Annotated in this window: 54 protein-coding genes and 1 tRNA gene (1 of these 55 running past the window's edge); 18 read left to right on the plus strand and 37 right to left on the minus strand. The window is 54.2% G+C overall.

What is annotated here, in order from left to right; genetic code table 11:
• Positions 1–1,649: insulinase family protein (locus tag ACI9KD_RS03545; RefSeq protein ID WP_414979776.1), on the plus strand; the 1,649-nt coding region annotated here is incomplete at its 5' end.
• Here ACI9KD_RS03545 and ACI9KD_RS03550 read toward each other — a convergent pair.
• The 4 genes from ACI9KD_RS03550 to ACI9KD_RS03565 all read right to left on the minus strand — a co-directional run bounded on the left by ACI9KD_RS03550 (position 1,636) and on the right by ACI9KD_RS03565 (position 3,828).
• On the minus strand, positions 1,636–2,238 hold the full coding sequence (locus ACI9KD_RS03550; RefSeq protein ID WP_414979777.1) for a C39 family peptidase: 603 nt from the start codon (positions 2,236–2,238) through the stop codon (positions 1,636–1,638). The two genes, ACI9KD_RS03545 and ACI9KD_RS03550, sit on opposite strands and share 14 nt — an antisense overlap.
• A 50-nt stretch (positions 2,239–2,288) precedes the next feature.
• Entirely contained in the window at positions 2,289–2,570 is a 282-nt protein-coding gene (locus ACI9KD_RS03555) for a hypothetical protein (protein WP_414979778.1), read from the minus strand.
• A gap of 77 nt (positions 2,571–2,647) precedes the next feature.
• The gene (locus tag ACI9KD_RS03560) at positions 2,648–2,986 is read right to left on the minus strand and encodes a hypothetical protein (RefSeq protein WP_414979779.1); all 339 of its coding nucleotides are present in this window, start codon (positions 2,984–2,986) and stop codon (positions 2,648–2,650) included.
• A gap of 44 nt (positions 2,987–3,030) precedes the next feature.
• Positions 3,031–3,828, minus strand: a complete 798-nt coding sequence (locus ACI9KD_RS03565; RefSeq protein WP_414979780.1) for a hypothetical protein — start codon at positions 3,826–3,828, stop codon at positions 3,031–3,033.
• A gap of 164 nt (positions 3,829–3,992) precedes the next feature.
• Here ACI9KD_RS03565 and ACI9KD_RS03570 point away from each other — a divergent pair, with 164 nt between their 5' ends.
• Positions 3,993–4,643, plus strand: coding sequence for a type II secretion system protein GspG (locus ACI9KD_RS03570; protein WP_414979781.1), 651 nt, complete (start codon positions 3,993–3,995; stop codon positions 4,641–4,643).
• A gap of 4 nt (positions 4,644–4,647) precedes the next feature.
• On the opposite strand, the gene ACI9KD_RS03575 is transcribed toward ACI9KD_RS03570, so the two are convergent.
• On the minus strand, positions 4,648–6,378 hold the full coding sequence (locus ACI9KD_RS03575; protein ID WP_414979782.1) for an SLC13 family permease: 1,731 nt from the start codon (positions 6,376–6,378) through the stop codon (positions 4,648–4,650).
• Positions 6,379–6,543: 165 nt separating this feature from the next.
• Between ACI9KD_RS03575 and ACI9KD_RS03580 the strand changes: the two genes are divergently transcribed.
• Both ACI9KD_RS03580 and ACI9KD_RS03585 read left to right on the plus strand, forming a co-directional pair.
• Positions 6,544–6,915 carry a VOC family protein gene (locus ACI9KD_RS03580; protein WP_414979783.1) on the plus strand — a complete coding sequence of 124 codons (372 nt, stop codon included), beginning with the start codon at positions 6,544–6,546 and terminating at the stop codon, positions 6,913–6,915.
• Between the two features lie 64 nt (positions 6,916–6,979).
• Positions 6,980–7,747, plus strand: a complete 768-nt coding sequence (locus ACI9KD_RS03585) for a class I SAM-dependent methyltransferase (protein WP_414979784.1) — start codon at positions 6,980–6,982, stop codon at positions 7,745–7,747.
• A 65-nt stretch (positions 7,748–7,812) separates the two neighbouring features.
• Here the strand turns inward: ACI9KD_RS03585 and ACI9KD_RS03590 are convergent, their stop codons facing one another.
• The gene (locus ACI9KD_RS03590; RefSeq protein WP_414979785.1) at positions 7,813–8,508 is read right to left on the minus strand and encodes a hypothetical protein; all 696 of its coding nucleotides are present in this window, start codon (positions 8,506–8,508) and stop codon (positions 7,813–7,815) included.
• Complete coding sequence (locus tag ACI9KD_RS03595) at positions 8,505–9,782, minus strand: O-antigen ligase family protein (protein WP_414979786.1); 1,278 nt, start codon at positions 9,780–9,782, stop codon at positions 8,505–8,507. The genes ACI9KD_RS03590 and ACI9KD_RS03595 overlap by 4 nt, the downstream gene beginning before the upstream one ends.
• A gap of 118 nt (positions 9,783–9,900) precedes the next feature.
• Here ACI9KD_RS03595 and ACI9KD_RS03600 point away from each other — a divergent pair, with 118 nt between their 5' ends.
• Positions 9,901–10,518, plus strand: a complete 618-nt coding sequence (locus ACI9KD_RS03600) for a YrbL family protein (protein ID WP_414979787.1) — start codon at positions 9,901–9,903, stop codon at positions 10,516–10,518.
• A gap of 30 nt (positions 10,519–10,548) precedes the next feature.
• On the opposite strand, the gene ACI9KD_RS03605 is transcribed toward ACI9KD_RS03600, so the two are convergent.
• Entirely contained in the window at positions 10,549–11,484 is a 936-nt protein-coding gene (locus tag ACI9KD_RS03605) for an alpha/beta hydrolase family protein (RefSeq protein ID WP_414979788.1), read from the minus strand.
• Positions 11,485–11,624: 140 nt separating this feature from the next.
• Between ACI9KD_RS03605 and ACI9KD_RS03610 the strand changes: the two genes are divergently transcribed.
• Positions 11,625–12,809 (plus strand): hydroxymethylglutaryl-CoA reductase, encoded by a 1,185-nt coding sequence (locus ACI9KD_RS03610; RefSeq protein WP_414979789.1) that lies wholly within the window; start codon positions 11,625–11,627, stop codon positions 12,807–12,809.
• Positions 12,810–12,926: 117 nt separating this feature from the next.
• Entirely contained in the window at positions 12,927–13,373 is a 447-nt protein-coding gene (locus ACI9KD_RS03615; RefSeq protein WP_414979790.1) for a hypothetical protein, read from the plus strand.
• Between the two features lie 7 nt (positions 13,374–13,380).
• On the opposite strand, the gene ACI9KD_RS03620 is transcribed toward ACI9KD_RS03615, so the two are convergent.
• The 4 genes from ACI9KD_RS03620 to ACI9KD_RS03635 all read right to left on the minus strand — a co-directional run bounded on the left by ACI9KD_RS03620 (position 13,381) and on the right by ACI9KD_RS03635 (position 19,509).
• Positions 13,381–14,316, minus strand: coding sequence for an NAD(P)-dependent oxidoreductase (locus ACI9KD_RS03620; RefSeq protein ID WP_414979791.1), 936 nt, complete (start codon positions 14,314–14,316; stop codon positions 13,381–13,383).
• A 65-nt stretch (positions 14,317–14,381) separates the two neighbouring features.
• A complete protein-coding gene (locus ACI9KD_RS03625; protein WP_414979792.1) occupies positions 14,382–15,335 on the minus strand; it encodes a universal stress protein in 954 nt (317 codons plus the stop codon).
• Between the two features lie 2 nt (positions 15,336–15,337).
• A complete protein-coding gene (locus ACI9KD_RS03630; RefSeq protein ID WP_414979793.1) occupies positions 15,338–17,881 on the minus strand; it encodes a YbcC family protein in 2,544 nt (847 codons plus the stop codon).
• 20 nt (positions 17,882–17,901) lie between these two features.
• The gene (locus tag ACI9KD_RS03635; RefSeq protein WP_414979794.1) at positions 17,902–19,509 is read right to left on the minus strand and encodes an NADH-quinone oxidoreductase subunit L; all 1,608 of its coding nucleotides are present in this window, start codon (positions 19,507–19,509) and stop codon (positions 17,902–17,904) included.
• Between the two features lie 134 nt (positions 19,510–19,643).
• On the opposite strand from ACI9KD_RS03635, the gene ACI9KD_RS03640 reads away from it, so the two are divergent.
• On the plus strand, positions 19,644–20,537 hold the full coding sequence (locus ACI9KD_RS03640) for a LysR family transcriptional regulator (RefSeq protein ID WP_414979795.1): 894 nt from the start codon (positions 19,644–19,646) through the stop codon (positions 20,535–20,537).
• Positions 20,538–20,550: 13 nt separating this feature from the next.
• On the opposite strand, the gene hppD is transcribed toward ACI9KD_RS03640, so the two are convergent.
• Positions 20,551–21,636, minus strand: coding sequence for a 4-hydroxyphenylpyruvate dioxygenase (gene hppD / locus ACI9KD_RS03645; RefSeq protein WP_414979796.1), 1,086 nt, complete (start codon positions 21,634–21,636; stop codon positions 20,551–20,553).
• Between the two features lie 141 nt (positions 21,637–21,777).
• On the opposite strand from hppD, the gene ACI9KD_RS03650 reads away from it, so the two are divergent.
• Entirely contained in the window at positions 21,778–22,248 is a 471-nt protein-coding gene (locus ACI9KD_RS03650) for an Lrp/AsnC family transcriptional regulator (RefSeq protein WP_414979797.1), read from the plus strand.
• 50 nt (positions 22,249–22,298) lie between these two features.
• On the opposite strand, the gene dbpA is transcribed toward ACI9KD_RS03650, so the two are convergent.
• The 4 genes from dbpA to ACI9KD_RS03670 all read right to left on the minus strand — a co-directional run bounded on the left by dbpA (position 22,299) and on the right by ACI9KD_RS03670 (position 30,148).
• Positions 22,299–23,687, minus strand: coding sequence for an ATP-dependent RNA helicase DbpA (gene dbpA / locus ACI9KD_RS03655; RefSeq protein ID WP_414979798.1), 1,389 nt, complete (start codon positions 23,685–23,687; stop codon positions 22,299–22,301).
• A gap of 133 nt (positions 23,688–23,820) precedes the next feature.
• The gene (locus ACI9KD_RS03660; protein WP_414979799.1) at positions 23,821–26,838 is read right to left on the minus strand and encodes a TonB-dependent receptor; all 3,018 of its coding nucleotides are present in this window, start codon (positions 26,836–26,838) and stop codon (positions 23,821–23,823) included.
• Between the two features lie 156 nt (positions 26,839–26,994).
• Positions 26,995–28,854, minus strand: coding sequence for a biosynthetic-type acetolactate synthase large subunit (gene ilvB / locus ACI9KD_RS03665; RefSeq protein ID WP_414979800.1), 1,860 nt, complete (start codon positions 28,852–28,854; stop codon positions 26,995–26,997).
• A gap of 13 nt (positions 28,855–28,867) precedes the next feature.
• Complete coding sequence (locus ACI9KD_RS03670) at positions 28,868–30,148, minus strand: serine hydrolase domain-containing protein (protein ID WP_414979801.1); 1,281 nt, start codon at positions 30,146–30,148, stop codon at positions 28,868–28,870.
• A gap of 105 nt (positions 30,149–30,253) precedes the next feature.
• On the opposite strand from ACI9KD_RS03670, the gene ACI9KD_RS03675 reads away from it, so the two are divergent.
• Positions 30,254–31,696 carry a serine hydrolase domain-containing protein gene (locus ACI9KD_RS03675; RefSeq protein WP_414979802.1) on the plus strand — a complete coding sequence of 481 codons (1,443 nt, stop codon included), beginning with the start codon at positions 30,254–30,256 and terminating at the stop codon, positions 31,694–31,696.
• 45 nt (positions 31,697–31,741) lie between these two features.
• Here ACI9KD_RS03675 and folD read toward each other — a convergent pair whose 3' ends face one another.
• The 4 genes from folD to aguB all read right to left on the minus strand — a co-directional run bounded on the left by folD (position 31,742) and on the right by aguB (position 35,717).
• Positions 31,742–32,635, minus strand: a complete 894-nt coding sequence (folD, locus tag ACI9KD_RS03680; RefSeq protein WP_414979803.1) for a bifunctional methylenetetrahydrofolate dehydrogenase/methenyltetrahydrofolate cyclohydrolase FolD — start codon at positions 32,633–32,635, stop codon at positions 31,742–31,744.
• Between the two features lie 15 nt (positions 32,636–32,650).
• Positions 32,651–33,511: a formyltetrahydrofolate deformylase gene (gene purU / locus ACI9KD_RS03685; protein WP_414979804.1), complete on the minus strand. Its 861-nt coding sequence runs from the start codon at positions 33,509–33,511 to the stop codon at positions 32,651–32,653.
• Positions 33,512–33,680: 169 nt separating this feature from the next.
• Positions 33,681–34,835, minus strand: a complete 1,155-nt coding sequence (locus ACI9KD_RS03690; protein ID WP_414979805.1) for an MFS transporter — start codon at positions 34,833–34,835, stop codon at positions 33,681–33,683.
• The gene (gene aguB / locus ACI9KD_RS03695) at positions 34,836–35,717 is read right to left on the minus strand and encodes an N-carbamoylputrescine amidase (protein WP_414979806.1); all 882 of its coding nucleotides are present in this window, start codon (positions 35,715–35,717) and stop codon (positions 34,836–34,838) included.
• Between the two features lie 154 nt (positions 35,718–35,871).
• Here aguB and ACI9KD_RS03700 point away from each other — a divergent pair, with 154 nt between their 5' ends.
• Together ACI9KD_RS03700 and ACI9KD_RS03705 are read left to right on the plus strand one after the other, a co-directional pair.
• The gene (locus ACI9KD_RS03700; protein WP_414979807.1) at positions 35,872–36,879 is read left to right on the plus strand and encodes an agmatine deiminase family protein; all 1,008 of its coding nucleotides are present in this window, start codon (positions 35,872–35,874) and stop codon (positions 36,877–36,879) included.
• Position 36,880: 1 nt separating this feature from the next.
• The gene (locus ACI9KD_RS03705) at positions 36,881–37,429 is read left to right on the plus strand and encodes a YaeQ family protein (protein ID WP_414979808.1); all 549 of its coding nucleotides are present in this window, start codon (positions 36,881–36,883) and stop codon (positions 37,427–37,429) included.
• A gap of 23 nt (positions 37,430–37,452) precedes the next feature.
• Here the strand turns inward: ACI9KD_RS03705 and ACI9KD_RS03710 are convergent, their stop codons facing one another.
• From ACI9KD_RS03710 to ACI9KD_RS03735, 6 genes are all read right to left on the minus strand, one after another.
• Positions 37,453–37,740, minus strand: a complete 288-nt coding sequence (locus tag ACI9KD_RS03710) for an STAS/SEC14 domain-containing protein (protein ID WP_414979809.1) — start codon at positions 37,738–37,740, stop codon at positions 37,453–37,455.
• A gap of 210 nt (positions 37,741–37,950) precedes the next feature.
• Positions 37,951–38,027, minus strand: a tRNA-Thr gene (locus ACI9KD_RS03715).
• Between the two features lie 217 nt (positions 38,028–38,244).
• The gene (locus ACI9KD_RS03720; protein ID WP_414979810.1) at positions 38,245–39,729 is read right to left on the minus strand and encodes an acyl-CoA synthetase; all 1,485 of its coding nucleotides are present in this window, start codon (positions 39,727–39,729) and stop codon (positions 38,245–38,247) included.
• A 58-nt stretch (positions 39,730–39,787) separates the two neighbouring features.
• Positions 39,788–40,546 (minus strand): malonate transporter subunit MadM, encoded by a 759-nt coding sequence (gene madM / locus ACI9KD_RS03725; protein WP_414979811.1) that lies wholly within the window; start codon positions 40,544–40,546, stop codon positions 39,788–39,790.
• Complete coding sequence (gene madL, locus ACI9KD_RS03730; protein ID WP_414979812.1) at positions 40,546–40,935, minus strand: malonate transporter subunit MadL; 390 nt, start codon at positions 40,933–40,935, stop codon at positions 40,546–40,548. The genes madM and madL overlap by 1 nt, the downstream gene beginning before the upstream one ends.
• A 90-nt stretch (positions 40,936–41,025) precedes the next feature.
• Positions 41,026–41,307 (minus strand): cation transporting ATPase C-terminal domain-containing protein, encoded by a 282-nt coding sequence (locus ACI9KD_RS03735; protein WP_414979813.1) that lies wholly within the window; start codon positions 41,305–41,307, stop codon positions 41,026–41,028.
• On the opposite strand from ACI9KD_RS03735, the gene ACI9KD_RS03740 reads away from it, so the two are divergent.
• Together ACI9KD_RS03740 and ACI9KD_RS03745 are read left to right on the plus strand one after the other, a co-directional pair.
• The gene (locus tag ACI9KD_RS03740) at positions 41,296–42,219 is read left to right on the plus strand and encodes a hypothetical protein (RefSeq protein WP_414979814.1); all 924 of its coding nucleotides are present in this window, start codon (positions 41,296–41,298) and stop codon (positions 42,217–42,219) included. The genes ACI9KD_RS03735 and ACI9KD_RS03740 overlap by 12 nt on opposite strands.
• A 151-nt stretch (positions 42,220–42,370) precedes the next feature.
• On the plus strand, positions 42,371–42,658 hold the full coding sequence (locus tag ACI9KD_RS03745; protein ID WP_414979815.1) for a hypothetical protein: 288 nt from the start codon (positions 42,371–42,373) through the stop codon (positions 42,656–42,658).
• Between the two features lie 69 nt (positions 42,659–42,727).
• Here the strand turns inward: ACI9KD_RS03745 and ACI9KD_RS03750 are convergent, their stop codons facing one another.
• Complete coding sequence (locus ACI9KD_RS03750) at positions 42,728–43,741, minus strand: haloalkane dehalogenase (protein WP_414979816.1); 1,014 nt, start codon at positions 43,739–43,741, stop codon at positions 42,728–42,730.
• A gap of 173 nt (positions 43,742–43,914) precedes the next feature.
• On the opposite strand from ACI9KD_RS03750, the gene ACI9KD_RS03755 reads away from it, so the two are divergent.
• A complete protein-coding gene (locus ACI9KD_RS03755; protein ID WP_414979817.1) occupies positions 43,915–44,985 on the plus strand; it encodes an MBL fold metallo-hydrolase in 1,071 nt (356 codons plus the stop codon).
• Positions 44,986–45,019: 34 nt separating this feature from the next.
• On the opposite strand, the gene ACI9KD_RS03760 is transcribed toward ACI9KD_RS03755, so the two are convergent.
• The 5 genes from ACI9KD_RS03760 to ACI9KD_RS03780 form a co-directional block, all read right to left on the minus strand.
• Complete coding sequence (locus tag ACI9KD_RS03760; protein ID WP_414979818.1) at positions 45,020–46,855, minus strand: arylsulfatase; 1,836 nt, start codon at positions 46,853–46,855, stop codon at positions 45,020–45,022.
• Between the two features lie 5 nt (positions 46,856–46,860).
• The gene (locus tag ACI9KD_RS03765) at positions 46,861–47,238 is read right to left on the minus strand and encodes a hypothetical protein (protein WP_414979819.1); all 378 of its coding nucleotides are present in this window, start codon (positions 47,236–47,238) and stop codon (positions 46,861–46,863) included.
• Between the two features lie 274 nt (positions 47,239–47,512).
• A complete protein-coding gene (locus tag ACI9KD_RS03770; protein ID WP_414979820.1) occupies positions 47,513–48,370 on the minus strand; it encodes a type 1 glutamine amidotransferase domain-containing protein in 858 nt (285 codons plus the stop codon).
• A gap of 80 nt (positions 48,371–48,450) precedes the next feature.
• Positions 48,451–50,124, minus strand: coding sequence for a sulfatase (locus tag ACI9KD_RS03775; RefSeq protein ID WP_414979821.1), 1,674 nt, complete (start codon positions 50,122–50,124; stop codon positions 48,451–48,453).
• A gap of 493 nt (positions 50,125–50,617) precedes the next feature.
• Positions 50,618–51,226 (minus strand): TetR/AcrR family transcriptional regulator, encoded by a 609-nt coding sequence (locus ACI9KD_RS03780; RefSeq protein ID WP_414979822.1) that lies wholly within the window; start codon positions 51,224–51,226, stop codon positions 50,618–50,620.
• Positions 51,227–51,660: 434 nt separating this feature from the next.
• On the opposite strand from ACI9KD_RS03780, the gene ACI9KD_RS03785 reads away from it, so the two are divergent.
• The gene (locus ACI9KD_RS03785; RefSeq protein WP_414979823.1) at positions 51,661–52,143 is read left to right on the plus strand and encodes an FKBP-type peptidyl-prolyl cis-trans isomerase; all 483 of its coding nucleotides are present in this window, start codon (positions 51,661–51,663) and stop codon (positions 52,141–52,143) included.
• Entirely contained in the window at positions 52,112–52,315 is a 204-nt protein-coding gene (locus ACI9KD_RS03790; RefSeq protein ID WP_414979824.1) for a hypothetical protein, read from the plus strand. The genes ACI9KD_RS03785 and ACI9KD_RS03790 overlap by 32 nt, the downstream gene beginning before the upstream one ends.
• Here the strand turns inward: ACI9KD_RS03790 and ACI9KD_RS03795 are convergent, their stop codons facing one another.
• Complete coding sequence (locus ACI9KD_RS03795) at positions 52,316–53,095, minus strand: transglutaminase-like domain-containing protein (RefSeq protein WP_414979825.1); 780 nt, start codon at positions 53,093–53,095, stop codon at positions 52,316–52,318.
• A gap of 202 nt (positions 53,096–53,297) precedes the next feature.
• Here ACI9KD_RS03795 and ACI9KD_RS03800 point away from each other — a divergent pair, with 202 nt between their 5' ends.
• A complete protein-coding gene (locus tag ACI9KD_RS03800; RefSeq protein WP_414979826.1) occupies positions 53,298–53,534 on the plus strand; it encodes a hypothetical protein in 237 nt (78 codons plus the stop codon).
• Positions 53,535–53,586: 52 nt separating this feature from the next.
• Here ACI9KD_RS03800 and ACI9KD_RS03805 read toward each other — a convergent pair whose 3' ends face one another.
• From ACI9KD_RS03805 to ACI9KD_RS03815, 3 genes are all read right to left on the minus strand, one after another.
• Positions 53,587–55,365, minus strand: coding sequence for a carboxylesterase/lipase family protein (locus ACI9KD_RS03805; protein WP_414979827.1), 1,779 nt, complete (start codon positions 55,363–55,365; stop codon positions 53,587–53,589).
• Positions 55,362–57,104, minus strand: coding sequence for an isocitrate/isopropylmalate family dehydrogenase (locus ACI9KD_RS03810; protein WP_414979828.1), 1,743 nt, complete (start codon positions 57,102–57,104; stop codon positions 55,362–55,364). Before ACI9KD_RS03810 ends, ACI9KD_RS03805 begins: the two co-directional genes overlap by 4 nt.
• A gap of 165 nt (positions 57,105–57,269) precedes the next feature.
• A protein-coding gene (locus ACI9KD_RS03815; RefSeq protein ID WP_414979829.1) for an iron-containing alcohol dehydrogenase crosses the window boundary here: on the minus strand, positions 57,270–57,671 show its end. It continues 756 nt past the right edge of the window; 402 of the gene's 1,158 nt are visible here — the last part of the coding sequence; the start codon falls outside the window, past its right edge; its stop codon occupies positions 57,270–57,272.

Here is a 57,671-nt window from a genome sequence, read left to right on the forward strand (position 1 = left end):
ATCTAGAGCCCGTGATCGTGCTCTTGCGAGAGCAGTTACAGGACCCCGATTACATTCGCAACCTGGCCCGACAATTACTGCTGGAGAATCAGCACCGTATTACGCTGGTGATGACCCCGGATGGCAACTTGTCAGAAAAAAAGATAGCGGAAGAGCGACAGCGTCTTAGCGACATGAAGTCGGGCATGGATGACTCTGCAAAAGCGGCCGTGGTTGCTCAGGCAGAAGCCTTGTTAAAACGTCAGGCGCAGGAAGATGATCCGGAAATACTCCCAAAAGTCACACTCAGTGATGTTCCCGCCACTTTGCCAAAACTGTCTTATAAAGAAACTCGGCTAGGCGACCTTCCATTTACACTTTATGAACAAGGCACTAATGGCCTGGTGTACCAGCAGCTGAGTTGTTCTGTACCCGCCCTGGATACAGCGGAGCTGGCCCTGCTTCCTCATCTCACCGGGATGTCAGCGGAACTCGGTCTTGGGGACGCTAGCTATCTGGATACCCAACACCGTCAGTCATCTTCTGTGGGATCCATCAGTCTGTTTACGTCGATGCGTGGCGGCATCGAAGACGAGCAAGTCGCGCAAGCCAGTCTTATCTTGTCCTCAAAAGCACTGGCACGTAAAAGCGATGAGCAAGCCCAGTTAATGCGTGACACGCTTCTCCACGTTCGCTTTGACGAACTACCTCGTATACGTGAGCTGGTGTCTCAGCAGCGCGCGCGACGTGAGCAATCCATCACCGGACAGGGTCACAGTCTTGCGATGCTAGCAGCCTGTGCCGGCATGAGCCCACTGGCGATGCTCCATCATGAACTGTCGGGCATGCAGGGTATCGCTGGCCTGCGTCATCTCGATGATTCGCTTAACGAAACCGCGAACCTGGACGCCTTTGCCAGTGCGCTACAGCAGTTGCACGCAAAGCTTCGAACCGCCGATTGGGAAGCACTGATAGTCGCAGAGCCCGGACGCACAGACGGCTTGGCGCAAGAAGCCGCCGAAATCTGGAAAGCCTTACCCCGGCACAACGTCGAGCCGCTGCGCTTGCCAATGCTGCGCGAAATGCGGCGGGAATGTTGGGTAGCCAACTCCCAGGTGAGCTTTTGCGCCAAGGCCTACGCCACTGTCCCAAGTGGACATGCCGACGCAGCAGCGCTCACAGTCCTCTCCGGCTATCTCCGCAACGGCTTCCTACATCGTGCTATCCGCGAGCAAGGCGGGGCCTACGGTGGCGGCGCAAGCCACGATGCGAGCATTGCAGCGTTTCGTTTTTACTCGTATAGGGACCCACGCATCGAAGGGACTCTCACCGACTTTGACGACAGTATCGCGTGGATGGCCAATGGTGATCACGGCGCGACGGGGCTTGAAGAGGCTATTCTTGGCGTGATCGGTAATATCGACAAGCCGGGATCTCCTGCCGGAGAAGCCAAGCAGGATTTCCATAACCGCCGCTTTGGGCGCAATCATGAACAACGCATGGCTTTCCGACAGGGGATCCTTGAGGTAACGCTGGACGACCTCAAGCGAGTCTCAGCCCAGTACTTGATTCCCGAAAATGCGTCCATCGCCGTCGTCACGGGTAATACCGCACGCAAAGACAACACGGCTTTTCTTGAGTCCCTGGACCTGGCGTTTAAGGAACTCTAAGCCCCGACCATTGCCCTGGCGCAATGAGGATCCGTCGTGGGGAGCGATGTCGAAAGGCATCCCTCCCCCCGTTTTCGTCCTTTGAGCCAACGATCAAAATTCGTCCTCTTGAAACACCTCCCTCCCTCACAAAGCTCCGGAGGAACTCCTCTCGGCCCAGCTGCCGGTTTCCCCAACTGGGGTCAGCCAAAAACACCCTATCCTGACTATCAATCTTGCGCAGTACACTAAAATGCGCGCGACCCTCAACTTGCAGAGCGACGATCACCGGCAAGCTAAGCTTTTTCAGGTCGTCATAAACGATATCAACGCCCACGACGGGGTAGTCCCGGGACTCCGCGAGCATGGCCATATCGGAGAAAGACAAACCCTTCTTTGGCGAACCCGAATCGAGCTCACTAGCACGATCGTTTAAGGTTTTCTCAAGCAGGGCTCCTTCGCTAACCGGATCCAGGTAAAAGTATGTGAGCACAGTGGCTAACGCTGCAGCACCGCAGCTGTAATCCATCTTTTGTCGAACAACACCTTTGTCGCGCAGGGCCAACCAATCTTCAAAGCCATAACTGGGAACCGCAGCAGTCAACAACATTCCTAAAGATCCCGTAGCGATACAGCGAGCTGTTATTTTCCCCGCGAAGGTCAAAGCACGGGCGGCCCGTAGGACTTATCGACCATACCTTCCCGCCGCATACCTAAAAGAACATCCCGGCGCCAAAGAGCCCGCAGACACATCAAGGTAATTAGGTAACTCACGCCACTGAGGTAGGCCGCAGACCCCCTTAGATGGCCAGTCTCCATCCATAGAACCAGCACAAACACGACTAGCGGCAGCAGGCTTAAGGCGTGCATGAAAAACAGGCCGTTATAACGGCGGCTATATTCTGCATCGTTAGCCTTCTTGATCAATTCGGGGGGACTCATAAGCAGTAACTCCTGATTGCGACCTAGCTCGGAGTGAGAAACAACGCTGAGGCAGCTGCGCTGCCCCAGCCAGGTACTTATCGAGATTTGGACCCTATGTCGCAATTGACACAAAACCCGCTCGACGCCGTCATGATCGGAACATAATTGCCCCAAAAGAAGCTGGCGAGGCTCAGGTCCAGGGCGACAACGCCAATGATCCAAGGCCAAAGCTCACCCTGTGTACTGCTCATGGCCTGTTCATCGAGCATCTGAAGCTCTGTCGAGGGTGGACTGTGAAATGCGCTCGATATCAGCGCCGACTGCGCTGCAGCCAAGCGACTCTCATCCGTAGTATCACCATTCGCCCAGCTTCCCTGCGAGACGAGTAGGCTCATTGCGACGACCGCCGCAAACCGCTTCGTTACTTTTTGCATAATGTGATTCCTTTCAGCACTACTTTCCAAAGAATTCCCCACCACTAAAACTCGTAAAACCACTGCAGGCTCATACCGCCACTGCGGTCACTAGCAACATCACCGCTCACGAACACCGAATGCTGCCTCGCAACTGCCAGCGCCATGCCTCCACTCAGGGCCAATCTTTCGCTTGGACCTGCAATCACAGCTGCCCCAAATTGAGTGGAATTGCGACGCTCTATCGCCACTCCCCCAAACAGCGTGACCCGAGGATTGATGGCAAAGTTGACACCAGGCTCAAGCCGCCAGCTGGACCCAGGACTGACCTCCACAGATCCAAGACGATACTCGCGCTGAACGTTCACCGACGCTGAAAGTGATAACACCACGGGATCGATGCTTTTGTAGCTTGTTATGGCTACCTGAACACTTGGCAGGTGGCGTGGCCCAGCAGGCCCGCTACTGCGCAGCACGGCCCGGGCTTCGAGCAACAAGGCGGGCGTTGCACTCTCTGGCTTTAGCAACCAGTTACTACCCACACTCAGTGCCTGGCTTTGCTCCCGAATACGCTGCCCAGGTATGTCCTGGCTGAATTGCTGCCCCTGAAGTCGTCCATTGATCTCGAAACGTGGAGTCAACCCGTAACGGACACCCGCAGACCAACTCGTCTGCCGCTCAAGATGCCATGACTCGGACATTCCTGAACGGTAGTCAAAGCTACTGCTGATCTGCCAGCTCGAGGGCTTTGCCAGCAGTTGCTCGATGGTAATGGGCGACTGTGCAAACACCGCTGAGGACAGATGTATGAATAGACATACAAACAGGACAAACCCGACTCCTCGGACCGATATCCCCAGCATCTCAACCCTCCTCCAAGACTGTTTCGGTGGATTCAGATTGCCCTAGCACGCACCGGCTCAGCCACGTCTATACCGCTCAGCAATACATCTCAGGCGGCCCCTCTTGCCGGAAACCAATCCGAGATTCATACTTCGCGCCCGTTTTGAGTTAACCGAGAGCACCAATGCTGTTGCGACTTACTACCTTACTGCTGACGGGCATACTGGCCGCTTGCGCGTCATATACCGCGGAGTATCAAGAACGCTTAGTTCGCAGTCTCCCCAATCAACGGGAGGTTAGCTTTGACAACACCCGCAGCTACCCAGGGAAAATCTTGTGCGGCAGCTACACCACACTGACTGCGGACGGCTGGGACATGCGTACCAGCGAATTCGTGGTGGGAGAATCCTTTATGCTCACAAGACCCACAGCGGATGAGGTGTTGGTATTTTGCAGTAAAGATCCTGCGCAGGCATTGCATACCCTACTGGGAATTGGCGCAGCAGATTCCAATTGGGAAGCCCTGAGTAAGATCCGCGATGACATACTGGCAATTGATGCAGCGATCACACGCTATTACGACTCAATGCACACATTGCCGCGAACGCTAAACAAGCTGCTAGAAGGTGATTTTGGCGTGAATGACAAAAATTTATCCGATCCCTGGGATCGTCCCTATTACTACCTTGGTGGATTATCGGGACGCACAGCACCACAGTATCAGCTAGGCAGCCTGGGGGCCGATGGAGACGAAGGCGGCAGTGATGCTGACGCGGATATTCGTCGTGAGCAAATGCGAATGCTAGACCATGTCTTGAGCACTGAAGGTTACTAAGGACTTAGGGTGAAAACGGAAACACTCGTGGCAACATCGTGAGCACGACGACAGAGTATGCTACCGACAGCGGAAAGCCGTAACGCACGTAGTCTACGAAACGATAGTTTCCAATATTCTGCACCATAAGATTGGTTGTGTAGCCATAGGGCGTCATAAAGCTTGCACTCGCCCCATAGGCCACCGCCATCACAAACGGCAAAACACTCAAACCAAAACTCTCGGCTAAGCCAAATGCAATGGGAAACACCAGCGCAGCGGCTGCATTGTTGGTCATCAACTCCGTCAGCAGCAATGTTGTGAGATACACCGCCACTAGCGCGACGTAGGGCCCCTCCGCCGCCAATCGCAAATGCAATGCTTCGGCTATTACCGACACGAGACCGGTATTGACCAGCGCTTGAGAAAGCACCAGCGCCGCGCCAATCACCATAGCAATATCGAACGGAAAGCGACGTCGAAGTTCACCCGCTCGCACAACCCCAAGCCCCAGCATCAGCACAAGCATGCCTAGCAAACCTTTGATCAAAGGTAGCAACCCCATGGCGGCGAGCGCCACGACCGCAAGCATCGCAAAGCCGACTATGTTGCTGGCGAGTGTGCTCAGCGGCGCTTGCAAGGCTCGCGAGCCCACCACCAAAAAGTTCTTGTCTACGTTACGGCGGCTGTAAAAATCACCGCCGATGGCCAACATCAAACTATCCCCGGCTTCCAGCGTGATCGTGCCTAACTTACCCGAGAGGCGCTCACCACCGCGCCGAATACCCACCACTGCTGCGTCAAAGAGCGATCGAAAACCCGAGTCTTTAACCGTCTTGCCTTCCACGGTTGCACCTGGCAGCAAAATCACCTGAACCAGATTGCCACTGAGCAGGCCCTCTCCTGCAGCGAAGGTCTTCAGTCCGTCAAGTCTGTCCAGCAAACTCACTTTACTTATGTCACCAGAGAAAATCAGCCGGTCGCCCTCAGCGATGTATTCCTGCGGCGCCACTGGCGAGATTAAATGCTCACCGCGGACAATCTCCACCAAAAACAAGGCATCCAGTTCACGCAGACCGTTGTCCGCAATACTGCGTCCGATAAGACTAGAGCCAGCAACGACATCCGCTTCCACAAGGTACTCAGCGACCGTCACTTGATCCCGGGGATTGTCCGGAAGCAACCGAGACGTCAGCAACAGCACCACCACGCCTACCGCGGTCACGGTCAAACCAATGGGCAGGAAGTCAAAAAACGCAAGGCCCTCACCCGTAGCATCTTCGAGAAAGGAACTCACGATGAGATTAGTCGAGGTACCAATCAGCGTTGTAGTGCCGCCCAGCACAGCTGCATAAGACAAGGGCAAAAGTAATCGGCTGGGGAGATGAAAGTTGTTTTCACGAAGTGAATTAGCCAGTGTCGCGACCACCGCCGTATTGTTAACCAGAGCCGAAAACAAGCTGGTGACAACAGATACCCGCAACAGTGAGCGCCGGTATCCAGATACCACAAGCCCCCGGGATAGACGAGAAAGCCAGCTCAGCTTCTCGAGCCCAATAGACACCAGCAGTAACAGCACCAGCGTAACCAGTCCGATATTTGTCGCCTTATCAAGCACTTCCGGAGTATCCACAAGGCCTGCGAAGTACACCGCCCCCATGGCTCCGGCAAACAGCCAAGCAGGTGTGTAGGAGCTGAATATGAGTCCATAAAAAAGACCCAGGAAGATCGTGGCTATGAATAGCTGTTCAGGCATAGACATCTAGTCAGGCAATGAATACGCGAGCATACGCGTTGCTGGTATGTCGCCTCAAGCGTCGTATTCGTCAGAGTCACAGATTGCCACAGCGACGATATGCTTTACACTCTGCTCGCGCTTAAAAGCGTCCTAACAACAATTATCAAATTCAAGGAGTCACCTATGATCGGCTATGTCACAGTCGGCGTCAGCGACATGGAACGCGCCAAGACCTTCTACTCAGAATTACTTAAGGATATGGGCGCATCGGTTACGGTCGATATGGACCGAATCGCGTTCATCGGTAAGAGCATGGCTGAGCCCATGATTGCTGTATGTCTGCCGTTCAACGAAGAAGCCAACCATCCGGGCAACGGCAACATGGTTGCGATCACCGCTAACAGCAAAGAGCATGCAGACGCCTTGTACGCCAAAGCCATTGAGCTTGGTGCGACTTGTGACGGCGAGCCTGGGCAACGCATTCCCGATGTTTTCTACGGCGCTTACGTCCGCGACCCTGATGGCAATAAGCTAGCGTTTTTTGTTTTTGCTTAAGTATTTTTCAACAATGACTACCACACTGCGCCCTCAACAGGGCGCAGTGTCAGGTCACTAAACTATGCAGTTTTTTAAATCTCTTGAAGTACAGCTACGTAGCTGGCGAAATCAGCTGATCTCTCCGATCAAGTATCGGGGCGACGCAGTGCATTGCCCGGTCTGTCAACACGGCTTTTCACACTTCCTCCCTGCGGGCAGTGGTCAGCGTGCACGCCCAAGGGCGGTTTGTCCTCTGTGTCGCAGTCGCGAGCGCGACCGACTCAGCTGGCTTTTCCTTCAGCAGCGCGAGAATGAATTACTACAGGAACACATGCAGTTCCTTCACGTAGCACCGGAACCGCGACTCAGTGAGTTCTTTTTTAAATCCATTGGCGAGGGCTACATTACTGCCGATCTCATGCGTAAAGACGTGATGGTCCGCCTTGATGTGCAGGATATGCTTTACCCCAACGAAACCATGGATGCGATTTACTGCAACCACGTTTTTCAGGATGTGCCGGATGATCACAAGGCGATTGCCGAATGTTTTAGAGTGCTTCGCCCCGGCGGCTGGGCCGTAGTGAACGTGCCTTTGTTCGCTGAATCCACCGAAGAGGCTAATACTCCTGGCAATGTTCGTGCTACCTGGGACAAACGTCCAGACGAACATGTCAGAAATTACGGTCTAGACTATCGAGAACGTCTTGAAGAGGCCGGGTTCATTGTTGACGTTTTTGCACCGGCGGATCTAGAGCCAGACCTTCAAAACCGAGTGCGCTTTGGCGTAGATGGCCCACGCACTGGCTTTGTGCACTTTGTGCGTAAGCCACAGCAAACGAAAACCGGTTAACGGCGGTTGATCAAGCGGGGCTCGCTAATCACACGCGCCCCTGAATTGCTTATGACGGCGGGCACTTAGTCGTCAAACTGATATCCCATCAATGCTATCTCTCGAGAAAACAAATCCGCAATACGTGCTTTGCTGTGCTCATCATAGTACTCACGGTAATGTTTCCTCTCTCGGGCAACACCGGTTTTCTCTCCAGGGAGTGGCTCTGGTAGCTCAAGATTCAAATGCCCCCGGAGCTCCTCGAGCGCTGCCCCGAGTTCCCGAAATTCAAACACGCGATCAACCAACACATCATCACCATCAAAATACAGTTGCGCGTCCCGAGGCAGTCGGTGTGGCTTTTTCTCCACATAGTCTCCAAACGACGGCATGGCACGACCTTGTCCATACTGTTTCCAGAGGTAGTAGGACACCGCCTTGTCCCAAGGATTGCGTTCAAAGCAAAAGGTGAAGTAGCTGTCCCAGACGTCATCGCCGACAAGCTCTCGTATGCGAGCGGCGGGCATGTGCTCATAGTAAAAAGCGCCCAACAACGGCGAGTGTCGGCCTACGACTTTACGGACGTACTTCGAACTGTTGTAGGCGGGACCAAGCCAGGAATCCGGTCCGTAGTTACGCGGAGTTCCATTGCCAATATTGTCCTCCATATGCGACACAATATCGTTTCCTTGACACTCTTGCGCAAGCGCTACTTCCAGAGAACTGCCCGCGGTCTTGTGTGTTTTTACAAAGATGAACCGATGGTGATGACTAATGATCACGATGAGACCTCCTTTGATTCTCTGTGACTCAAAGCCAGAAGATACATCCCAATAAACAGCCATAAGAGCTGCGCATGCCAAGAGGAATACCAAGCCAAGTGAGTGTTCAAAGGGAATAGCATACCCACGAGCGTCACTGCGTAAGGAAGCGCCCTGGAGCGAGCGTCAGGATCAGCGCGCTGCCAGCTAGCCCACAGTAGCGTCAGGAGCGCTCCATAACCCAGTAAGCCAAACACCCCCGTCTCAGACCACAACTCCAGTAACAACTGGTGTGCATGGGACGCCCGCGCACCTCCGGCTTCCCGTGCGGGACGCGCCCAGGTGTCATCCTGTGCAGCAAAATCTGCATACGCGTAGCGAAACCCCCTGGGGCCCACGCCATTGATCCAGTGCGCTTCGCCCATAGAGACTGCTGTACGCCATATGGGTAATCGAAGCCCCGTGGCGCGATTGACGGACGCGTAATCAGGCTCATCAAGAGCCTTCACAATTACGACACTGCGCTCCTGCACCCACTCACTGGATCCGAAGGCCAGAACGAGGGCCAATACAGCTATACCCAGTAAACTGACAACCCGAAACACACCAAGGCGACCGCGAAAAAAGTAATAGATCCCCATGGCAGACAATTCGACTGCAGCGCTTATCCAGGCGGCGCGCTTTCCGGAAAGGACTATCAGCGTTAAGACCAGCAATAGGAAAAAGCCCACCGCCACCGGAGGCCACTGTCGCAAGGCATACACAAGACCGATTGGGAGCAGGAACGCGACCGCAATGCCGAATTTGATGTTGTCATCATCACCAAAGACCCCATTGATGTAGCCCTCACCCACGCCATAGCCCAAAACATTACTTCCCGTGCCAAACTGCAAAAGCCCGTCCAGACACCAGAGCGTTAACAACACGGCCACGGCCATTCCCAGCACGTTCAAGAGACGATCCCGGTCTTCTGGCTGATCACCGCAGCACTGATACCAGTACAGTAAAGCGACGCAGGACATACCGTAACGCAAGGTTCCCAGCGTCGTGATCAGAGATTTCTGCTGCGCTATAGCATCCGGCAATGCCAGCAGCATGGGCAGCGCAAAGGCCGCGAGCAGCGCCGCCAGCACGGCAGCGTGACTGGCTCCGCCCAAGCCTTTAGACCGTACAAGACCTGCCAGACCCGCAATTGCCAGCAAAGCCATGGGTATTTCCAGCATGCGCCCAAATGGCAGAAGCGCCATAGCCAGCACGAGCAGTAGCGCAGGAAGGGGAACTCGAAACGAACTCATGGGGGATTCCAAAAAGAGGCGCCGCTACTATGCGATGTCAGCGCCCGGCAGTCAAAAAATCGCGGGGGTCGCTAAGCTGCGGTAAACTGTAGATCATTACTATGACCACCACTGACCCATGCTCAAACTCAAGAATTCACGGCCACTTTTTGTCGGCGGAACACGCTACGTTTTCCAGCACCCGGAACACGCGAATCGCTGCGTGAAAGTTCTACGGCCTGACCGCACCGGCGCGGCCCGAAAGGTGCTTCGCAAAGACTTTAAACGTCATTTGCCGGCGCGCTTTTTGGATGACCAGCTCAAAGAAATCAAAGCCTATCGCGAGCTTTTGACCCGTGCGAGCGAAACCTTGTGGCGCTATGTTCCTCGTTATCACGGCACCGAAGATACGGATATGGGCGTGGGAATCGTGACGCAGCTTATGCGCAACGCTGACGGCAGCTGGCCAAGAAATTTGGAGCAAATGCTGGTGAACGGCACAGATTCGGCACTGGAAGCAGGTATCGAAGAGTTCGTAGAGTCTGTAGGAAAGCTTCGCATCCTCAGCCGGGATCTACTCCCTCACAACATCATCGCAGTAACAGAAGAAAACGGTTATCGCGTCATGCTTGTGGATGGTATTGGCAATGCCGAACTTATTCCCCTGTCAACCTGGTCGGGATTCTTTGCAAAGCGAAAAACTCAGCGCAAAATTCGTCGATTCAGGCAGCGCTGCGCGATGCTCCTCCCATCCTAGGTTTGCAAGAAACGAGCATCGACGGCGAACTCAGTCCTCACTACGACAGTGCGCGTCCGACCAACTAAGAATCTCCCGGGTTAATTTAATTCTGCTCCAGGAAAAGGAGTGATCGCCAGAAATAGTTTTTGCGGTGAGATCAATATCGCCTAGCTTTTTGTAAGCAGCGACAACAGGTTCAAACATTGTTGCCGCAGGCGTAACCTGATCCTGTTGCCCTACCATCATCAAGACTGACTTGCCTCGTAAGCCGGGACCAAAGCCACGGGTATCCCATAGAGATACATCAGCAAAAGCCAGCTCCTCTTCAAGGCGGTCCCCCGTAAACCCTTCGAGCATGAAAAGTTCATCCGCGTAGGCCTTTAAACGGAGGCTGGTAGTCCCGCCTCCGTTGTCGACATCGGCTTGCCACAACCCGAGGTTCGCCGGCGACAGGGCCACGACGCAGCGCAGTTGCGCATCGCGGGCCCCAGTGGCCAAAGCCGCGTATCCGCCTAAAGAGTGGCCCAGCACGGACAGCGCTTTACGATCGACACGCAGACGCTCGGCTTGCTTATCGTCCCGGAGAAAATCCAGCACCGCCAGCGTATCCACCGGAAGCTGACTAAAGCGATATTCACCCTCTGCACCCCAGGCTCCACGATAATGGAAGTACAGGGTGTTAAAGCCAAAACGTCGCAAAGCCTGCGCAACGTCGAGATTTCGCTCATTGCCCGGAAGACCATGGAGTAACACCACCGTTGGATGCGGCCCAGCACCCGCCGCTAGATACATGTGCGCGGGCATTCTTGAACCTGCGCTGGGGATACTTAGCTCCACCACCGAGGCCGGATACTGAGAATCATGTGCCGGGTCCTCAGACAAGGCCTCCTCGAGTGTCGCAGCCAGGCTTAGGCCAGACAAAAGCATCGAAGCGAAGACAACGACCAGAATTTGGCTTAAACGATGCGCGTACTGCTTGATCACCACTAATACCCCATATCATCACAAAAACGTTGATCTACTTCGCCATGCCACCCAGGCACTCGCAACTCGGTTTACCGCGCCCAATTGACCTTGTCGCCCTGGTTACGTAGTTTAGCCGCCTTTCTCGCAGAGACACGACTATGAGTAAATCCATCCCCAGAGACGATAGCGACGATTTCAGCGCCGACATCATCAGCAAGCGCCAGCGCTTTATCGAAGAGACCACGGGCGCCGAACTTGATCACACCAAGCAGTACTCTTTCGACCCTCAGGAAATGGCCGGCAACATCGAAAACATGTTCGGCGTTGTGCAGGTTCCCATTGGATTAGCGGGTCCACTATTGGTGAACGGCGAACATGCAAAAGGCGAGTTCTACGTACCCATGGCAACCGTCGAGGGCACCATGCTAGCCAGTTACAACCGTGGAATGAAGGTGATCCGAGAGTCCGGCGGCGTGTTGACCACGGTCGTAGGACAAGCCATGCAACGTGCGCCCTGCTTCGTGTTCCGCAACTCCCGGGATGCAAGAGATTTTGAGCAGTGGCTGGTTGAGAATTTCCCGAAGATCAAAACTGTCGCTGAGAGCACCACATCGGTGGGTAAACTCGACGAGATTGAGCACTACTGCGCGCACAACTTTGTATATACCCGTTTCGACTACAGCACCGGGGATGCCGCAGGACAAAACATGACCAGTCGCGCTACCTTTGTGGCCTGCGAGTGGATCCGTGAGAACTACCCAGCGCTCAAGCACTATCTGCTGTCCGGTAACTTCGACACAGAGAAACGTACATCCTCAGTCAACATGCTGAAGAGTCGCGGCAAGCGGGTTACCGCAGAAATCACCGTGCCTAGAGAAGTATTGGAACGTAACCTGCGCATCACACCGGAAGCCATGCACTACGGTCAGGGGATCACAACCATTGCCTCATTTTTGACCAACTCTTCAAACAATGCAGCGCATCCAGCCAATGGATTGGCGGCGCTCTATCTCGCTACCGGCCAGGACATCGCGAACATTGGTGAATCCAATCAGTGCACGACGTATAACCGCGTGACAAGAGAAGGTGATTATCATTTTTCGGTCACCCTGCCTGCGGTAATCGTCGCAAGCTATGGCGGCGGCACCAATCTACCGACGCAACGCGAATGCCTCAAAATCATGGACTGCCATGGTCAAGGCAAAGCCCTAAAACTGGCTGAAATTGCTGCTGCGCTGGTTGTGGCCGGCGAGCTCTCGTTGGGAGCTGCCACACGGGTAGACAAGAAAACACGTAAGAACGAGTGGGTAGATGCTCACGAGCGTCTGGGACGTAATCGCTGAAAAGTGTGCGCCACATCACACTATCTAACAGAGGCAGTTTGAATCGCAAGTATAGAAGCCTAACGTAAGGCAAATCCAATGCGGTGAGAGATTGACGATGTTCAGAGCTGAAAGCCTATGATTGTGTTAATCACTGGCATCGTCTTCGCCATCGCCGCCGTGGCGATGTTTTTACTGCGACAGCAGAGTAAGAGCGTGCGCTATAAGCGACCGCAACAAGGCAAACCATCAACAGGCAAGCGACGCAAAGCACAGACGCCCTCGGGACCTTATGCCGCCGTCTCGGTGAAGCCCTCGAACAGCTCATGCTCGGCAGCCTTTGAAACCACTAACCTTCGCTATTTAAAGTCAGCTGCTCCATCGCTCCCCGTCGAGGGCTGCAATAGCGCCGATTGCCGCTGCAGCTTTATTAATCATCTGGATCGTCGAGACACTAGCGATGATGATCGCCGCATGGGAATAGGACTACAGACGCAACTTTACGGCTCCAATGGCGAAAGAAATCGTCGAGAAAGTCGGCGTGGACGTCGCGCGAAAGATCGTCACTCACTTGCAGGTTATTGACGGTCTCTTAGTATCCACGTTCGAAGTCAATCACCCCGTCTAATGGAACGCCTGTTCGGTAGCGCTGCAGGTTATCGAGAAACACGCCGGCAATGCTTGCCATACGCGTAGGCGCTGCGGTGTGCGAAGTGATGTAAACCCCCTCTGTACTCCACAGCGGGTCATCATCAATGAGCGGTTCTTTCTTCAGCACATCCAATACCAAAGCGCGTATCTGCCCCGATGCTCGAGCACTCAATGCCGCAGAAAGATCCAGAGCGTTAGCTCGTCCCGCATTGATCACAATGGCGCCAGGTGCCAGCTTTGCGAGCAGTTCAGCGTCTACCAGGTCATCTGTCGCCGGTGTGTCAGGCAAGATCATAATGAGTACATCAAGGTGCTCAGCAAACCTCAGGCGGTCTGACGTCGCAAAGCAAGAACCGCAACCCTCAGCCATGCGGCCGTCACTATTGAGACCACGGACCTCTTTGACAAATCCTCCAAAGGATTGCGCCACGGCGCTGCCGATACTTCCGACCCCCGCAACGCCCACTCGAAACTCAGATAGGCCGCGATCAATACGAAACTTCCAGTGCTTAGCGTTGGCGTGAATGAGCACGGAGCGCTCGATCGCAAGCACCCAGCCAAGGGCGTACTCGCTCATACTCGATCCAAAAACATCTTTTACGCCAGTCAGCAGGTAATCGCGCCGAGGCACGTCAAAGAACGGAGTCACACCCGCCCAAGTCGACTGTACCCAGCGTAGCTTGGGCATACTCGCAAGGAGGGGAGCAAGAACATCGGGCGCCCCGAGGGCAACTTCCGCCGCGAGAGCGCGAACATCCAGGATCTTGGGGTCCGAGTAAAAGCGCAGTGACACGTCGTCGGGAACTCTTGCGGCCAATTCGCCCCGAAAAGCATCTTTCAGCGCATCAGCACGCGTACTCACGACAGTGATATCCAACTCGCCCTCCCCTGACAAACCAAAACCAGTGCGTCACAGGCTACCAGGAGAGACCCATAGCCTCATCAGGCTTGACGAGTAAACGTCAAGGGCGACACAAAGCCCGGGGGTTTGAGGGCAAGAACGGGCGTGCCAACACTGGCAAGAATTGACTCCGTCGTCGCGCCGATAAGAACACCCGGATTCGCCGAGGTGCCCACAGTGCCCAATACCAGCATGCTGGCATTGGTTTTTTCGACCATGCCCTTTACCGCCGGTACCGCAGGACTCTCAATGAGATGGGCTTTGACTCGCAGGGGATCGTCGGCCACGCTTTCAATACGCTGAATAATGCGTTTGAACCATTGTTCGCTATCGATTTGCTGCTGCTTGCGATACACCTGACGCTCGCTATCAGTCAGGTCAAGGGTCACATCGTCCAACAACTCAGCGCCATAGGGCTGCCAGGCATGCACCACGTGAACATCCCCGTCGCGAGTCAGAGCGAGACCCAGAGCTGACGCGGCAAGCGTCATCGCAAACGCTTCCGCCGCACGCGTACCGCTTGCCAGTTCTCTATCCAAGGCCAGAACAACATCATTGCTACGGCTTACTCGCTCAGGATGCAAGGCCCACACGGTACACGGACACTTGCGCATTAAGTGCATGCCGGTCGCGTTAAGGCCAATACCGCTTGCAACCTGGATTGGCTCGCTGATATGTACCACGAGATCGAAGTCTTGCTCTACAACCTGCTCTGTAATCGTGACAAAGGGGACACCGGTAAACACCGAGTAATCGATGACCGTGTGATTGGCAAACAGCTCACAGATACGACGCAAACGTTGGAAGGCGCGGGTCCAACGAAGCTTACTGACGCGCTCAATAACACCCCGATTGTCTTGCACCTCTGGGGCTGGTTCTACGACCTCACACACGGTAATCGCAGCGCCGTGCGCCCGCGCCACTGCTACAACTTGCTCGAGGCAGGCTTGATTGTCAGATTCTGCATAAATCAGTATGTCTCTAAACTGTTTCAATTTCAGGCCTCCGTCGGCGCTGAGTCTGTGGTTTCAGTATTCGCTGACTCCCACTGTGAATTGCCACTGTAGCGGGCAACAACTTTACCACCATCGTAAACCGCGAATAAACGAAGCCAGCCGTTATCTACGAGTTGCCGTAGTTGTTCGTGTTTATCCAGAATTCGGTTGATCGCCGAAATAGGCGCTGCGAGAAAAACTGATAAACGCCGGGGCTCATGAATAAATTTCTGTCCATCGTGCACTGACTGCATTGGAAGGCCGACCCGGAGGTCACCGCCGTTACCCTCAAATACACCGAGACTACCGCCCACTACATTGTGCAGCGTCTTGTTACCGCTTCCAAAGGCCGCATTGTCGACGGTAGACCCGTAGTACTGCAAACTAATCCAACTCGCCACCACCATCGGTGCGGTCATTATCAGCTCCAGCACGCTAAAGTCAGGATCTTGACGATAGTCATAGGAATGCAGGAACGAACGCCCCTGCAAATCGATGTTTCGAGTAATAGACCGTGGCGCGGCGATAAAGCCTGCACAGCCAGCCAGACCCCACTCTGGCCTCACTTCGCTCCAATCGCGACTTTTGGTGAGCATGCCTGCCAATGGATCTGTGCCCGGTGCAAAGGCCAGGAGTCTGCTGCGTTCTTGACGCGCCTGCTCGCCTGCCTCTAACAGTTTCGCCGCTAAGCCTGCAATGTCCTGTGCATGAGTTTCAGGCAACGACGGTAGATCAAAAAGCTCAACCACGTCAGTAGTCGTATTGTGCAGTGCCGCGACAAACATGGTGTCTTGTGGGATATCGATCCCTCGTTGTCTGAGGCCTTCGCGCACCGGCGGATTATTCAGAATCATTGCCGCCAAGCGCGCACTCGCCTCACCGGTTTGGCCACCACATGTTCCGCAATCCAGGCTCGTAGCATGTGCGTTATTGGTTGTAGAAGAGCCGTGACCTGCGAGCATAACCAGGCGCGCAAACCCTTCGGTGAGCGACATACCTCGAAGTATGGACTGCGCCAAATCTATCTGCTTCGCGATGCCAATGCCGCCACCGATGCCATCCACAGGCGTGAGCTGCGGGCCAAGGTCCTTAGCCAAATTTGGCGGCAATCCGCGGTGCACAGGAAGCGGCTCTGGGCGCGAGATACACAATGTATGGGCCGCAAGTTTAAACGCGTAAGCAAGCCCGTAGCTCTCGACGAAAACAAAGCATGACACAGCCGAGTTTTTGAACGCGCGCCAACCACTGCTCAAGTGACGACGCATCCGAATACGACGCGACAAGCGATTCGTCATTTCTATTGACTGTCCGCGTAGCGATTCCTGAATCGCGATCGCCGGCGATAACAACACAGGGCAGTGCGCCTTGGCACCCTCTCCCGCCAACGGTTGATACTCGATAGGCAGACCAAAGAAACCGGCAAAGCCAAGAGTCTCAACATCCGTACCCACATTCTCGAGAGCTCTGCGCAACACCTCAGAACGTACGTCAATACAAAACACCGCCTGTGTAGAAGGGCGCAGCAGTTCCCCAACGGGTGTGCTTTCATTTTCCGCCAAGGCATTAATAGCCTCCCGTTGCCAGGTTAGCTCAAACGCATCCTGGGCAATTTGATCGATTATTTCATCGCTGTTAAGAGGACGCTCGATATCGGCGTTGGCGACCTGTGACAGCACAGCTCGGCGCCAGGCTAGTTCTGCGCCGTCCCTGGCAAACTCCTGCATCAACACCCACTCCCAGGAGAGGCGTATGGCGAGCAGATCCACAACCCACTTGGGCGACTCGCCGGCCAGCTCCTGCCCCCAGCTTTGATAACGGGCATATGCCACCCAGCCACCAATACTGCTCAGGAGCCGATGGAGATACAAATCCAGTAAGGCTTCTGGTACGGCAAGCTTGCGCAGCACGAATGCGCACAGCGCTTCCGGGGACTTGGGCAAGCCGGCGAGTAACTCTTGAGCATTCCCAAGGCCCATAACAGTGTCACTGCAGTCTATGGCCATCTCTCGGCGCCATGCGTCGTAGGGCCGAAGATCGCTAAACGGCGAGGGCCAGATGGCCTGCCCTGCATCAAAATACCCCGAGGCCCAATGGGATACACGCTCGACTATCAATGAGGACCAATCGCGACCGCTAATTTGTGTAGCGATGTCAGCGCAGGTTGATATGGCGACATGCGAACGGCTATCACACTCCACCTGAAGCCCTTCGAGAACTGCCTCAAGGGTAATCTCTCCAAGGTGCGGACTTTGCGCAAGCGCGATGCACAGATCGCTCTCCTGCATACGCCCCGCCTGAAGCTCCTCGCGATAGAAACTCCGAGGCATCAGCAACTGAGCGTCACAGGCCAGAGAGACTCGTCGCGCGGCGTGTTCAAAACGCTCCTCCGTGAAACCCAAGAAAGGGTTTACCGCAACAAAGTGCTCCAGGGACCAAAGGGGGGCTACGCGCTTCACCGACCGTGCGAGTGCCTCGGATATTGCACTGGGGGCCGGAGCGCGATTACCCGGTAGGGTGGTGACTTTGGCCTTTTTGGGTGCCGCCATGGGAGTGTCCTCTTGAGAGCTCAACGCTGAGGCTCGCCGCTTACTCGCGGCATCTCTATCAACTGGTTAAAGAGTTGGTTTACGTACAATCCGTTGGAGAGATGCACCCAAAATGCCTGCCAGCGCTTACTGCTTCTGGCTGAGGGCGGGTACCACTGAATAACCGTCACCGCGCCGAAGGTGACGAGCATCAGGACCATCAAGGCGAGCTGGATAGAATCTAAACGGCCCGCGGCGGGCACACTGCTCTCAAAGACCATTGCCGTAAGTACCTGAAGCGTAAAGTACAGGCCTGCGACTACCGCTGCTGCACAAGTGGCGCGCGCAAGCACCAGGGCAGAAGTCTGTCCGCGGCTGGATTGAATCACTAAATGCATCACACCAAAGACCAATATGGCGCCCAGACCTACAATCGCCGGCTTGGTGGCTATGGTGATACCGATCAGGGTGCTCCAGAGTGCAAAAATGGCTCCGGCGATGAGCAAACTCAGCAGAATCAAAGAGGGTCGCACCGGGGCAGCATTCGCTTGAAAGCCATTACCGCGAGCCACATCCACCAAACTACCCGAGGAGAGGAAGGCGTGAGCCTTGTACAGTGAGTGCGCAACGATGTGCAACATGGCCGAGGAAAAGGCACCAAGACCACACTGGAGCAACATGAAGCCCATCTGCGCTACTGTGGAATACGCGAGGGCGCCCTTCACACTTCGCTGGGTCATCATCACGAGCGACCCAAACAACGCTGTCACACCACCGACTACCAGCAACGCATAAAGCGCAGGACCGCTCGCAGAGATCACATCCGCGAAACGAATGATCAGAAATCCCCCGGCGTTAACAATCCCGGCATGTAGCAGTGCCGATACCGGTGTGGGTGCCTCCATCGCCTCCGCAATCCAGCCGTGTGTAGGAAACTGCGCTGATTTCAGTAATGCCGCGAGCACCAATAAAAGAGCCGGTGCTGTTAAGGATAAATCTACCTGCCCCTGCGCTGCACTGGCGATACTAGCGATGTCTGTGGATCCTGTTGCCCTGACGGTCAACACGACAGCCAAGGTCAGCACCACATCACCGCTGCGAGCAATGATGAACTTCTTGCGTGCCGCAAGTTGCGCCCGGGGGCGATCGGGATAAAAAACCAGCAGTCGGTGCAGTGACAAGCTCATGCTGACCCAACCGACCAACAGGAGTACAACGTTACCCGCCATGGACACGACTGTTACCGCAGCCAGAGTTTGCATTAGGTAGCGAAGAAAGTCGGCTTGGCCAGAGTCGCCCGTCAAGTAGCTATGACTAAAGCGCAGCACCACCAGACCCACGAAGCTCACCAAGGCGGTCATCGTCACGCTCACCGCATCGATTCGCAGGGAGAGAACGTCAGCAAGTAGTCCTGGGGCGTGAAGCGTTGTAGGCCCATGGAGAACCAAAAACACCAATGCCGCTACGGCAGCCAACATTGCCCCGATACCGCCTGCCAGACTGACTCGTCGCGCACGTACCTGCCGATAGTCGCTGCCTGACCGGCAGAATGTGGCCGTCGTTAACCAGATAACTGGCAGGGACATCACCAACACGCTTAGGAATGTATTGATAGGCGTCGCTAGACTTGTCGCTATGGAGGTAATCATGGCTGCGCTACTCAATGCGTTAACTGAGCGCACTGTACGCAAAGCCGAATCAATATAAAAATAGAATGTTTTAACTAAAAGATTAATATATTATTAATCGATAAATTCTATTATCAACATGAATAAAACAATATATGCAATTGAATTATAAGCATTTAAAGTATTTTTGGACCGTAGCCAACGAAGGCAGCCTTACCCGTGCCTCCGAAGTACTTCACATCAGTAGCCCTGCACTGTCAGTACAAATCCAGAAGCTCGAAGAGCAACTAGGACACTCGCTATTTGATCGTAAGGGGCGGCAACTGATCCTGAATGAAGCCGGCCGAGTTGCTCTGGACTACGCCGATACGATCTTCGCTGCGGGCGCTGACCTCGTGGGAAGCATGCGAGGCATCGACGCCCGGGCTAGCAAAGTCATTCGTATAGGCGCCATGGCGACGCTTTCACGAAACTTTCAAGTCAGCTTTTTATCTCCGCTACTCACGCGCGACGATTTAGACATTGTGGTCCGATCTGATGGACTACCAGTACTACTCAAAGAGTTGGAAGACTTACGACTGGATGTGCTGCTCGTTAACACCCCCCCTACAATGAGCCATGACATCCCCTGGCTGACCCATCTCATTGATGAGCAACCCGTGAGTATTGTCGGCAGCCCCGCCCGAGTGAAAGCCGATGCCAATATCAAGGAACTGCTCACGACCCAACCATTGATTCTGCCCTCTGAAGCAAGCAGCATCCGCAACAATTTTGATGCCTGGTTGGACCGCAACGGCATACGCCCTAAAATTGTCGCCGAAGTAGACGACATGGCCATGATCAGGCTACTGGCCAGGGCCAATCATGGCATCGCCGTAGTCCCGCCCATCGTTGTGCGCGATGAGCTGGACAGCGGATTATTGGTCGAAGCGAAACACTTTGATGCACTGACCGAGAGCTTTTACGCGATCACCTTGAAGCGCCGATTTGACAACCCCTGGGTGCGCGCGCTGCTTGACGAACATTACCAGGCCAGCAGTACGAGTTAGGAGCTAAGGCTAACTATGCAGCATCGTCTGTTTGCAGCGCACCACGACGCATTTGATCGCGTTCCATGGACTCAAACAATGCTTGAAAATTTCCCTCGCCAAAGCCTTCATCCTCTTTGCGCTGAATAAACTCAAAGAAGATCGGACCAACCAAAGTTTCAGAGAATATTTGTAAGAGCAGACGAGGTTCGCCCTCGGTGTTGCCATCAAGCAAAATGCCGCGGGTTTTGAGTTCTTCCACAGGCTCACCGTGCCCTGGAAGACGCTCTTCTAACATGTCGTAATAAGTCTCTGGAGGCGCCGTCATAAAGGACAGGCCCCGCGCCTTCAAGCGATCCCAGCAGGCAGGGAGATCATCGCAGGCGAATGCTATGTGCTGAATCCCTTCGCCGTTGTACTTCATGAGGAACTCCTCAATCTGCCCCTCACCACCAGCTCTTCCTTCCTCGTTGAGCGGAATGCGGATCTTGCCATCTGGAGCACTCATAGCTCGCGACTTAAGACCGCTATACTCACCTTTGATATCGAAGAAACGCACTTCGCGGAAGTTAAACAGCTTCTCGTAAAAGTTGGCCCAATAGTCCATCCGGCCACGATAGACGTTGTGTGTCAGGTGATCGATAAGCTCAAAGCCGCAGCCTTCGGGATGACGATCAACGCCGTCCAGGTATTCAAAGTCGATGTCGTAGATCGCGGTGCCATCCTCATAGCGATCGATGAGATAAAGAATGGCGCCACCGATTCCACGAATGGCCGGCATTTTTAACTCCATAGGACCGCAGGGAATATCTATGGGCTGAGCGCCAAGCTCTAGTGCCCGCTCGTAGGCATGCGCGGAGTCGCGAACCCGAAAGGCCATCCCACACGCACTAGGCCCATGCTCTTCAGCGTAATAGTAGGCAGGTGAGGACTTTTCATAATTGATGATGAAGTTAATCCCGCCTTGCCGCCAAAGATCGACATTCTTGGTGCGGTGCTTTGCGACCAGGGAAAAGCCCATCATTTCAAAGGTCGGCTCCAGCACTCCATGCTCCAGCGCAGCGAACTCTACGAACTCAAAACCATCAAGCCCCATGGGGTTTTCGAATAAATCAGCCATGTACCGTCTCCGATAAGTGATTAGCAATAATTTAGAAACACAAGCCTACAGACTATCCATCGAAAGATTCCTTCTTTTTGTTGCCTTAAGTGGTCATAATTACTCATGATCTGCCGAATATTGTAGCTAATGAGCAATTTTATGTCTCACACACTAGATCGCACAGAACGCCGAATACTCGAAGCACTCCAGCAGGAGGGCCGTATGTCTAACGTAGAGCTGGCTCAAGCGGTGGGCTTATCAGAGTCCCCCTGTCTCCGGCGCGTTCGCGGGCTTGAGGAAGAAGGGGTCATTGCGGGTTATAGCGCCAACATCGACCAGCGGCGCGTGGGGCTGCAGGTGACGGCTTTTGTTCAAGTACAACTGGCGAAGCACGATGACCAAAAAACTCAGGCATTCCTTGAGGAGGTGGGTCGAGAGCGGCACATCATTGAATGTCACGCCATGAGCGGCGCCTATGACTACCTCTTAAAGGTAGTCGCTCAGAGCATGGACCACTTCTCGGAGATTGCGATGCAGGGGATACTGCGTTTCCCCGGCGTAAAGGGTATTGAATCAAGCTTTAGTCTATTGACGGTAAAGCAGGCCGCCCCCCTCCCTATCGGCAACTGACACAGCGAGCCTGCTGCGAGTGATAGACAGGAACCGATTCGAGTGAAATCTCAGCGTACTGTGCGAACACGAACACTCCGACCCTTGATCTTGCCATCAGCAAGATAACTCATGGCCTGACGTAGGGCGTCGCGCTCAAGGGCGACAAAACTCCATTGATCGAAAATCGAAATTTTACCAATCTGCGTTCCCACAAGGCCTGCGTCCCCGGTTAACGCGCCGAGGATATCTCCCGGACGCAGCTTTTGCTTACGTCCCGCGTCCAATTGAACCGTCACCATCGGCGCTTTAAGAAAGTAGTTTGGGTTTCGATCCAGAGACGGAAGCGTATCGCAGGCACAGGGTTGCTTTTGAAACTCCTCAATCCTGCGAATCCGCGGAGTCTCCGATGGAATCACGATACTCATAGCAAGACCCGTCTCCCCCGCTCGTCCGGTACGGCCGATGCGATGCACATACACATCCGGGTCCCGGGGCAATTCATAGTTAATCACCATGGCAAGAGCCTTGATATCCAGACCTCGAGCAGCCACGTCCGTAGCAACCAGTACCGGGCAGCTGTTGTTGCTGAACTGCACAAGCACCTGGTCCCGCTCGCGCTGCTCCAGGTCACCGTGAATAGCCCGAGCCTCGATGTCGTACTCACGCAGGACCTTAGCCACCTCGTCACACTGCTTTTTGGTATTACAAAACACCACGGCGTTCGCCGGCTGATAATGCTCAAACAGCGCAAGAAGCGTGGTGTTACGCTCATGCTTTTGCACTTCAAAAAACAGCTGCTCAATGACTTCTTCTGCATGAGCAACGTCTTCATCCGCCGTCACCATGGTGGGACTACGTTGAATCGAGGCGCTCATTTTGCGAATATTTTCGGGGTAAGTCGCAGAGAAGAGAAGCGTTTGTCGAGACTTGGGTGTCTCGCTAATGATGCTCTCCATGCTGTCAGCAAAACCCATGTCCAACATGCGATCCGCTTCATCAAGCACCAGCACCTTGAGGCCATCAAGGCTCAGGGTTTTTCGTTGCAGGTGATCCTGAATACGCCCGGGCGTACCTACCACGATATGCGCGCCGTGCTCCAAAGAACCTACCTGTGGTCCAAAGGGTTTACCACCGCACAGCGTCACAAGCTTGATGTTGGCCATACGGCTGGCGAGACGTCGTAACTCGCCGGATACCTGCTCGGCTAATTCCCGTGTGGGACAAAGCACTAATGCCTGCACCCCGAAAAAGCGCGGGTTAATCGTTTGCAGCAGACCGATACCAAATGCTGCCGTCTTACCACTACCTGTGCGGGCCCGGGCAATCACATCCTTGCCCTTAAGCACCAGTGGCAGACTCTGAGCCTGTACCGGCGTCATACGCTCATAGCCCAAAGCGGCCAAGGCCTCAAGTTGTGCCGGAGCAAGTGGCAGGGTGGTGAAGGCGGAACTACTCATACAAATTGCCTGATAATAAAGCGCCGAGCATAACAGAGCGCGTCAACCGCACGGGGTCCGCGCAGTTTCAAAAGAGAGTGACAAAAAAGCCCCGAGGTCCTGCGACGACGGGGCTTCGAGACTAGCTGCGGTATTAGAAGCTGTAGTTAACCCCTACACGCATACTCCACAATGAGGTGCCGCCTACACGCTGCTGCGAAGCACCGTTGTCCAGATCAGCCTGAGTCACACCAGGACGATTGGGCTGACGAAAGACGCCCCACTCGTCGTTGACGAGGTTGGTCAGGTTGTCCACGACAACAAAGAGGCTGCCGCGATGCTCTGGGCTAAATCCTGGCAAGTCCTGCGTAATACGCATATCGACCTTGCCGAAGGAAGAGCCCGTCTCTCCGTTACGCTCTCCACCGACAGGCAGTACGTTGGGCTCGAAGTCCAGGAAGGGCTGGAAGCCAAAGGCACCGATGGTGCCATCAGCACCGTCAAGCGTCAGACTGTAGGGCAGGCCAGAGTTCCACTGACCAAAGAGCGATACGCGCGTCTCATAGCCGTTAAAGAAGTCTGCGGTATAGTTCAGTACAGCAGTAACGCGGTGCTCAATCTGCCAGTCCGAAGTTCCCAGCTCATCTCCCTGTGGATCTTCAAAGGCCCGGAAGATGTAGTTGGAGAACGCCACCGATGATCCCATGGGATTCACATCTTCTGCCTGTGTCCAGGCATAACCGACGCGCAGGTCCAGACCATTATCCCAGCTCTTGAAGCCGCTAAATGACAGTGACTCGGACTCATTCCCGTTCTTGGCGTTAGTCAGAACAAACGAGGCATCGCGCACGCTGTCGAATACGGGATATCCCTGATCGTTGGTACCGACTTGCTCAAGATCGCCGCGCTTGTAGACCGCAGTGTCTTCGCCGCGACTAATTTGCAGATCGGCGGTTACCGTCCAGTCCATAGGCGCGTACCAAGTCACGCCTGCTGTGTACTTCCATTCGCTGGGAACTTCGAAATCGGGATCAAGATAAACGATTTCAAAGTTGCTACCGTCGCCAGCAGACACGATATCCGCAATGTCCTGTGGCACACAGTAACCTGGACCTGAGGGAACGCCCTCTTCACAGTTCACGTAGTTCTGCGAAAACAGGTCAACGCCATCGATGCGCGCTTGCACGGCAGTCGTAGAGGTATTGCTGTAGGTGTTGGACAACCACACGTTCGGGTTACCACCAGAGAACAGGCCTGCGCCAGCGCGCAGCTGCACTTCTTCTGAGAAGTCATAAGCGACGCCGAATCGCGGCTGAATCAGATCACGGCCATCCAGCGTTTGATCGTTGCCAAAGCCGTAGCTGTCCTGAAAGCTCTGATTCAGATTGGGCGCATCACTGGTTTCGTAACGATCGTAGCGAAGCCCAAAGGTCATGGTCAGCTTATCGTTTACCTGCCACTCATCCTGCAGGTAAAGATAGTTGATGGCATAGCTGAAGGACTCGGCAATATCATCCTGATTGTTAGAGAGCGCGTTTCCGTAGTACACACGGTCGGCCAGACCATCGCGCAGGTTATCAATGCCGTCGAAGCGGATCTCTGTATCTACGTGCTGGTAGAAGAGGTTGAAGATGTCGTATTCCTCACGCTCGATACCACCGGTAATCGTGTGAGCCCCAAGCTGGTAACGACCGCGAAACACTAACTGGTCAATGGTGTAGTTAAGTTCGTTGGCATGTCGGCTGTCGTCGCCACCGAAGTACACGTCAGCGTTTTCCAGCTCGACCCGGATCTCACCGAAGTCGTTGCCCGCGCGTGGCGCCTGAAGAAAATTAACGTCTGTGCGTGCAGCACGCAGCTCGGTGGAGAAGTTAGGTGTCCAGTCGGAGTACAGGCTGGCAATCATTGTCTCCAGCTCAGCGCCGCGATTGTAAAAGTGATCCGCGAATTCGAACTCGTTCAGGTCACCGTCCGACTCCGTCACATTGAAAGAATCGTTGTAGTTATACGTCAGTGCTACGCGCTGAGTATCAGTAGCGTACCAGTCCAGTTTGGCGATATATTTTTCGTCTTTAAAATCAAAGGTACCCGGTGAGCTGGTCCCGGGCGCGTAGCCGTAGACGTCGTTCGCAATCTGCCTGATCTCATCAAGCTGCGCCTGACTGACCTGTACTTCGTTGATAGCGCCCGACCCGATCGCACCGCGGTTGTTGAAGTCGACACCTTCGTACTTTTCGTATGCTCCATAAAAGAACAGCTTGTCTTTAATCAGCGCACCGCCAACTTCAAAGCCGTAACGGGTCTCGTCATAATCGGGTACTTCGACACTCTCACCTTCAAGTGAATCACCCTGCATGGCGTCGCTGGTGTAATCCATAAACACCGAACCGAAGAGCTCGTTACCGCCCGATTTGGTCACCGCGTTGATGTTACAGGCGGAGAATCCACCGTAGACAACGCTCATGGGCGCCATTTCTACTGCAACACTGGATACCGCATCGAAGGGGAAAGGCATACGCTGCGTGGGATAGCCATTGGAGTTAAGACCAAAACCGTCATTCAAACGAACACCATCAAGCGTGAGGCTGTTAAATCGTGGGTTTGCACCGTTACACTGGATTGCATCGGCACTACCGGACTGGTCGATATAAATTCTCGGGTCCTGCCCAATAACGTCGGTGATGTTTCGATTAATCGCCGGGGAATCCTGCAGGTCGCTCGCACTAAACACAGCGTTTGGCCCGATAGCGGTGACAGCCACGTTCACAGCACGGCCCAGCACCACAACCTCTTCCAGACCACTGCCAAGACGATAGTTCATCTCCGCCGATTCGCCGACGGTCAATGGCAAGCGTTCAGTGCGCGCGCTGCCCTCCCCCGACGCTTTCACCGAGACACTATATTCAACGCCCGCAGGCAACTGACGAACAAAGTAGCTGCCCGTGTCATCTGTCGTGGCACGCTTGGTGAAACCCGTAGAAAGGCTCTTGATTTCGATTTCGGCGCCAGAAATAGCCTGGCCGCTGGCATCGGTGACCACGCCACGAACTGCTGCACTGGTTTCCTGTGCATAAGCTGGAACTGCGAGAGTGGCGCCGGCGATTACGGAAGCGCCAGCAATAGCACGCACAAGCGCTTTGCGAGCAAACAATTGAGAAAGGGATTTCTTCACGGAAGAGCCTCCGAAGTGGGATGGGATGATCAGTTCGAGACAAGAGTAGAACTCAAGGTTGACAGAAATGTTACAGAGTTCTGGAAAAGTTCCCCAGTGGTAATAAGACCATTTTTTGACCTTGAAGCTCAGTGACAGAGCAAAATCCGGCTCAATCTAGATATTACTGCCCTGAGCGCTGGAATCACTTTGAGCCAGATCCTCGGCGCTCATAATAATGTCGGGGTAGCTACCGCCGGCAGGAATCATCGGATAGACGTTCTCCTCCGCATCCACAATAACGTCCAGTAAGTAAGGCTCGTGGGGGTCAGCCAACATCCGTGCGATGGCTGCCGGGAGATCCTCAGCGCGGCGCACTCGCTCCGCCGTCACGCGATAGCCCTTCGCGATACTCAGAAAATCTGGATAAATGTCCTTATCGTCGCTGGACTTGACCGCCATGGGGTCAGACAGATCAGATCCGGCTCGATGTGAGTCATAAATCATGTCCTGCCACTGCCGGACCATGCCTAACCATTGATTGTTGATCACCACCGTTTTGACACCAATACCGTATCGATGGCAGGTCGATAACTCATGAATCGTCATATTAAGGGAACCATCGCCGTCGATATCAATAACCTGACGCTCTGGGGCGGCCACTTTAGCGCCGATAGCCGCGGGCAAGCCGTACCCCATAGTTCCAAATCCCGACGAACTCAAAAAGGAGCGCGGCTGTGTGGAACGATAAAACTGCATAGCCCACATCTGATGCTGGCCGACGCCCATAGACACAATCGCCTCTCCGGCAGTAGCCTCGCTCAGCGCACGGATAACATGCTGGGGCTTTAAGCCCTGAGATTTCGACTCGGGATAGGGATATTTCTGCTTCCAATCATTGACGGTCGCCACCCATGGACGGGAAGCAACGGGATCGCAGGCATCCAACATTTGCTGCAAAGCCGGCTTGAGATCAGCTTGGATGGGCAATGTGACCGTCTTGTTCTTGTTGAGCTCACTACGGTCGATATCGATGTGTACGATGCGGGCATGCTTGGCAAACTCGGCAACATTCCCCGTAACGCGATCGTCAAAGCGCACACCTAAAGCGAGCACCACATCCGCCTCGTAAATCGCTCGGTTCGCATACTTGGCGCCGTGCATTCCAAGCACATCAATAGAAAGCGGATGATCCGGCGGAAAACAGCCCACACCCATAATCGTCCAGGTCACAGGAATCTGGGCCTTTTCGGCAAAGGCCAGTAAGGTCGCTTCGCCTTCGGCAACGCCAATGCCACCACCGGCGTAGATCACAGGACGCTCGCTTTCGCGAATCAGGCGTATGCACTCTTCTAGTTGAGCTGTCTCCATACCGGACATGGTCGGTTCTGGTGCTTCAATGACCGCCGGAATGCGGGGGACCAAATAGTTACCGTCCGGATCCTTGGGATACTGCTGCTGTATGTCTTTGGGGATATCTATCAACACCGGGCCCGGACGATTACCACCAGCCAGACTAAATGCTTCTCGAACCACCTCTGGAATGTCACCTACTCGCTTAACGAGATAATTGCGTTTGGTGATCGCGTCGGTAACTGCAACGATATCCACCTCCTGGAACGCGTTTTTACCCAGCAGGTGCGAAGGCACATTGCCAGTAATCGCGACCAATGGTGTGGAGTCGCTGTTTGCATCCGCAATTCCGGTGACCAGATTCGTGGCACCCGGCCCTGAGGTTGCCAGGCAAACCCCCGGACGCCCGGTAACTCGAGCATAGCCCTGGGCAGCATGCACAGCGCCCTGCTCATGCTCTGTGCGAACACAGCGAATACCAAACTGCGGCAGCACATCGAAAATCTCGAGATTGGCCCCCCCGGGATACCCAAACAAAGTGTCCACGCCTTCGGCGACCAGGCATTTAGCGAGAATTTGAGCTCCCTTGAGTGCTGGCTCCTTGTCATCACTCGCGGACGAGGCAAGCGCGCCTCCCGTCACCGTATCGCGAGTTTCGTAAGTTAGACTGTCTCCCTGAGTCAAGGTCTCTCCCGAGTTATTCTGAGAATCTGATGCTGTCGTGTGCGTGCATTCTAGTACTTTGAGGGCCCTGAAGCTCACGCACAATGGCATTAAAAAAATCGTACTCGTCGATCACGTCAGTTCCCACAGGCTTGGGCTGCGCTCCCCACATGGCAATAACCGTACGGCTGGCCGGATGCACATAGACAAACTGTCCAAAAATACCGATGGCTGAATAGGCGCCATCGTCCAAAGGCCACCACATATAGCCATACTCAACGGGCTCCCCCTCGATCTGCTTGACGCTAGTGGCCGCCTCTACCCAGCCTGGAGGCAGCGTCTCTTCGTCGTTGATTAGACCTTCATTGAGCATGTAAATGCCAAAGCGCGCATAGTCGCGAAGCGTCGCTGACAAGCCACTGCCGCCAATCTCCAGGCCGTCGGGAGAATCAAGCCACCAAGTCGCGTCTGACTCCATGCCAAAGGGCTGCCAAATCGTTTGCGATAGGTAATCCGCTACGGGCATATCTGTGGCAGCGGCCACCAACGCACCGACCACCTGTGTTTCTCCCGTACTGTAGTTCCAACGCGACCCGGGTTCGGCGGCCCGGGAGAGACTCCCCATGAGATCAAGAATCGCACCAGGCTGCTGGCTAATTTGGGCCTCCAACATTGCCCGTCGATCAGAGGCCGGGTCGGTGTAAGTCTCATTCCAGGCAACACCGGACGCCATCTGCAGTAAGTGCCGCACGGTTACGCCGTCATAAGCGCTACCGGCGAACTGCGGCAAATACCTCGTCAATGGATCATCAATAGATTCGATGTGGCCATCATGAATCGCGGCACCCACAAGCGTCGCAACCATAGATTTAACAACCGACATGGACATCCATTGGGTCTTGGGGCTATTGCCAAAAAAATACCGTTCGAAAACGACCTCGTCCGCATTGACCACCAAAACCCCGCCAACACGGTTTAAGGAAAAGTAGTCGTAGAGATCCCAGGTTTTACCGCGAGACGCAAACTGGAAGTTCTTCAACGGCTCCTTGGCGATGGGCAAGGGATAAGGTTCTCCTCCCGCAGCCACGATGCGGGTGGGAAACAGCCTATGAATGTTTCGAAAGGTCCTTATCTGCTCATCCGGAAACAGCGCTCCGTCATAGACCTGGCGCACATTCCCAATAGACTCCCCCTCATGAATATAGCCCTGAGACGTATCTGCGGCTGAGGGAGTTTCGGTCCCGAGTGGGTCGCCCTGGGCAATCCCACAGGCCGAAATTAGTACAAAGAACAGTGGTGCCAGTCTTATCCGCATGGGCTGTATCCTGCTGCGTTGGCCGTAATTTGCAGTCTATCTCGGATTGCCAGGCCAGGTGCTCTATTGTGTATAGTCTCCATTTTGCACAGCAGCGGAATTCCCATGTCAAAGCTCTTCCCATCACTTCTACTGGCCATACTAAGTGTGACATCGCTTGCCGAAGAGGAAAGCTATGATTACTTTTTGGCAAATCGCCAACTGATTCGCAACGGCGTGCAGTCGCTGCTGACCTGCAATGGTCTTTACACATCGCGCCGGAACCTCGATCAGATATTCGCGCAGGAGCTCGCCTATCTTGGAGAGCACGTTCTGGGGGATGCGACGGGGGGTCCCTACACCTTGTATCCGCGCGAGCAGGCCATCAGTGTCGGTGGCGATGCCAACGGACCCGCGGTGATTTCGGCGTTCCGCCAGGGTATAGGCTGCGTGGTTATGGCGCCTAACATGACTTTGTCGGATATCGACAAACTGCCCAAATTGGACATGCCCTACCCCAAGTCTGACCCGCGAACGCTTCCCTGGCCCCAAGGCGATGCCAACGCCGATATGCCGATTCCGGCTACGCTTAACGCCGAGGCGCTAGCGCAGGCTTCTAACTGGGCTTTTGATCGCGCCACAGAAGAACAGGACACCCTAAGTTTACTGATCATCCATCAAGGCAAAATCATTCACGAACGCTATGCGCAGGGTATCGATCAAAGCACTCGCACTCGAACCTGGTCCACGGCGAAGAGCATTGGGGCCACACTCATAGGCATGCAGGTTGATGCCGGCAAAATGTCGTTAGACACCCCCGTAGACATCGACTGGCTCCCAGCGGTATCTGGCGGAGAAGACCCCAGAAAGGCCATCACCCTGCGGCAGCTGCTGAATATGACAAGTGGCCTGTATCCCGTGGACAGCTTCAACATGGAATACGCCACAGGCTCCGGACTCGCCTACTGGGCGGGTGCGAGTTCCGTAGACGGAGCTCGCAACCGCGGACTGATACGCGAGCCGGGCAGCTACTGGGAATACGAGAATTACGACACCTTACTGGCGGTCAAAGCATTCAAAAACACGCTCCCAAGCAATAGCGCGTATCGGGAGTTCCCTAGAAAGCGCCTGCTGGACCGCATCGGTATGCGTAATACACTGCTATCGGCGGACCGCTTTGGCGATTTCATACTGAGCAGCCAGGCGTATACCAACGCTCGAGATCTTGGCCGCTTTGGCCTGCTCTACCTTAATGACGGCATGTGGAACGGTGAGCGCTTGATTTCCAGTGACTGGATCAGCTTCTCCCGAGCACCAGCACCAGCCAGCGCGTCTCGCGGCAACGATTACGGCGCGCAATGGTGGCTGGTACCCGATGATCGCAAAGATGAAGTACCCGCGAATGCCTACAGCACTGCAGGAAACCGTGGTCAATACGTCATCATCGACCCAGAGCACGATCTTGTGATCGTGCGTCGAGGTCTGGACTACGGCAAGCAGGGATTTAATCGCTGGGATTTACTACGTGAGGTGCTCAAGGCTTTCCCGGAATCGCCGGAACCGTCTTGATCGCCGACAGACCCCACTCAGCTTATGAAAACAGCAGCTTAGGACCTAAGACAGTTCGCAGACGACGCGGTGCTGCCGGCACGCCGCGACCACAGTATTGCGCAGTAGACAAGCTATGGTCATGGGCCCTACCCCACCTGGCACCGGCGTGATTGCGCGCGCTCTGTCCGCGGCTTCGGCAAAGGCAACATCACCCACCAGCCGTGTGTTGTCCTGGCCCTCGACCTCTACGCGATTGATGCCGACATCTATCACCACCGCACCTTCTTTAACCCAAGCTCCGCGCACCATCTCTGGCCGCCCGACTGCTGCCACCAGAATATCGGCGGTTTGACATAGCCCGGGAAGATCTCGAGTCTTGGAATGCGCCACGGTAACCGTGCAGCTTTCGGCGATGAGCAGCTGCGCCATAGGCTTGCCGACAATATTGCTGCGACCGACCACCACTGCATGCTGCCCCGCCATACCCTCAGGAAACTGCTCTCGCAACATCATAAGACAGCCCAGCGGTGTGCAGGGAACCAGTGCGGTTGGATCACCGTTGGACAGACCACCAGTGTTCATGGGATGAAAGCCATCAACGTCTTTTGCGGGGTCGATAGTTTCGATGACAAGCTGCGCATCAATATGTGCAGGGAGCGGTAATTGCACGAGAATGCCATTGACGGCGTCATCACCATTGAGAGAGCGAACCAAGTCAAGCAACTCACGCTCACTGGTGCTGGCGGGCAGCTTGTGCTCGAAACTCCGCATGCCGACCTCAGCCGTTTGCTTACCCTTGTTGCGCACGTAGACCTGACTTGCCGGATCTTCTCCTATCAGTACCACAGCAAGCCCGGGCACCCAGCTATGCTCTGCGTCGATGCGGGAGACTTCGATGGCCAGTCGTTCACGCAGCGCGAGTGCCGCTGCTTTGCCGTCGATGATTGATGCGCTCATGAATACTCCAAAAAGTTAAAGAATAACGGTCCTCTGACCATTAAGTATGACGCGTTGCTCGCAGTGCAGACGCACAGCCTGGGATAGCGCCGTAGCCTCAGTATCGTGGCCTAAATGGACCATCTGCTCCACCGATATCTCGTGATCAATAGGGCGTACTTCCTGCGCGATAATCGGACCTTCATCCAAGTCAGCCGTCACGTAATGCGCGGTAGCACCAATCACCTTGACCCCGCGATCATAGGCTTGATGGTAGGGCTTCGCACCCTTGAAGCCGGGCAGGAAAGAATGATGGATATTGATCGCCCGGCCAGACAGCTGTGCACAGAGATCATCAGAGAGTATCTGCATGTAGCGGGCAAGCACCAGCAGGTCGGCCTCACAGTCTTTCAAGATAGAAAGTAGCTTTTGCTCCTGAGTCGGCTTGGTTTCTCGCGTAATGGGCAGGTGATGAAAAGGAATGCCGTGCCACTGGCTCAGCGCGCGGCAGTCCTCATGATTGCTAAGCACCGCAACAATATCCGCGGGCAGGGCTCCCGCCCGCTGCTTGGTCAATAAAGCAGTAAGACAGTGATCATAGCGCGAAACAGCGATGACCACCTTAGGCAAGGCGGTCGCGCAGCGAAGCGAATATTCCATCTGCAAATCATCGGCGACAGGCAGCAGTCTGGCTTTGAACTGCTCAAGACTGCAGCTCATACCGCTTACGTCGAACACGCAGCGCAGAAAAAACGTATTGGTCACGGGGTCTGTGTAGTTAGAAATCTCGGTGATGTTGATCCCACATTCGTAAAACAAATTCGAATAGCGAGCCACCACGCCGATGGAATCGGGACAAGAGAAGGTCAAAATATAGGATTGCGCCGAATCGCTCACGTCACCACTGCCCTGTTTGGAATGTCATCAATTGGATTGTCATTACTTAGATCATGAGCCCGTGTCAGGGTTTACTAACGGGAGACGTGTATCGTGACGTAAGAGCGCTAGCGGTTCCACCAGAATCTGAGAATTCCCAGTAAAAACCAGCAGACACCGGTGTTCGCAGCTAATTGATTTGGCCCATACCTCGCCGTAGACCTAACAACAAGGCCAAGGCGATTGCCGCGGCTGCCAGCGTATACGCAGCGATCCCAACGGACAGTACACCCGAATAATTATCCGCTGATACCAGCATAGCCATTGCCGTGGGCCCTGCCCCAGCGCCCGCACCACTTGCGATGCCTCCGGCCGTAACCACCGCGCCTCCAGGGTCCATATCCGCGAGGATGGATTGAATATACGGTGTTGTGAAGGCCCAACTCGCGCTATGTACGCAGGTCCACAGAAAAAACTCACTGTAACTGTCTGCACGCATGAGCCCCGTCAAAGACGCCGCTCCAGTCGCAATGCCAAGGAATACTGGCAGACTATGACCAAAGCGAGAGCTCACAAATAGAATCGCAAAGGCCGCGGGCACACCAAGCAACGACGCAATGCCAAGCACCTGACCGATCTGCGCATCGCTATAACCGGCGAAAACAGCGATACGCTCCATGTAGGCGTCAGTACCCACATTACTACCTTCAAAAAAGAACAACGTAGCCAATCCACCGAGGGCCGGAATGGCCAGAAGCAGGCGCCACTCTTTACCGCGAATACTGACCCCCGCAGCCTCGGCGGCATCAGCAGGCAAGAAGCGTAAAAGTGTAAACGAACCCAAATTAAGGACGAAAAATCCCAGATACATCTGAGTGACGTTCATTTCTGGAAGCAGTGTCGGCAATCCCCAGAGACCCACCGCCGCCAACCCAAACTGCAGCATCATGAACATGCCGTAACAACGCTCGGAACGTGTTTGCCGCGCAAAGGCGCTCATTACCGATGCATAAACGGCTCCATCGCCTATGGAACCCGCTGTTCGACAGATATAAAAAAGACCATGATGCTCATAGAACAAGGCGGCGGCCAAATGGGATCCAGCCGCTAGACACACACCGGCGAGTGCGAGCCTGCGTAGCGGCAATCGATGCATATTCAAAGCGCAAACCAGCGCTACAACGACAGAACCAATCGCACCATAGCCAGCCGTAAGGCCTGCGTCACGATTTGTAAAACCGCCAAAGTCCACCAAAACACCAATGATGATGGGTCCGATGAGAATCGGGATTATCGACGTACAACCTAGAAGGGCCAGCCCCCATAAACGGGGCCCCGGAAGCATCTATCGATCGCCCGGAGAATAACGACAGATATCGGAGTACAGATCTGGCCTACGATCACGGAACAGGCCCCACTCGGTGCGATACACGTCGATTTCGTCGAGGTCAAAATCACTCACCAATACAGTTTCGCTTTCGGAGTCGGCACTTTGCAGCAGCGCACCGGTGTGATCAGTAATAAAGGAGTTTCCATAAAACGACATCATCAAGGATGAATCGGTAGTCGCCACCTCCTTTCCAATACGATTAGAAGCAACAACCGGGACCACATTTGCCGCCGCGTGTCCCTGCATAGTTCGCTGCCAGTGCCCACGGGAATCTAAGGTCGGATTCCCCGGCTCACTACCAATCGCCGTGGGGTAGAACAACAGCTCGGCGCCGTGCAGCGCCATGATGCGTGCGGCCTCAGGAAACCATTGGTCCCAGCAAATAGCGAGACCGACGCGGGCGTACCGCGTATTCCAAACCTGAAAGCCCGTATCCCCCGGTGAGAAGTAAGTCTTCTCTTGATATGCAATACCATTAGGAATGTGAGACTTTCGGTAATACCCCAATACGCTTCCATCTGCATCAATCATGCACACCGAGTTGAAGAAGCTGTTTCCAGCCCGCTCAAACCAACTAATAGGTAGTACCACCTGGAGCTCTGCCGCCAGGTTCTGAAAATGCTGTAGTAATGAATTGTCATCGCGCGAGCTCGCCAACTGCAGATGCTCGCCCTTCTGTTCGATACAGAAGTAAGGGGTTTCGAAGAGCTCCTGCAGCAGAACTATCTGGGCGCCCCCGGACTTCGCCGCGCGCACGAGCTGCGTTGCCCGATCAATGTTCTGAGATCGATCCCATGTACAGGCCATCTGTGTCGCAGCCACTGATACTGTTCTCATAGCCTGTTCCTTGTAAATCAAGAGCTTACTGTAAGAGTTTCACGCTCGTGACTTCAATCGATTTTACAGTGAACTCAAGATTTTCCCTTTGCCCGGGCTGTCACTCTGCTCTAACCTACCACCAAGCAACTATCGCTCGCCAACTAAGCCCCCTATGAAACACAGCCACCGTATGCCCGCCGAATGGACCGCTCACGATCGCTGCTGGATGGCGTGGCCTTGCCGTTCGGGCATGTGGAGCGAATCCGGAGGCACACAGCAGCACTACGCCGATGTAGCCCACGCTATACGGCGCTTCGAGCCCGTAACGATGCTCGTTCCACCACAGCTCATAGCCGAAGCAAAAAAATACCTTAGCAGCGACATCGAACTATTCGAAATACCCATTGATGACTCCTGGGCCCGCGATAGCGGACCTAGCTTTGTGCACGATGAGTCCGGAGCGCTTGCTGGTGTCTGCTTTGGCTTTAATGCCTGGGGTAATAAGTATCAGCCCTATGACCAAGACGCTCAAATGGCCGAACGCATATTGCAGCGTTGCGATGTACCCGCGCTACGGTCATCGCTGATTGCCGAAGGCGGTGGTCTTTGCGTGGATGGTGAAGGAACCTTACTCACAACCACGAGCTGCTTCCCCAACAAAAACCGCAATCCGAATTGGTCCCAAGACGCGATCGAGAGCGAACTCAAAACTCAACTAGGCGTAGACAAAGTCATCTGGTTGCCCGGGGACCCATTGGATGACGAAACGGATGGGCATATCGATGGAATTGCCGCATTCTCCAAACCCGGCAGCATCATTATCGAAGGCAGTAGCAATCCCCAGGATCCTCGAAAGCCTTTTTTTGACTCATTGCGCCGACAACTGGAAACAGAGACTGATGCTAAGGGGCGCCACTTTGAATTGCTAGAGTTGCCCGAGGCACCCGGTGACTGCGCCATCGGCGATCGATTCTGCTTGTCCTACGTGAATTTCTATCTCGCCAACGGCGCGGTCATTGCGCCAGCTTACGGTATAAGCCTGGACGATCAGGTGAAAGAACGCTTGCAGTCGTATTTTCCGCACCGCGAAATCGTACAGGTTCGCATCGATCACATCGCCGAGGGTGGCGGTGGCATCCATTGCATTACCCAACAGCAACCAGTCGTGGCGGCGCACTGAGATGGCAATCAAATCCACGGTCTTTAAGGTTAAGCTCAACGTTGCTGACCTGGATCGTAATGTATATGAAGACTTCGCATTAGCCGTCGCCCGCCATCCATCGGAAACCGACGCGCGCATGATGTTGCGGGTTGCGATGTTTGCTCTACACGCTCATGAGCACCTGCAGTTTGGCCGGGGCATCAGTACAGATGATGAGCCCGACCTGTGGATAAAGGATCTCACTGACGCCATTAAGTTATGGATTGAACTGGGAACGCCGGACCCGACCCGTCTGCGCAAGGCTAGCGGTCGTGCGCAAAAAGTCCTGCTGTACGCCTATGGTGAACGTGCGTTCAAAGTCTGGTGGAACAAAAATGCCGATGCCCTGGCTCGTTTTAACAATCTCTCTGTATACAGTGTGACTGACACTGAACTTGCGGCGCTTGGCGCATTGGCAGCGCCGGGGCTGGCACTGCAATGCACGATTTCTGACGGCGAGCTATGGTTAACCAGCGGCGATCAATCGGTGCAGGTAAAACCCGTCGCACTGCGACGTGCGGGTGAATAACAGTACACTAAGCTTTATGCGATTCAATCGGTCGTGTTTTGCGCAACCCAAGATTGTGCGTCAGCTAATCCCGGGTAGGGAAAATGTCTCACCTCGGCCGCCACAAAATGACTCGCAAGTTTCTCCGCTAAATCACCTATCGCGGAGTCCGTGACGAGTGCAACACGCGACAGCTTCTCATGGTGCTGCCTAACAAACTTGGTGTGCCTCACCAGAGCCCCAAAAGAATCCCAGCCCGGGAAATCCTCCGTCGCGATGATCAGCCCATTGAGGACGCCGTGCTCTGTAAGGTATGGGTCGATAACGCCCACAACCGCATCAAAGTCCGCCTCTGTCAGGCGATCTTACGGCTTAACGGTGGCCACACCAGTCTGATTGTTCAGATTCACTAGCAGCATGATTCTTCTACCGATACGTATCGTATCGTATCGTCTATGCGTCCTTTATCCTTATACTGTAGACCATACGCGCGCTGTGGTCTGTAAACCATGTCACCGGTACAGATACAGACCTCGTGGATTTGGTGCCGATGATAGGATTTGAACCTACGACCTGCGCATTACGAATGCGATGCTCTACCGAGCTGAGCTACATCGGCTAAAACGTTCAACTGAATTTCAGTGTCTTGGCGAAACACTCTCGATTCCATATGCTCCGTGAGCTTGGGCAAAAGCCAATGCTACGCACCCCTAGGTACCTGCTACCGCGGCAGCGAACCATCTGCAGGAACCTCGAGCCGTCGTCGAGGGCGCGCATTGTAGGACCGAGAAGCATGGCGCACAAGAATCGCCTCTCGAGCTGCGGTTGAGTGACACTTAACTCAACTCACGAAGTGCCGGCTTGGTGACTTTACCCATCGCATTCCTGGGAAGGCTCTCGACGATTTTGATCGCTTTCGGGATTTTGTAAGACGACATTTTACCGCTGCACCACTGCTTTAGGTTCAAATACTCTAACGCTGCACCTTCTTTGAGGCCGATAACCGCAAGGACAGACTCGCCCCAGGTTTCATCCTCTACCCCTAGCACTGCTACTTCAGCGATCGCTTCGTGGGTGAGGAGCACGGCCTCTATCTCCAGAGCCGAAAGCTTGTAGCCCCCAGACTTAATAATGTCGACGGAAGAGCGGCCCATGATGCGGTAGTAGCCATCGTCCAGCACCGCTACATCACCGGTAGCAAACCACCCATCAATAAAACTCGTTTTCGTGGCTGCTTCGTTACCCCAGTACTCGAGAAAAACACTATCGCCCTTTACGCGAATTTCCCCGGGAGATGCCTCCTCATCAATGGGTACGTTGTGCTCATCAAATAGTTTGATCTCAACGCCAGGCAAGGCCTGACCCACGTGCCCTGCGCGGCGCTCTCCTCTATAGGGGTTCGACAGGGCCATGCCGATTTCGGTCATTCCGTAACGCTCTAGCAGCACTTGCCCGGTTAACTCCTCCCAGCGGTGAAACAAGCTCTCGGGGCAGGCAGCAGAGCCCGAGACGTTCAAACGCATCGCCTTGAAGCCGGTGCAAACATCCGCAAGCGCGGTAGCATCAATCGTCTCAAAGTGGTGAATGAGCTTCACATAAATTGTCGGCACCGCCATAAACACGTTAAAAGTACCGGCAACAATCTGCTGGGTGATGCGGGGAATATCGAAGGATTTGTACAAGTGAACTGTAGCCCCTGCTGCGAGTGCGCAACTGAGAATGTTGATGATCCCGTGCACGTGGTGCAGCGGCAAAAACAAGGGGATCACATCGTTTGCGCTCCACTCCCAGGCATCCACCAATGCTTTCATTTGCGCATCAATAGTCTGGTGCGTACTAACCACGCCTTTGGGTTTACTCGTGGTGCCACTGGTAAACAAAATCATGGCCCGTCGTCCCGGCGCGATCTCTGGTAACTCAACAATGTCCTCACATAGAACATCAGTAACGCCAATCAACTCAATCTCTAACCCTGCACAAAGATCGACGAGGGACGCACGGTGCTCGGGACCGGCTATCAAGCGCGTGACTCCGGCACTGCCAAGGTAATGCTCTAACTCTGTTACCGCCGAGGCCACATTCAAAGGAACAGCGATGCCCCCCGCGCGCCACACGCCGTGCATAGCGGCCACATAGTCCATGCTAGCGGGCAAGAAAAAGGCAACTCGCTCCTCGGCTAAATCGCTGCTCGCGCCGAGTAAACCGCTAGCAAGGCAGTTAGCACGGTGGTTTAGCTCGCCGTAACTAAAGACCAAGTCACCTTCGACTAACGCTATTTTGAGATTGTCATCACATAAATCAGGAAAAGAGAGTAGGGGCATAGTTTAACGATCTCTATACGAGTCTAATAATTTCACGGTGCATCGTGACCGCGTTTCTCTAAAAAAAAGCACTGACGGCAAAGAACAATAATGAAGGCCCCAACAGGCAACCAATACCGGTATAGAAGGTTGCCGTCATTGCACCATAAGGAACCAGCGTTGGATCCGTGGCCGCCAAACCTGCCGCAACACCACTGGTGGTTCCCATTAAACCGCCGAACACCATGGCAGACTGTGGATTATCCAAGCCAATAGACTTGGCCACGAAGGGTGTTCCCACCATCACCAGAATAGACTTAATCAATCCCGTGGCAACACTCAATGTTATTACCCCATCTGATGCGCCAATGGCCTCGCCTGTCACCGGCCCAACAATATAGGTCACCGCACCTGCGCCAATGGTAGTGATCGACACCGGGTCGGTGTATCCAAACAGCACGGCGACAACAGCACCCACAAAGAACGACACAATGACACCGGCAAAAATCGAAACAATTGCCGCAAGGCCAGCTTTTTTTAACTCACTAAGCTGCACACCAAAAGCGGTGGCTACAATGGCAAAGTCCCGCATCATGCCGCCGCCCAACAAGCCAATCCCTCCTAGTAACCAGATATCGGCTGCACCAGATTGGCCGCCGCTGGTAACGCCGCCCCAATAGGCAACGAGCAAGCCAATAGCAATGGCTATCGCAGATCCGTGAATACGCCCTGCGGTAAGCCTATCTGACAGAAAATACGACACCCACATCACCAGACCAATGAAGGCAAAAGCAGCAATCAAATTGTTACGCAGAAAAACCGTTTCGATGACGTCCATCAGGAGTCAACACTCTTACTGGTCTTTGCTTGGGAGGCGTTGCCGATTCGGCTAAGTATCGGCACCAGTGCAAAGGACACTACCACCGCTGTTACCCCTGCGACCAAGGCAAGCACCCCACCATCCACAGCCGCCGCCACGTTTTGCTTGGCGGCCATCGCTACCACTATGGGAATATACATGGCGCTCCAGAACTGAATCCCTGATCCGGCAGCGCCCGAGGTCAACGATTTAAACGGCTTCGAACTGCTGGCCAACACCAGCAGAAGCATGGCAATACCAACCCCACCTACATTAGCGCTGACACCGAGCACTTCACCCAGCAGCTGTCCAGTGAGCATCCCTACTAGTAGGCAGATTGAAAGGAGAGCAACGCCATAGATGATCATAGTTTTTTAGTCTTTAGGAATGAGTGCACAGGGCTTAGTAAGCCGCTTCATTATACTTCTGATGGCTACACTATAAATCAGTAAGACTGGCTAGGCCTGCCTCAGACTCCCAAAGATCACTCGTAGCGTCTTGTCACTTTTAATGGCGATGAAGCTAGGCAAAAAAAATAGCAGGATTACGGGCCACCATTCGTTGGGGAACGGTGCCGTACGAAACAAGACTGCGGCCTCCGGCACAAGTGTAGGAACAAACCTTATCAATATGCTCAGCGCGATACCGCCCAGAAGCCATGGGTTACTAAAGAGGCTAAAACTAAACACCGAACGGTGGACCGATCTTGCGCTGATCAGATAACCAAAGTGCGCCGGCAAAATACCCCAAAAAGCGGCGGTCTGCGCCTGGGTCAGAAGCAGCGCGTCAATGACGACACCGGCATCATTCGCCGCCGCGACGATTGTTGCGAAGTTATCGTCCTGCTCACCGTCCTCGCAGGTGAACTGAACACCGTGGCTGTTGTAGTCACCATCGCATTCTTACTGACCTACGGCATGGTCAACCTCGCGACATTTTACGAGGCTCATGCCAATAGCCCCTCCTTTCGACCAACGCTGCGCGCTTACAACAAATGGGCATCTCTGGCCGGCGTTGTCGCCTGTGCTATCGCCATACTCGCCATTGAACCGGCCGCTGGACTCACTAAAGGCATTGTCGCCGCTGTCCTGTACAGCCTGATCGCCCACCGTAACGACACACCCGTGCACTGGACTGTCAGCATAGCTGCATCGCACTTCACCCGAGCAGCAGACTTACTGCTACGGCTCGAGGCGCGCGAACCGCTGCAACACCCCCGGGATTGGCGCGCTCAGATTCTATCCGCACTTCCTACTACCCCTATCGCACAACCCCGTTTGCTGCGATTGACGGAGGCGCTCAGGGGAGAAAGTGCCACTGTCACGGGACTACGATTTCTTGCAGAAAAACTGGAGCCCCAGGAGCGGCGAACAATTGAGGACGGCATCCGGACCAGTGCTAGAGAGTCGGGACTGGGCATATTCCCGCTTGCAGTAGGCGGTATCACTTCCGCTTCGGCCTTTAGCACCATATTTCAGTCTCAGGGACTTGGTCACCTTCGACCCAATACCTTGCTTATGGATACAGGCGCTGCTGCAGCGCTTTCTCTGCACAGCATGATAATGACAGCAATACGCAACAACATCAGCGTAATCGCGGCCACCCTGAAAGGTCCGGAAGGGGTGACAGAGACCAGCACGGTGGATATCTAGTGAGGTGAACTGCGCACCAGTGAGCTTATGCTCCTGCTCGCCTATTTCGATAGCCAAAGTGGCAGCGGCCGCAGGCTGACGCTGCGTGTACACGCACAGCGTCAACACAAAGGGCACGAGCGTACCGTAAGCACATCTGCGAGAGTTTTTGGTGGATGCCCGAATAAAAGCCGAGCTATGTCTGCATGGCGTGATTGACGCGGATGTCATAAAGCAGGAGCTCGCAACAGCGCACTGCACTTTTATTCCGATGAAAACCAGCGGCCCGCAGGAAACTAATATTACCGACTATCTTGGCTCTGCCCTGAATGCGCCGCAGTTTGCCCATGCGAACGTGCTGTTTTGTATGGCCCTGGAGGAAATCGAACTGGATGCGGATCAAGACGTCGCCAACGCCATGGACACGACAACAGTCAGTGCCGCAGATCATACCCTCTGACGAGGGCTCCGGAGGGACAGGAATTCGAAGATACGCTGCAACGCCCAAGCAGCCATAGATCACAGAAGCTCAGAGCGGATTGTTACGCATCAACGTCATCGTCACATCGGCCAACTGCTCAGGAGCCTGTTCCTGGAGAAAGTGTCCGGCGCCGGCAATCGTGACATGCGGCTGCCCCTGCGCACCGGGTACGGATTGCTGAAAGCGAACCTCGGCACCGGCCGTTATTGGGTCAGAATCAGAAAATGCGGTTAGCAGGGGCTTAGTCCATTGCTCAAATACCGACCATGCGGCCCGATTAGCCTCTGTTGCCGGGTTGTCTGGTCGTATGGGCACGAGAGTTGGAAACTGCCGCGCGCCAGAAAGGTAAGACTCATCAGGAAACGGCGCTGCGTAAGCCGCTTTTTCTTCTTCAGACAAAGAAAGCATCAACACCATCACCTCCTCTGGGCGAAACCCTTCGGACTCAGCGCAGAATTTTTGCCAATGCATGAACTTCATGCTCGATTCATCGCCACCCATTCCCATCGCCATCTCAAGTGCATTGGCGTGCACAGGCACGGACTGGTAATACGCCTCCATGGCATCGCAAATTTCTATCACGTCCGCGTCGGCGATACCCTTGGAATCAGGCAGGCCGGTGTTTGCCACCACTATCCGGGAAAAACGGTCACCGTTTTCCGCCGCGACACGCAAGCCAATGAGGCCACCCCAATCCTGACAGAACAGAGTAATGCCACTCAGATCAAGTGCGTCGAGAAAGGATTTGATCCATGCCACATGATTGGCATAAGTATAGTCCTCGCGCTGTGTAGGCTTATCTGACTTCCCGAAACCAATCAGGTCGGGTGCAATCACGCGATAACCACCACCGACCAACAGCGGAATCATTTTGCGGTACAGATAGGACCAACTGGGTTGACCATGCATCAGCAACACCACTTGCCCATCCAAAGGCCCCTCATCGAGATAGTGCATACGGAGCTCACTGCCATCCCCGGCAGGAATCATCCGAAAGTTCGGCGCAAACGGATAGTCAGGGAGATTCTCGAAGCGCTCGGCGGGAGTTCGCAAAAAGTCCATCAATTGGTCCCTCTTAAGTCTAGGATTGCTTCAGCGCAGTGACGCTAAATTTTATTGACATAAATAATGTCATTATGTGACTCTGCCTGTCAAACGTATAGCAAACGCGCCCACGCTGTGCGAAGTTGGAAGCGATTCTCAACGGCTGAAGTTGAGCTAACAGTGGAGACACCGTGAAAAAACCACTCGTCATACTATCTGTCATTGCACTGGTCGGTGTCGGGGCATACCTGCAACGCGCGGCCATCGCCGAACGGGTCATGGCTAAAGGACTCCAGACTCGACTAGGTACCAACATAGTCGACAGCTTTGCCGACGGTCTGCATTTGACCCTCTGTGGTGCTGGCGGGCCCTTGCCAGCGCCCAATGCATCGGGACCCTGTGTCGCAGTCGTCGCGGGCAAACGTCTGTTTGTTGTCGATGCAGGGACTGACGGAGTCCGCAATCTGGGCCGTATGGGGTATGCAGCCGGCTCCATTGAGGCGGTTTTTCTCACCCACTTCCACTCCGACCATATCGACGGTTTGGGCGAGCTGGCCACCATACGCTGGGTCAGCGCCGGGAACACCGAAGCCTTGCCGGTATACGGCCCCAGCGGCGTCAGCCGGGTTGTGGACGGCTTTAACTTAGCCTACGCGCAGGACGAAGAATATCGCCACGCCCATCATGGCGACAGCGTGGCGCCTTTAAGCGGGGCTGGGATGATGGCAAAGCCCTTCGCTGCACCGGCCATAGGAACTCTCACAACATTGATTGATGAGGGCGACCTGAAGATAGAAGCCCTGGCGGTAAACCACGCACCCATTAAACCAGCCGTCGGCTATCGATTTACCTACAAGGACCGCTCACTGCTGATAAGCGGCGACACAACAAAGCAGGACAACATTCAGCAGTTCTCGCAGGGAGTAGACCTGCTGGTACACGAGGCGCTGGCTCCCAATCTGGTCAATATGATGCACGAAGCCGCCGTAGAAACAGGCAACACAGTATTAGCCAAGATTACACATGATATTTTGGACTACCACACCAGCCCTGCAGAAGCGGCCGAGACGGCGCGCGACGCAAAAGTGGGCCACCTGCTCTACTATCACATCGTGCCGCCGATCGTTTTTCCCGGTCAGGAAACGCTGTTTCTCAATGGCGCAGATGATGTTTTTTCGGACTATACCGTTGGCCGGGACGGTACAACGTTCTCCCTGCCCGCAGGCTCAAAAGACATTATTCATAGCCGTAAGAGCCTATAACGAGAGCGAATCCTAGTCGCTGCCGCCCGGCCACTCAGCGTCGGTAGCGCAAACGATAGACAATAAGAAACGGCAACAGCACCACCAGCGACAGCAAGGCCAGGAGAATCTGTCGACCAAATCGATCCTGCAAGCCGTTGATGGCGACCTGTCGTCGATCGTTATAGTTCGACGATACGGGCAGCACGCCATTATCCTTTACATAGCTTTGATACAGGCTCAGCATGTGCTGAAAACGTGTGGGCATCTTACCGGCCAGATCCTGTGTTTCGCCGGGATCCGTAACGATGTTGAACAGGTGCCACTGATTGTCACCCAAGGGACCGCGATTAATGACGATCTTGTAGTCACCCTGAAAAAGCGCGGCGTTACCGGCCAGCTCGTAGCCTATCGCCTCGTGGTCGGCATGCACACGCCCAACGTCGCCGCGCAGCAGGGGCAAAAGAGTCCGTCCGATCATGGGCTCAACGAGGCGACCGCCGTAGCGACTTCCCGGTAGAGCTGTTCCCGTCAGCTCCAAAACAGTCGGTGCGATGTCAGTCACGTAGGCAAATGCTTTAGAAAAACCCGGTTTTTGATCTATCCCAGCGCCAGCTACGATGAGCGGCACACGCATACCGCCCTCACCCGAATAAAACTTATAGAAGGCCAAGGGTGATACAGAAGCACTGCTAAAACTCGGTGGCAAACTGTTGAAACTCCCTTTTAAACCCAAGGTGTCGTACTCGTTGGTGTACCCCTGTCGAGCCAGCACAAAGCGCGTCGCCGCATTGTCCGGATCAACTGAGCCGCTGGCTTCGCTGCCATTATCCGACGTAAAAATAAACACAGTATTGTCGTACTGTCCGTTCGCTTTGAGGTGCTTCACCAAGCGACCCAAGTGGTGGTCCATCGCCTCGACCATAGCGGCGTACACAGCCATGCGCTTTGCCTGATAGCGTTTTTCGGCCTGTGAAAGTTCATCCCAGTCTTCAGTGGTGGACATAGTCACCATAGTCGACTCCGCCGGGATCACCCCCAGATCCTTAGCCCGCTCGTGCCGCTCGTGCCGCAAAACCTCCCAGCCTTGGTCATAGACGCCCATATAGCGATCGATAAATTCTTGGGGTGCCTGCACCGGCATATGCACCGCCTGAAATGGGACATAGGCAAAGAACGGCTGCTCATCGTCCGCATTGCTGTCAATAAACTCAATGGTCTTATCGATGAGAAAGCGCGAGGAATAAAAGTTCTCGGGTAAACTGAACGCTTGCCCATCCGCAAACCAATTGGCCTTCTCGTAGATAGGCAGGTAGGGCTTTTGCTCCCAATTGTCCGCGCCAGAATCAGCCATGGACACCGTGCGCTCGAAGCCTCTGCTATAGGGCAAAAGATCCGGCGTCATACCCAAGTGCCACTTCCCCGCCATATAGGTGTGATAGCCGGAATCCTGCAGAAGAGAAGCGATCGTCACGACGTTGCGGCCAAGGACCCCCTGATAATGGGCCTGCTGCCGCTGATCCGGGGGAATCATTTCTGGGATATTGGGTACCCCTGCCCGGTGACTATCCACACCCGTCAACAGCATGGCGCGAGAAGGCGCACAACTGGCAGCTGTATGGTAATTGCTAAAGCTAACACCGGCGGCGGCCAGGGCAGACAAGGTCGGTGTGTTGATCTCGCCACCGTAAGGGGCCAGATCGCTAAATCCTAAATCGTCCGCCAAAATTAATACGACATTGGGTCGGGTGGGTGACGCCTTTGCGGGCTGAAGCAACGCCTCCTCTATTGCTGACCCGACATCCCCCGCCAAACCAGGCTGGCAAAAAAACATCAAGGCTAAGGTCCCAAGCGCAATCTGCGTGAGGCCGCGTGATCTGCGCAGTGGCACTTTAACTACTCCCGTTCTGTCAGCGTGCGTGAAGCAAACAGCAGCAGGCAGGTGACTATGAGCTCCACAGCGATCATTTCTATCGCCAGAGTCGCATCATGAATCAACCAGGCCAGAAGACGACCCAGTACAGTAAAACTGAGCAGCATGATCGCCGGGTAATACCAGACACGCTGCGCGGTGATAAGCGCTATGAGAATCAACATACCCAGAGTCAAGAAAAAGCTGGATAGATCGCCGATCTGGGAACTGCGACCCAGACCGTCGAGTAAAGGCATGCCAAACTGTGCAGCAGCTGTCGATGGATCGACCAACCAGCGAAGGCCAATCACAACAAAAAGAACTCCGGGTAGTGCCACTAGCAGGCGTAAAACGCTTTTCATCAAAGTCTCCGTGGCAATGCTTATTATTGGCATATACTATGCCACCATATTTAGATCGAATACATGAGCAAATCGTGCCGGTAATTGACAAGATATTCCCTCTCCAAGCCAACAACAACCATCAGGGCAGCCCCATCTCTTTCGATGTCTTGCTTGCCAACCCCCCCCCTACTGGCGTTGGCAGCCATCATGTTTCTGCTATCCCTAAGATCTCGCAAGGACGTAGACACGCCCGGTGAATCCCGACAGTAACTCTCCAATATCTGCTTACCTACTACTTCCGATCTGCGATAATCGCCATCATTCTTTGAGCAGTCTCATGACCTGAATTCTGGTTCTGCCCGGTAACAAAGCGCCGCTCATCATCGACCACCACATGCGTCGCAAAGAAGTCTCGGAAGGCCGTTTGACTCTCATAGATAGCTCCGGCTTTTCGCAGCTCCGTTTCCGGGTGCTGCGGGGTGATTGCAATACCCAGCTCTTTCACTTGCTTGTCTGAAACACCGGTCATTCGTCGACCTGCAACCAGAGCATTACCTTCAACATCCTTGGCATTAATCAACCCTAGAACACCGTGACATACACCACCAATTACCGGCGTCTTCTGCGCGTAATACGCCTGGGATATCTTCTTCGCTAACACGGGTGAGTAGCCAAGGTCATAAGCCGCTCCCCAGCCGCCCGCCATAAAGATAATGTCGTATTCACTGAAGTCCACATCGTCTATGCGCAAAGAGTTTTTTACCTTGGCCTGCAAAACCTGGTCCTGCAAAAAGCGCTCGTCCTCGGGCGTTTTGATCATATACATCAGCGTCTGAGGGTCCACGGGTATCTCACCACCTTTCACACTGGCGACATCAACCGTCATACCGGCATCCAGAAAGTTGTAATAAGGATGCGTCATTTCTGAAGCCATCACCCCCGAGGGCTTGCCCTCGGTTTCGCCAGGGGCGGACAACACGCCGTGGCTAGTGGTAATCACCAACGCACGCTTGGCCGGAGAGAGCTGTACTTTTTCGCCAGTGTATTCGGGATGCAGCCCCGCCTTGTGCAAGATAGTGGGCAGCGCCATGGCAAATATGCCGGCCAGAGCGACCACCGTCGCCAGGGCTACCCATAGTTTTTTATTCATAGTCACGGGACTCCTCTAATGTGATGCATTGGGTGGCGTCATCGCTTGTGCAGATTTTCCTTGGGGCACCGGCGCGCGCACTAGTTAGGCCAATAAATATACTCATCGCCCTCTTTGAAAGTATCGGCCAGTGTCTTATCGATCGCTACTGGCAACTCGGCAACGAAGGGATACAGCGGTGCTCGAGCAGAGACCTGATGCTTATCCAGCAGAATTGTGAGTTCCGCCAACCTCTCGGGCTCCGAGTCAGCCAAGTTGCGCCGCTCGCTTGGGTCTTCGGCCAAATTGTACAGCCAGCTCTTCGCAGGACTGTCTGAAACCTGTAGTTTCCATGCGCCGTGGCGCACTGCGCGATAATAACCGCTCTGCCAGTACAAGGTTTCGCGAGACCACGTTTCAGCGCCATCTCCCGTCGCAAGCGGCAGAAGATTCAGCCCATCAATAGGGACACCCTGAGGGCTATCTGCGTGTGCCGCAGCTGCCATGGTTGGCATCATATCGATATGCGCGACCGGCACCTTTACCACGGTTCCAGCAGAGATGCGCGCGGGCCATTTGACCAGCATTGGCACCCGTAAGCCTCCCTCGAAGTTCGTGAGCTTCCAACCACGATAGGGCGCATTAATTTCCGGTAGGCCGACGTATCCTGCCCCGCCATTGTCACTGCTAAACATCAGCAGAGTGTTCTCAGCCAGTCCTTGCTCTTCGAGTGTCGCCATTATTCGACCAACGCTTCGATCCAAGGCGCGAATCATTGCGGCATACACCCGGAGACGATGGGGCTTGATATCGCCCACAGCGTCGTAGTCTTCACGGGTTGCCTGCAAAGGGGTATGGGCACCCCAGTGAGCCAGGTAGAGAAAAAACGGACGGTTGCGGTTCGCCTTGATCACATTGATTGACTCATCGGTCCAGTAGTCAGTGAGGTAGCCACCGGGCTGAAAGCGATCATCACCCCCGTTATTGTATGAGGCTGCGTAGTTCAGACGGGCCCACAGAAACTGGTCGATAGGATCAAAATCCAAACGGGCATTAACGACATTGGGATCGTCTTCCGGCAAGTAAAGCCCACTGGCCATCAATAAGCTCTCGTCAAAACCCTGGTCATTCGGCGTCGAGCCCTTTGTCCTACCCAGGTGCCACTTACCAATATGCGCGGTGTGATAGCCCTTGTCCCTAAGGACTTCTGCAACGGTAATCTCATCACCGGGCAAACCCTGCAGTTCGTAGGGCAATGCCGCATCGTTCGCGACTTCGTTGAAACGCCCAGGCGGCAGACCATTGCTCAGGCTGCGCGAGACCATTGAAATCATTGGCCCCATACCCGCAGGTGTTGGCGTGAACTCGAAGCCCGTGCGAGTCGGGTAACGACCGGTCATGATCATGGCACGCGAAGGCGCACAGGTAGCGTTTCCCGCGTAAGCCTGATCAAAAACCGCTCCCTGAGCCGCGAGCTGATCAATATGAGGCGTTTGCACCCGACCTCCCGCAACACCGCCACCGAAAGTGGAGATATCGTTGATTCCCAGGTCGTCTGCGAGGATCAAAATAATGTTCGGCGGACGATCAGCTGTCGCTTCGACCGGCACCGGCGGCCCCGGCTCCCAGACGATGACGCGGTTTGGGCCGACTACATACTCCGCTTCGGACTTGTATTTAATCAGAGCCAGCATCAGGTCGATGCGATTAAGCCAGGCAATACCAACGCCGACGAACATTACACTGACAACAGTGATTGCTACTCTCTTTAGCACGCGGACCACCCCTGTAAGACGGCAAGAAAACATCCAACATCTTGCATGGCTTAATAATTGGCATACATAATGACATTATATTCGCGGCGAGGGCAACAGCTGTTAGCAAATCACTTTGGCTCGTCCCAGTTGGGCTTCATGCAACGCTCTTAAGCTGACACACCGACTTTGGTGGCCCTTGAGCGACATGCTTGCCTCCGTTTATGCGGCTCTTGATGTCTTGGGCATCGATGGCGCTGGGAGCTGACGTGATGGCACTTTTTTAAGATATCGCAGCTGACTTAGCGTCATGAAGTTCACCACCAACCCAGACCTGAAGAGTCGAGACGAACTCAAGCTGGCAGCACTGGAAGAACCATCCCTAGCGCATAGAAGTCACGCTTTGTTTGGGTGACTTACGGCTGCTACCTAGCTTAGGCTTACTGAATACTAAAGATTTGTTGGATATAGCCCTGTTCGGACGGCGACGATACTGATCCGCCAAGCAACAGCACTACTGCGGCATCAAACGGGTCAACATACTCACGACCACTTCTATAGATTGCTTCTTGCTTAGGCCTTGCTGATTGCGCAGCCGAAGCCACATCTCAGCAGACGCCACTGCATCAACCGCCTCTCGGTCAGCAACGCCCAGGCTCTTAAGCTCGGGAAGCCAATCCTGAAGATCCTTGCGAAGACTACGCTGATAATGTGCGTATCTCTTACGCAGCATCTCATAGCGCCAGCTCTGGGCAGCCGTAGTCATAATGATGTTCTTTTGGTCCTCATATCCAGCGGCCCGACGCTCAACGGCGTGTAGAACCCTCTCAGCCAAGGACCCTTCGCGGTCCCCGCCTATAAACAAGGCTTTTACATGCTCCCTTCCCTGCGCATCAACGGCCTCAAACAAGGATTCCATGTCAGTAAAATGCCGAAAGAATGAGCGGATGCCCACACCAGCGCGCTCTGAAATTTGCTGAGCCGTGGGCACCAAAACGCCCCCCTCAATCAGCGCGCGGCTCGCCTTAATAATAGCGTAGCGACTCCGCTCACTACGCTTACGGCGACCATCCGTCGAGGATTCCGAGGGAGCAACTTTGGTTTTTTTTGCACTCGTATTCAAAAATGGTCCGTTTTACTTGTTGCTCGGTGGTTTGTGGATTTTAACATAAGCCACTGTGTTAGCAGCCCTAAGGCCTCACATCCCCAGGTGTGACAAACTTCAAGCCGAGCGCTCATTGTAAGCCAGACACTAGGTGAGCATTGGTGACACTGATTCGCTACCACTGCGATGCCTTAGTCACTAGATCCAAGGACATAGATACGCTGAATGGGTCTTCGGTGTAATCCGCAAAGGGCGCGCAATCGCTAAACCCAAAACTTCGGTATAGAGCGCGCGCCGGTTCGAAGAAGTCCATAGATCATCACGTCGTATTTCCATTCTTCAGCCTCCTGGCGGGTCGAATAAGCCAAGCACAGCAAACGGTGCAGCGACAGCTTGCTTGAAACGCCCTTTTCCACTCTAATCGTTTTTTTGTTTTGGAACGACGCACTGATATGAACATCGAACGCGATACCGTAGTCACTTTTCATTACACCCTTCTCAACGCAGAGAATGAGCAACTAGAGACCTCTCGCGATGGCGAGCCAAGCGTCTACCTCCATGGCGCAAACAACATCATGCCCGGTCTGGAAAAAAGCATGCTAGGCAAAACAGAAGGCGATGTTTTTACTGCGAGTCTCGATGCGGCAGACGCCTACGGCGAGCGTGATCCGCAGCGGCAGCAACGAATCCCGGTAAAGCATCTAGTATACAAAGGTCGTTTACGCCCGGGCATGGTCGTTCAGGTGAGCACAGAACAGGGGCAACGTCCGGCCACAGTCATCAAAGTGGGTAAGTTCAGCGCAGACCTGGATACCAATCACCCTCTTGCAGGACAGAATCTTGTCTTTGATATAGAGGTCCTGGATGTTCGAGAGGCATCCAGCGAAGAGGTGGCCCACCGTCATGTTCACGGAACTGGTGGACATCAACACTAAGCCAACCATGTTGACGGCCGGCTACTGCGCGATACGCGCACTTGCGATGAAGGTCATGTGCCTCGTTTTCGTGGGCGAGATGACATTGCTGAGGGAATATCAAAACTGGCTGAAAGCGTTCGTTGAGCAGGAAACCCTGGCCAAAATCCAGTTCGATCACCCGCGACGCTAACTACTTAAGGATACTGACTTGTACCGATTGCTTCTGGAACATGATCGGTCCAAAGCTGGAAAGAAAAGACACCTCTGCCGCATCAAGCCCAATTCCAATTCTGGCAATCTGATTTGAGGCAGCCATACCCGTAGCATCAACAAGATGCCAGGTGTGGTCCAGATACACTTCCGCGACAGCATGAAAGTCCTGGGGCGTAACAAAGGGCGCATAGGCGCTCACGAATCGCGCCGGTATCGATGAAGCACGAGCTAAGGCGATCAGAACATGAGCGAAATCTCGGCATACACCTTGACGATGCACAAAAGTATCCACCGCGGTAGTCTGACCATTACTCGCTTCCGACGAATAACGGAAGTGCCCAAAAATCCAATCCCGAATACGCACAATCCGCTCACCACCGCCGCTATCGCCGAATTCTGATTCCACAAAGCTCTGCAACTCATCGGATTGGCAGTAGCGCGAAGGCATAAGATAGCGAAGAGCATCGTTGGGAAGTCGATGGGGAGGAACGGCAGGCAGTGGCGCGATATCGAGCAACGGTCGATCAAGTTCAATGCAAGCACTATAATTGCACTCAAAGTCCTTTTCTATGTGCAGAAGTCGACGCTCACCAAAGCGCTCCTCACCCAGTACTGACGAGCTATACAAGGAATCACTTAAAAGTATTTCTTCACTCATCACCCGCTGATCAGCAAAGCTAGGCACAGTGATCTGCAGAATGATGTCTGTCTCTGCCTGTACTGCATAGTGCAAATGAACATCGATCTGAAGTATCAAGTGTTCCATTCCTCATCGGGTAAAACGCCGCTGTCCTGAGTATGGCGCTTATCGCATCCTACGGCGAACACTCATTTGGGCAAGCTGTTCTACTACTGGAGTACGCGAATCATCCACATAGTGGTCTATAGACAACAACGTGAATACTAAGTCGCGAACACGTATTCTTATTCCAACTCTTCTTTTTTAAATGGAACGAGCTATGAATGTCAGCCATCAAATTAACTACTTTGAATTTCCCGCAAGAGATATTGCCGCGACGAAACAGTTCTTTGCCGATGTATTTGCATGGACCTTTGAAGACTTTGGTCCTGACTACACATCTTTCTCAGACCAGGGCTTGGACGGGGGCTTTTCCACATCGGAGTTCGCATCGCGGTCTGGTCAGACGCCGACGAGTAGAAACCAGAGTTTCGATCTGCAATCTCTCCCCACCTAGGGGAGAGATTATTGAAAGAATGCGCCGTCAGGCAATACCCAAAGCAATCACGCTAGAACAAATCTGGCGAACCATATTCCTTGGTCAACGCTGCACGTGTTGCCGCTTTCTCTTTAGGGACATCCAACATAGCGCAACGACCGTCCTGCCAGCTCTCGTAATCGCTGTAAGCTGCATCGCCGACGGTCGTAAGCAACTCCCACACGAGCATGCAGGTCTCGGTGTCATTAAGCCGTGATGGCGTATTGGCGATCTCAGTCAGTAGACCATCAAGGCCAGGACTATCCTGAACCAACTGAGGGCTTTCATCACCAGAGTCCAACACCATGACCTCAAGCGACGCCGCTTGGAATTGCGGCCAGGCAATGCCATCCACGCTGCCCGGAGAACCTGTTCGTGCGAACTGTCCCCAAGCCGTCATCATGATATCGGTCATCGCTTGTGCTGAGTCCGTGTCGGGGTACATGTACTCCCCCACAGATCCATACATAGGCGCGCCCATGACAAAGGCAATTTCACTGCCATGCGCTGCGCCCAGTACTTCTGAAAACGGTACAAACCAATTGTCGGCCTGCTCGTCCCAGTCAAATCTGTAAGCATAGAGATCTTGATACCCTGCAGACTCTAAGCTTAAGAGCGGCGCATCTACCCCACGAGCCTTCCAACCGCGTCCTCGCTGACTAACCCAGTACTCAAACAACTCAGGATCACGCACTCTAACTTTGGGCGGCAGCACCCCAAACAATGAATCGGCATCAACAAAGTAGCGGCTCAGGCCCAGCCATAAACTCACTTCATCCCGGTTTGAGCCTGCCATGACAGGCACATTTTTGGCGTAGCGCGAGTCTCCTAGCGCAGCAATCAAGCCTTCCCGTGGGATCACCTGACCGTCGTTGACGATCAAGGGCTCTGCATGATCTTTGTAGATCGCGAAATACTCACCCAGCAACACCTCGGCTGAAGTGGCGCGAAGCTCGGCTGCGGTGACGCTCGCGTTCTGCATGCCCAGGTTGGCCACCACTTCCCAAGAGCCTCGGCTGAGCTGTGGGTATTCTTTTTCTTCGTTGTAGGCCTGCTGTGGCGAATAGCTTTGCAGCGTCGGCGATTGGGCAATCGCTTTGTGGAATAAGCCGGCTGAAAGTGGCGATGCCAACATACTGTAAACGTTTCGGCCGCCTGCGCTCTCCCCAAAAATCGTCACATTGCCAGGATCACCGCCGAAGACCCTAATATTCCGCTGCGTCCACTCAAGCGCAGCGATGATGTCTAATGTACCGAAGTTGCCACTGGCATTCAGATCTCCGGCAGACTCCTTCAATGCCGGATGGGTAAACCATCCCAGGGGACCAAGACGGTAGTTGATGGTAACTACCACGACCTTCTCTTTTGCGGCCAGGGCTGAAAAATCATAGGGTCCTTTGTGGCCAGAGGTGTTTGCCCCACCGTGAATCCAAAACATAACGGGATAACTCTGGCTGGCGTAGTCAGCCGGGGCTGCAACGTCGAGATAGAGGCAGTCCTCGCTTCCGACAATACCTCCCGTCACGATTCCCGACGTCTCCCCAGCTTCCTGGGGACACAAAATCGGGGTCTCTGCGGGTATCAACTTTTCTTCGCTGGCCGCCAATCGCTGTGGCGCGCGCCAGCGCAGGTCCGCGATCGGCGGCTGTGCATAAGGCACATCCAGCCACCGCACTACCGGATGCTCACTGGCAAATCCAACCACTCTCCCGCTCTCGGTGGATACGAGCGTTTCCTCAAGTTCCTGCGCAGGGGGTGCTGAGCAAGCGATCAACACCGCACTCAGAAAACCCAGAGTAAGCAGTCTCATGACGTGGTCAAATTACCTTCGATTGCGTCGAGGAAACCGTACATATCAACTACGGTTTCGGATTCTGGCGCCAGAGTTTTACCCTTGAGATCACCCGTGATGGTGCCCTGCGCCACGGTTTCGATAAGCGCTGCTTTAAGCTTCTCAGCATACTCAGCCAGAGACGCATTAGTCTCTCGCCGAGCAAGCTCTTCCAAGGCGCTCGCGATGGCAAAGATCAGTGCAGAGGAATTGAAGTTGGCCTCTTTACCGTCGGTTTCCAGATATCGTACATAGAGATCATGAGCGGTACCGTGAGGCGCCTCAAACAGCAAGGTCCCGTCCTTGCTCTTAATCACAGAACTGGCCGTCGCAAGACTGCCACCGAGCGCAGCCGAGATATCCGAGAAAATATCGCCATCCAAATTCTGCGCCGGATACAGACCCCAACGCGGCGGATCACAGATCATTTTGCTCAACTGCCGTGACGGACGCATGATCATGAATGATGGTGGTGGTGTATCCAGTGCGGCGAGTTCTTTACGAATCTCCAGGATAATTGAGCTGTAGACCTCATCGTAGTTAACAAACTCGCGCTTCAGACCAAAGTACACTTCCTTCTTGTAAAGCGCCGCATCACGAAAGACCTGGGTGACCCAGTCCTTGATGGACTCACGGTCGTTAGACATAAACAGGATAGGGTCGTTGCTCTTCACGGTCCGAGCGTGCTTTTCCTCCCCATCCATGATCACTTTGATGATCCCATCTTCCGGTGCGGGCGTGTTGTAACTGCCGTATTGATCACCGCCGCCGGCGCTCATTCTGGATATGGAGACATTCGCCTTGCGCTCGGGCAGGCCGTAATGCTTCAGCTGCTGGACAAGTTTGTACAGCTTCATACCACTGACATTGTCTGGCACACCCCACAGCGCCCGCTCCGGTGGGTTGGAGACAATACGTGCTGCCTGTGCATCGATAAGCTCGTAGTGATATTTAAGGCCTAAGGCCTCGACCTTTTTGCGGTAGTCGCTGACATAGATCTCCTCGATGGCAGCGCGCATCACGCCGTCATATCCCGGCACAACCGTGTCCTTTAGGCCCAGGTAGATGTCGCGCCGCTCATCAAGCGCGCGCTGAAAGAAGCGATGCGCCCAGGCTTTGACGTCTTCCAAGCTGTTGGTCGCCAACATCCACGGGTCGCCCTTCTTAAGCGTTCGACGGTGCATTTCTACGGGATCGCCGCTGCTACCAACAAACATGACTTTGGCAACGCCTGTCGCGTCAGACAATTCGCTATAGCTAAAGTCCAGACCGCCGCTGTCCATGGTGTCTACTTCAATGTCGCGATTGACCCAGTCAGGACGGATGCTCGTGAGATTGCGAAACTCGATATCTTCACGAGTAATGTTGCCACCAATGCCTTTGCGAATAGCGCCATTGGGCGATTTGGTGGCAAGCTTATCGAGCGCTGCTTCTTCGACCTCGGGGAACTTGACCAACATCTCATCGAGCTGACTGCGATTCACGGTCATGCCCGCATTCTTTACGCCGATGCCGTGTTCCTTGAGCGCATCAATAGCTTCCAGCACTACCTGGCCATTACTGGTTAGGCGCCGCTCCGCTGACAAATCCACTTCCACCAACTCAATGTCGAGCCTAGAGGTGACAAATTGCTCCAAGATTCGCTCAAAAGCGATCTGAGCCATTTCGTCACCGTGCAAAATCACTAACGGTTTTTCGACTTTAATCCTATCGCCCACGTTCAAACTCCCAATGGCTTGGATGGCCGCGGTAAATCACCGCGCACGCAAAGGCGCAATTCTAAGCTATGGCTGCTGCCGGACACCACTTACTACACACGCTTTAGAGAGATTTGTTGACACTAAGCAACCCTGCTTTACGTAGGGTCTATGCCCCCAAGATACTCACCAGAGCTGTCGATAGATTTCGACAATCTCATCTTTGCTGGGCACACGAGGGTTATTCCCCGGAGAGCCCGACGCCAAAGCCTGCTCGGCCATCAGCTCCAGGTTTGACAAGAAATGCTCACGATCGATACCAAATTCTTCGGCTGTGGGCACGTTCAGCTCACGATTCAGCGCGTAAAGCTCGCTCATCAGTTTTGTATTGGCGGTGTCATCATCATCCTCTGACGCCGCCACGCCCATGGCCCGAGCACACTGTGCATAACGCTGTTGGCAGGCTGAAATAGAAAATTCGGTCACCGCGGGCAACAACATAGCGTTAGAGAGCCCGTGAGGCACATGATAGAGCGCGCCAATAGGCCGACTCATACCGTGAACCAAGGCTACAGACGCGTTAGAAAA

Source organism: Congregibacter sp. (assembly GCF_047617445.1).
Taxonomy (GTDB): Bacteria; Pseudomonadota; Gammaproteobacteria; order Pseudomonadales; family Halieaceae; genus Congregibacter.

Coding starts and splice junctions, on each gene's coding strand:
- ACI9KD_RS03640 (WP_414979795.1), top strand. CDS start 19,644: ATGCAATTGAATTATAAGCATTTAAAGTATTTTTGGACCGTAGCCAAC.
- ACI9KD_RS03675 (WP_414979802.1), top strand. CDS start 30,254: ATGTCAAAGCTCTTCCCATCACTTCTACTGGCCATACTAAGTGTGACA.
- ACI9KD_RS03670 (WP_414979801.1), bottom strand. CDS start 30,148: ATGCGGATAAGACTGGCACCACTGTTCTTTGTACTAATTTCGGCCTGT.
- ACI9KD_RS03555 (WP_414979778.1), bottom strand. CDS start 2,570: ATGAGTCCCCCCGAATTGATCAAGAAGGCTAACGATGCAGAATATAGC.
- ACI9KD_RS03610 (WP_414979789.1), top strand. CDS start 11,625: ATGAGTAAATCCATCCCCAGAGACGATAGCGACGATTTCAGCGCCGAC.
- ACI9KD_RS03650 (WP_414979797.1), top strand. CDS start 21,778: ATGTCTCACACACTAGATCGCACAGAACGCCGAATACTCGAAGCACTC.
- ACI9KD_RS03750 (WP_414979816.1), bottom strand. CDS start 43,741: ATGGACTTTTTGCGAACTCCCGCCGAGCGCTTCGAGAATCTCCCTGAC.
- ACI9KD_RS03705 (WP_414979808.1), top strand. CDS start 36,881: ATGGCAATCAAATCCACGGTCTTTAAGGTTAAGCTCAACGTTGCTGAC.
- folD (WP_414979803.1), bottom strand. CDS start 32,635: ATGAGCGCATCAATCATCGACGGCAAAGCAGCGGCACTCGCGCTGCGT.
- ACI9KD_RS03550 (WP_414979777.1), bottom strand. CDS start 2,238: ATGTTGTTGACTGCTGCGGTTCCCAGTTATGGCTTTGAAGATTGGTTG.
- ACI9KD_RS03805 (WP_414979827.1), bottom strand. CDS start 55,365: ATGAGACTGCTTACTCTGGGTTTTCTGAGTGCGGTGTTGATCGCTTGC.
- ACI9KD_RS03595 (WP_414979786.1), bottom strand. CDS start 9,782: ATGAGTTCGTTTCGAGTTCCCCTTCCTGCGCTACTGCTCGTGCTGGCT.
- ACI9KD_RS03800 (WP_414979826.1), top strand. CDS start 53,298: ATGAATGTCAGCCATCAAATTAACTACTTTGAATTTCCCGCAAGAGAT.
- dbpA (WP_414979798.1), bottom strand. CDS start 23,687: ATGAGTAGTTCCGCCTTCACCACCCTGCCACTTGCTCCGGCACAACTT.
- madL (WP_414979812.1), bottom strand. CDS start 40,935: ATGATCATCTATGGCGTTGCTCTCCTTTCAATCTGCCTACTAGTAGGG.
- ACI9KD_RS03770 (WP_414979820.1), bottom strand. CDS start 48,370: ATGAATAAAAAACTATGGGTAGCCCTGGCGACGGTGGTCGCTCTGGCC.
- ACI9KD_RS03570 (WP_414979781.1), top strand. CDS start 3,993: ATGCTGTTGCGACTTACTACCTTACTGCTGACGGGCATACTGGCCGCT.
- madM (WP_414979811.1), bottom strand. CDS start 40,546: ATGGACGTCATCGAAACGGTTTTTCTGCGTAACAATTTGATTGCTGCT.
- ACI9KD_RS03585 (WP_414979784.1), top strand. CDS start 6,980: ATGCAGTTTTTTAAATCTCTTGAAGTACAGCTACGTAGCTGGCGAAAT.
- hppD (WP_414979796.1), bottom strand. CDS start 21,636: ATGGCTGATTTATTCGAAAACCCCATGGGGCTTGATGGTTTTGAGTTC.
- ACI9KD_RS03635 (WP_414979794.1), bottom strand. CDS start 19,509: ATGATTACCTCCATAGCGACAAGTCTAGCGACGCCTATCAATACATTC.
- ACI9KD_RS03600 (WP_414979787.1), top strand. CDS start 9,901: ATGCTCAAACTCAAGAATTCACGGCCACTTTTTGTCGGCGGAACACGC.
- ACI9KD_RS03615 (WP_414979790.1), top strand. CDS start 12,927: ATGATTGTGTTAATCACTGGCATCGTCTTCGCCATCGCCGCCGTGGCG.
- ACI9KD_RS03700 (WP_414979807.1), top strand. CDS start 35,872: ATGAAACACAGCCACCGTATGCCCGCCGAATGGACCGCTCACGATCGC.
- ACI9KD_RS03790 (WP_414979824.1), top strand. CDS start 52,112: ATGTTCACGGAACTGGTGGACATCAACACTAAGCCAACCATGTTGACG.
- ACI9KD_RS03560 (WP_414979779.1), bottom strand. CDS start 2,986: ATGCAAAAAGTAACGAAGCGGTTTGCGGCGGTCGTCGCAATGAGCCTA.
- ACI9KD_RS03765 (WP_414979819.1), bottom strand. CDS start 47,238: ATGAAAAGCGTTTTACGCCTGCTAGTGGCACTACCCGGAGTTCTTTTT.
- ACI9KD_RS03565 (WP_414979780.1), bottom strand. CDS start 3,828: ATGCTGGGGATATCGGTCCGAGGAGTCGGGTTTGTCCTGTTTGTATGT.
- ACI9KD_RS03630 (WP_414979793.1), bottom strand. CDS start 17,881: ATGGCGGCACCCAAAAAGGCCAAAGTCACCACCCTACCGGGTAATCGC.
- ACI9KD_RS03785 (WP_414979823.1), top strand. CDS start 51,661: ATGAACATCGAACGCGATACCGTAGTCACTTTTCATTACACCCTTCTC.
- aguB (WP_414979806.1), bottom strand. CDS start 35,717: ATGAGAACAGTATCAGTGGCTGCGACACAGATGGCCTGTACATGGGAT.
- ACI9KD_RS03720 (WP_414979810.1), bottom strand. CDS start 39,729: ATGCCCCTACTCTCTTTTCCTGATTTATGTGATGACAATCTCAAAATA.
- ACI9KD_RS03575 (WP_414979782.1), bottom strand. CDS start 6,378: ATGCCTGAACAGCTATTCATAGCCACGATCTTCCTGGGTCTTTTTTAT.
- ACI9KD_RS03580 (WP_414979783.1), top strand. CDS start 6,544: ATGATCGGCTATGTCACAGTCGGCGTCAGCGACATGGAACGCGCCAAG.
- ACI9KD_RS03690 (WP_414979805.1), bottom strand. CDS start 34,835: ATGCTTCCGGGGCCCCGTTTATGGGGGCTGGCCCTTCTAGGTTGTACG.